Raw genomic sequence first — 57671 nt, 5'->3', positions numbered from 1 at the left:
TCTCATCTCTAAGGGTGACCGGAAATTTACCGCCAAACCAATTTTGGTCGATAAAGTTAAAGGCGCCACCGAGATAGGTGCCAAACTTATGCATTGCAGGGCCAAAATTACGCGAGCAATAAAGCTCCTCTTTTAACCAGCTTTCATCAAAGCGGTCTTGTAAGCAATTGAGATCTTTACCAGCATCAACTCCTGCAAGCATCGCTTGTGCCAGCGTTTCAGCAGCCAACATACCGCTCTTCATGGCGGTATGGGTGCCTTTGATTTTGGCGAAATTCAAAGTGCCAGCATCACAGCCGATAATCATGCCACCAGGGAAGGTGAGTTTTGGCAGAGAATTTAAACCGCCTTTGGTAATTGCGCGAGCACCATAAGAGATACGTTCGCCACCAGTTAGTGTTTTTGCAATCACTGGGTGAGTTTTATAGCGCTGAAACTCATCAAATGGACTCAAGTGTGGATTGGCATAATTGAGATCAACAATTAAGCCTACCGCAATTTGGTTATCTTCGAGGTGATACATAAACCCACCACCCGATGCGCCTTCAGTTAAAGGCCAACCACCTGTATGTACCACTTTCCCCAGCTCATGCTGCTCAGGTGGGACAGTCCAGATTTCTTTAAAACCAAGACCGTAATGCTGTGGCGTTTTACCGTTATCTAATTGGAATTTCTCAATCAGTTGCTTGCCTAAGTGGCCACGGCAACCTTCACCAAATACGGTATATTTGGCATGTAGCTCCATGCCGGGTTCATAAGCGTCTTTTGGTTGACCATCTTCGCCAACACCCATATCACCGATTTGAATCCCTTTAACACTGCCATCTTCATTAAATAGCAGTTCGCTGGCGGGAAAACCTGGGAATACTTCAACGCCCAGCTCTTCGGCTCTCTCTGCTAACCAACGGCACAGGTTACCAACACTGATAATATAATTGCCTTCGTTGTGCATGGTCTTAGGCACTAAAGCGTTTGGCATGGTGCGAGCATCAGTGGCTGAGCTCAGCATGTGAATTTCATCTTGGGTGACGGCGGTGAGCAGTGGTGCACCTGTCGTTTTCCAGTCGTCAAAAAGCTCGCCTAATACCTTAGGCTCAAACACTGCACCTGAGAGAATATGCGCTCCGACTTCTGAGCCTTTCTCTACCACACAAACAGTGAGCTCTTGGCCACTGTCTTTAGATATTTGCATTAAACGACATGCTGCTGCTAATCCTGAGGGCCCCGCTCCCACGATTACAACGTCGAATTCCATCGATTCGCGTTCCATCAGTTCACCTTCCTTCTTTTTCCCCCGATAATTTACAGTGATTTCAGCTGAGCTCACTATAAACGGGTGTTTTAATATATAGCCCACCTTACCTCAAAATAGGTCTATGGCACAGAGTTTAAACAGCTTCAGTGCAGTAAATTTAAGCATTTTTTTGGGTGATAGGTGTCACAAATATTCCACATGTGCTGCTTTTTAGCACTGTTTGGGCTGAATTGACTATGGATTGTCAGCAAAATACGCCTATAATCAAGTCTGACGGTTCTCCGAGCTTCTAATCCTACGTCGAGACAGATACGGGTTTTTAGCCGTGGCAATAACGCCACCGGGGTGAGAAAAGAAATGATCTCACCTCCCCTTACTTGGAAAGGTGATCATGTCCCAACTACAAGACAATTTTGGTCGACGGTTTCATTATCTGCGTATGTCAGTGACTGATGTATGTAACTTCAAATGCACGTATTGCCTCCCTGATGGATATCGTCCAGACGGTAAACCTAAGTTTCTCGATCTTAATGAGATTGAGCATTTAGTGTCGGCATTCTCGCAAGTCGGAACGCAAAAGATCCGCATCACTGGTGGTGAGCCATCGCTGCGTAAAGACTTCACCGATATTATTCGTATCATTAAAGATAACGATAGAATCAATACGATTGCGACCACTACCAATGGTTATCGCTTAGCTAAGCATGCTCAAGAATGGTATGACGCTGGACTTAGGCGTATCAATATCTCTGTCGATAGTCTCGATCCTAAGATGTTTTACCAGATTACTGGTGAGAACAAATTCGATGAGGTGATGCGTGGTGTTGATGCTGCGCTTGAGGCAGGCTTTGAGCGAGTTAAAATCAATGCGGTTTTACTCAAAGGCCTTAATGATAAAGATCTACCACGCTTCCTACATTGGATTAAAAGTACGCCAATTGATCTGCGTTTTATTGAGCTGATGGAAACTGGTTTAGGCCACGATTACTTTAAAGCGCATCATTTAGCAGGTGCCGATATTAAAACTCAGCTTGAACAAGCCGGTTGGCAGTTCGATGTTCCAGCGGTTGATGATGGGCCAGCGCAAAACTTTAGTCATCAAGACTATCAAGGCCGTATCGGGCTAATCATGCCTTACGCCAAAAATTTCTGTGCCAGCTGTAATCGCCTGCGAGTATCGGCAAAGGGCAAGTTGCACCTATGTTTGTTTACTGAAAATGGTGTCGACCTGCGTGACTTGTTGCAAACTCCCGATCAGCAAGCGGAGTTAATCGAACGCTTACATGGTCAACTCGCGCAGAAAAAAGAGACTCACTTCTTGCATGACGGGATCACTGGCGTGACCCAACATCTTGCATCTATTGGTGGTTAGATTCTGATCTGACGCAAATACCTTGCGTCAGTTCGCCGCTATAATCGCTGCATTGACTAAATTAGTTATTTAAAGAGACCGTTATGGGACATTGTACTCAGAGCCAATTTTTGCCACTCAATATCGCTGTATTAACCTTGTCAGATAGCCGCAGTATCGAAAATGACACCTCTGGACAGTTTTTAGAAAATGCGCTGCTTGAAGCTGGGCATCACTTAGCTGACCGTCAAATTATCAAAGATGATAAATACCAAATTCGTTCGGTGATTTCACAATGGGTTGCTTCTGAAAACGTGCAGGTGATTATCACTACTGGCGGCACTGGTTTTACCGAAAGAGATAATACTCCCGATGCGGTTAAGCCACTTTTCGATCGAGATATTGAAGGTTTTGGTGAACTGTTCCGGCATATAACCTATACCGAACTTGGTACCTCAACCGTGCAGTCGCGTGCGTTAGGCGGAATCGCCAATAAAACCGCAATATTCTGCTTGCCCGGTTCCACTGGTGCCTGCAAAACGGGTTGGAATAAAATATTAAAGCAGCAACTTGATGCCACGCATCGTCCATGTAATTTTGTGATGCACGTTAAGAAAATAACAGACTAACTTATAGATAATACCCTGCGCTCGCACTATCTATATGCTGAGTACGCAAGCGATCTATACCGTGTTTTGAAATATATTGATTAAGAAGGTTTTACGCTAATGACAAATGCTTTTACCCACATAAATGCAGACGGTAATGCACACATGGTTGATGTGACTGATAAGTCAGTGACTGAACGTGAAGCGAGAGCAGAAGCTTATATTGAAATGGCGAGTGAAACACTCGAAATGATCATGAGTGGCAGCCATCACAAAGGTGATGTGTTCGCGACTGCGCGCATTGCAGGCATTCAAGCTGCCAAGAAAACCTCAGATCTTATTCCACTTTGTCACCCGCTGATGTTGACTAAAGTTGAGGTTGAACTTGAAGCTCAACCAGAGCATAACCGAGTGTGGATCCGTAGCCTTTGTAAGTTATCAGGTAAGACTGGTGTTGAGATGGAAGCATTAACTGCAGCCTCCACTGCCGCGCTGACTATTTACGATATGTGCAAAGCGGTACAGAAAGATATGGTGATTTCTCAAGTGCGTCTACTTGAGAAGCGTGGCGGTAAATCGGGTCACTTTAAGGTATAAACAACATGATAAACGTACTATTTTTTGCACAAGTCAGAGAGTTGCTTGGCACCGCTAGCGTTAAAGTCGAAGCGGGCGAGCATACCCAAACAGCCGAAGGCTTGCGAGCGACACTAGCCGCTACCGATGATAAGTGGGCCAAAGTGATGGCATCCGACAAGCTTTTGGTTGCGGTAAATCAAACCATAAGCCAATGGGATACCAGCGTTGAAGATGGTGATGAAGTCGCTTTCTTCCCGCCGGTTACTGGAGGTTAAGATGATCCGCGTTCAAACAGCAGATTTTAGTGTACCTGATGAATATCAACTGATTAGCCAAGATAATGGCGATGGCGCTGTAGTGACTTTTGTTGGTAAAGTGCGTGACTTTAACGATGGTAGTGCCGTTACCGATTTAACCCTTGAGCACTACCCCGGTATGACTGAAGCAGTACTTAATCAGATTGAAGCACAAGCGCGTGAGCGCTGGCCGCTGAACCATGTCACGATTATTCACCGTGTGGGTAAAATGGCATTAGGTGAGCAGATAGTGTTTATTGGTGTAACCAGTGCCCATCGAAAAGCCGCATTTGCCGCCTGTGAGTTTTTAATCGATTTTTTGAAAACCAAAGCACCGTTTTGGAAGCTTGAAGCGGGTGAAGAGGGTGCAAGTTGGGTTGAAGCACGTGACAGCGACGAACAAGCAGCAGATGTGTGGAACAAGAAATAGCAGTATATACCTATCGGGCTAAATAGCTCTTAAACGAGTATTTAAGTAGGATGGGTATTGATCAAATTTGAGGGCGTTGCTTGATGAAGCTTAGGATTTTTTTGCTATCGGCTTTAATGCCGTTGATGTTGCTTAGTAAGCCAATTTTAGCGGCTGAAGATGTACCTGCTATCGCAGCAGCATCTAGTATTAAGTTTGCCTTAGATGATGTTGCGAAACAGTTCCAGCAAGATACAGGTGCTAGGGTTCGTATCACCTATGGTTCCTCTGGTAATTTCGTTGCACAGATAAAGCACGGCGCGCCGTTTGAGCTTTTTCTATCAGCCGATGAACGCTACACCAATCAATTGAGCCATGCTGGTCAAACTCAAGGTAATGGGGCGGTTTATGCCGTTGGCAAGCTGGCATTAGCGGCTCCTAAGAGCTCACCGCTTGAGTTAGATGAGCAACTCAATGGCGTGAAACAGCTACTCAAAAACCAGCAGCTTAAACGCTTTGCAATCGCCAACCCTGATCACGCCCCTTACGGTGAACGCGCCGAAGAGGTATTGAAAAACTTAGACTTGTGGCAAACCATTCAACCGCAACTTATCTTTGGCGAAAATGTCTCCCAAGCAGCACAGTTTGCGCTTAGTGGCTCAACCCAAGGCGGCTTAGTCGCTCTCTCATTGGCATCAGCCGAACGATTTAAGCGCCGTGCCAATTATATTGTGATTCCGCAATCTCTATATACACCGCTTAAACAGCGTATGGTGTTGACGCTTAAAGCGGGTCAAACAGCAGAAGATTTCTATAACTATATTCAAACCGATAAAGCGCAGCATATCTTTGCTGAGTACGGTTTTGGCAAAGCGGATAACTAATGGATTGGGAAGCACTCTGGCTATCGATTAAACTCAGTACCGTTACCGTGGTTATTTTAGTACCGATGGCGATACTGGCTGGACGTTTTTTAGCTTACCGTCAATTTCGCGGTAAATCATGGGTTGAAGCACTGGTGATGGTACCGCTAGTGTTACCACCAACGGTGATTGGCTACTACTTATTAGTCGGGTTAGGCAGTGAATCTTGGTTAGGGCAGATGCTAGAGCGACTACTTGGGCATCAATTGGTATTCCACTTCTCCGGACTCGTCATCGCCTCGATATTGGTTAATATTCCCTTTGCGATTCAACCCATTCAACGCGCTTTTGAAGCTGTGCCCGAAGATGTGCGAGATGCCGCTGCTTGTTGTGGCATGAGCCGCTTGAAAGTATTGTTTAAAATTGAGTTACCTTTGGTGTGGCCAGGTGTTTTGACGGCAATGGTGTTGTGTTTCTCTCATGTTTTAGGCGAGTTCGGCGTGGTGCTGATGATGGGCGGTAATATTGCCGGTGAAACCAAGACCATCGCAATTTCAATATACGACAGCGTGCAGGCCTTTGACTTTGCCAGTGCCGGCAATATGTCGCTAGTGCTGCTGCTATTTGCTATTACAGTGTTGGCTCTTACCACCAGTTTGTCGCGACGAGTGGGAGGACAACATGTCTCAAGCCGTCGCTGATCTCTATTGCCGAATTAAGCAAACAGAACATATTAATCTCGATGCTGAATTCACCTGTAAAGCGGGTGAAGTGCTTGCCGTTGTTGGTCCGTCTGGTGGTGGAAAATCAACCTTGCTGCGAATGATAGCTGGCCTCAATAAGCCGCAGTCCGGTGAAATTCGTTATGGCAATGTGAGTTGGTTCTGCGGCGATAAGTCTATTCAGCTCACTCCGCAGCAACGACATTTAGGTTATGTGCCACAGCATTTTGGCCTGTTTCCGAATCTTACAGCTTTAGAGAATGTAATCGCGGCATTAGATCATATTCCTAAGTCTGAGCGTGCAGCAAGAGCCAAAGATTGGCTTGAGCGGGTGAATCTGCATGGGTTACCCGATAGATTGCCTGCCAACCTTTCTGGCGGTCAGCGACAACGAGTGGCTTTGGCGCGCGCATTGGCGCGAGAGCCCTCAGTATTGCTGCTCGACGAACCTTTCTCGGCTGTCGATAGAGAAACCCGTGAGCGCTTGTATCTAGAGCTTGCTCGTTTGAAAGAGCAATTGGCTATTCCGGTGATTATGGTGACCCATGATCTCAATGAAGCGCTGCTACTAGCAGACAGCATGATTTTGATCAGCCAAGGAAAAATGCTGCAGCAGGGTTCGCCAAGAGAAGTGCTGACAAGGCCGCGTGATGAAGCGGTTGCCAAGCAGATGGGGCTACGTAATATTTTTGATGCCCATGTAATAGCGCAAGAGGAAGAGCGGCAGATCACTTGGCTCAAATTTGGTGAGCATCTGATTGCGAGTACCTATTTTGAAAGTTTAGATGTCGGTACCAAAGTCCGCTGGGTAATTCCTAATCAGGGCGTTAGATTTAATTCGATCAAGCAAGGTAGGCTATGTCGCAGCTTTAACAAACTCGATATTACTATCGAATCTATGTTGGTAATGGGTGAGACGGTAAGAGTGTTAGCCAGTGTGGTCGGCGTAAAGCACAAAATTAATGCTGAGGTGCCACTGCACCTAGCCAAAAAGCTGGAGCTTGTTGAAGGCGGGGAGACGACGGTAGCGTTGAAGTCTGAATTGATCCATATCTTGGAGCTTCAAACTGAAATAGAAAGCTAGTTTTTGGCAAAATGTATGATCAAAGTTTAATCTTTACGTCACCTTGCTGTTATGTGTTTTTTTATAATATGGACGCCTAATCTTGATGGGGAGTTTATTCCGTGAAAAAAGCACTAACTGGTTCAATCATTTTATCTGCGGTATTAACCATGCCTGCAATAGCTGCTTATAATGGCCCAGGTGTTGCTAGTCATGCCTCGACCGCCGCTGATGCCGCTAAGGCAAAAGATGACACTCCTGTTGAGTTAACCGGTTATCTAGTCCAAAGTTTAGGTGACGAGAAGTACCTGTTTCGCGACGAAAGTGGTGATGTAGAAGTTGAAATTGATAATGCATTGTGGCGTGAAATGGATGTCTCAAGTGACACCAAGGTTACTTTGATTGGTGAAGTTGACGATGAATGGCAAGGCATTGAAATAGAAATTGACAGTATGCGTCTGGTTTCTCAATAATTCTTTATAGAAAGTGATTTAGCGTTTTAGTTTTCGGAGGAGCCATGGCTCGTTGGCTAGTTGGATTGTTATTAGTATCAGGTAGTGCATTTGCAGGACAAGGTTTGTATCCGCTCATGTCGACCGGTGATTATCCATCGCCGATAGAGATGATGCAAAAGCTCGAACAGCTGCACCCTGGCGTGATCTCTGAATTTGAAGCTGAACTCAAAAACGGAGAGCTGGTCTATGAGTTTAAGGTTATCGATCCAGAAGCAAAAACGAAAATAGAGTATGAATACCGCGCGATAGATGGCAGCCTCAAGGAGCGCGATGTTGAACGCTTGAAAAATGGCGACAACGACGAGCTTGCTGGCATTATGATGCTGAAGGAGAATGGAATCACATTCTCAGAGATGCTCACGATTGTTTGCAAAGACAGCGGCGGCCACTTAGTTAAAGCAGAGGTCGATAATGACCTTGGCATAAGCTACATAGAGTTAGAAATTTTAGAGGTTGATGGTAAACGTAAGTTAGCCTTCGACATGGAAAACAAGCAATTACTACCACTGCTCAAATGGGATTAACGCATGAAAATACTCATGGTCGAAGACGACGCCACGACAGTTGAATATGTTGTAAAAGGATTTATAGAGCAGGGGCACAATATTGAAACCGCTACCGATGGTCATCAAGGATTATTGCTAGCAACCAGCATGAAGTATGACTTAATCATATTAGACCGCATGTTACCGCAGCTCGATGGCCTTAAGTTATTAGCAGCACTGCGTGCAACAGGCAGCCAAACTCCAGTACTCATTCTATCGGCATTAAGCCATGTTGATGAGCGAGTCAAAGGCTTGCGTGCTGGTGGCGATGACTACATGACTAAGCCATTTGCGTTTTCTGAGCTGTTAGTGCGGGCAGAGAAATTGATGCAGCGCGGCGAATCTCAGCCAATGGTGACGGATTTAAGTGTGGGTCCACTGTCGATTGAATTGTTAACCCGTAAGGTGACCCTTGAGGGGCAAGAGATCTTACTGCAACCGAAAGAGTTTCAGTTACTGAAATACCTGATGGAACATGAGAACCAAGTGATTAGTCGCACCTTGTTATTTGAAGCTGTATGGGATTACCACTTTGACCCGCGTACCAACGTGATTGATGTGCATATTGCTAAGCTTAGACGTAAATTTGAAGAGCTAGGCCATGGCGAACTGATTGAAACTGTCCGAGGGGCAGGTTATCGCTTACGCCAAGGGCATTAAGCCCTACCAGAGTAGTGCGTGGCGCATTACTATTATTTTCTCTGCATTGGTGACTTTGATTATTGGCACCTTGCTACTCGGTATGTATCGGCAGTTGATTAATGAGCAAGAGTATCAACTCGACCTACACCTTGATGCAGAGAAAACCCGCTATCAGCAGATGGCACTTACCCTTGATAGACGCAGCTTTGCAACTCAAGTGCGCAGTGCCGATCCAAAAGTCGCCCTCATTGTATGGCGCAACTCCTTCGATCTTATTGGCTCTTTAAGCATGATCCCGAAAGACATGCCTATGCTACCTGCTAAGCGGGAGTTTCCGGTATTTACGGGTGGGCCGGATAAGATACATATTCTGACTGGCGGCATGGTAATGACTCGCTATGGACCGGTACTAATCGCGACGCGAGTTGATCAACTCGGTACCCTAATCGATAAGTTTACCAATGCAGCGATTACTGCGCTGATGCTAACTGTGGTGCTAACCTTAGCGCTGGGTTATCTGTTTTCAAAGGCCATTTTACGAAGGTTAGTGCAATATAATCGCTTAAGCGAACAGATAGAACAGGGGCAATATTCGACTCGATTACCGGTCAGTTGGCGTCAAGATGAATTTGATATGTTGGCGCAGCAATTTAACCGAGTACTAGACACCCTCGAAAAGAACCTCGCTGCGGTGCGTGGGGTTACCGATAATATTGCCCATGATCTGCGTACGCCACTGTCTCATCTGCGTATTGGTTTGGAGCAGCTACCAGATAAGCCTCAAGAGGAGTTGGCCGAAGGCTGTGCGATTATTACCGAAGAGCTAGATCACTGTTTGGCAACATTCGACGCTATGCTGTCATTGACGCGTATTGAAGAGGGACAACAGACCTTAGAACTACAATCATTAAGCTTACAAAATATCAGCCGAGATCTGTTTGAGATGGCTGAGGCGATGGCGGAGTTTAACGGCCAGTCGCTTAAGTTGATGACTGGTGAAGAGTTTAAGGTGAGTGGTGATAAGTACCTGTTGTTTCAGGCGCTATTTAATTTGGTGGATAATGCGATTAAATACTCCGGCGAAGGCGCTGAAATTGTTATTTCGCAGAATCGTAATGTGATATCCATTCAGGATAATGGCCCTGGGATCCCTGTAGGCTCTCGCGATAAAGTATTTGAGCGGCTAGTGCGCTTAGATCCAAGCAGACACCACAAAGGTACAGGCTTAGGTTTATCGATGGTGAAGGCGATTCTGTCACGGCATAATGCTAAAATAGCCTTAATGGACAACCAGCCGGGGCTAAAAGTACTGATTACTTTTTGATACCCGTGCATCTTGGTTGTTAAATCGCTCATGCCTGTTTGTGGAATCATTATGTACCAAATCATTGCCGATGAAGCTGATTTTATCGTTATTTGTAAGTCAGCTAATATCCATTTCCATAGTCAAGATGGCTCCGCGGGTGTGGTTGCCCAAGCTGAGCTCGATCTCGGGATTAAGTTATATTCAGTACACAGGTTAGATACCTTGACCTCAGGTTTACTGATCCTTGCTAAATCATCGGCTGCCGCAGCGGAATTTACTCGTCAATTTAGCCAACATAAGGTTCAAAAATACTACTTAGCGCTGGCAAAGGGTAAACCCAAAAAGAAACAAGGTTGGGTGATTGGTGATATGGCTAAATCTCGGCGCAGTATGCATAAATTACTGCGCAGCATGGATAACCCTGCTAAAACACAATTCTTCTCTCATTCTGTCGGCGATGGCATACGCCTCTATCTGCTCAAACCATTAACCGGTAAAACCCATCAACTGCGAGTAGCATTAGCCAGTATCGGCGTTCCTATTTTAGGTGATGAACTTTATGGTGGTGATGCGTCTGACAGAGGTTATTTGCATGCCTACAGCTTAAATTTCAGCTATAAAGCGCAAGCTTATCAATACAGCGTTGCCCCACCATCAGGCGTTGCTTTTAACAGCCCTGCGGTAATTGAGCAACTCCAGCAGTGGCAATCCCCTGAGCAGTTAACTTGGCCTAAGGTCAAGTAGCTTCAAGTTTGTTGATAACCTCGCTTAAGGAATATCTAAGCTTCTGCATTCACAATCTAGCCGATAGCGCGTAAGATAGTCGCCTTAAAATACCGTTGTTTTAGAGTCCATTAAACTGTCACTGAAATCTGCATCTTCAGGTAGAACGGGTATAACTAACATCATTTTTATTTAAACATGAGTAGATAATTGTGCATACACGAGCCATATATCCAGGAACATTTGATCCCGTTACTAATGGTCACGCCGATCTGATTGAACGTGCGGCTAAATTATTTAAGCATGTGGTTATCGGCATAGCGCTTAACCCATCAAAGAAACCACGCTTTACCCTAGATGAACGGGTCGAACTGCTTAAGACCGTCACTGCTCATTTGGACAATGTAGAGGTGGTTGGTTTTAGCGGACTGCTGGTGGATTTTGCTAAAGAGCAGCAAGCTAGCGTGTTAGTTCGAGGCCTACGAGCTGTTTCAGATTTTGAATATGAGTTTCAACTAGCCAATATGAATCGTCGTCTTAGCCCAGATTTAGAAAGCGTATTTTTAACACCAGCAGAAGAGAATTCTTTTATCTCTTCCACCTTGGTGAAAGAGGTCGCTCATCATGGTGGTGACGTTAGTCAATTTGTCCACATTAAAGTCGCTAATGCACTAATGAAGAAAGAACAGGGTTAAGCAGTAGACATGAGAAAATTCGCATTATCATTCAGTATTAAGCTGTTGGCACTTTTGGGTTTATGTTGCTCGGCGATGTTAAGTGCAGCGCCATGGGTAGACACCTCGGATATCTATTTGCGAGCCGACATTCAAGCATTGGCAGACGCTGGTGTGATTACCGTACCTGTAAATACCTACCCGTTAATGTGGTCTGGAATCGGTGCTGATTTGGCCAAAGCGGAGCCTTCTACACTGCCTCCAGCGTTAGTAGATGCTTATGCTCGAGTTAATTTTAACTACCGTAATGCGGTTGAGAATCGTGGCAACACCCGCATTAAGCTTGCTGCAGCAAGTGATGCTGCAAGATTCCAACACTTTGGTTCTGACTATCGTGAGCAAGGAGAGGCTAACGCTTCTTATGAGTATTTAGGTGATAGATTTGCCTATAAAGTATCAGCTTCGGCTACTTATGATCCTGCAGATGAAAAAGAGTTTCGTTTTGATGACTCTTATCTCGCGATGGCGATGGGAAATTGGATGGTGACGCTCGGTGCTGTCGAGCAGTGGTGGGGACCTGGATTTGACTCTGCACTACATAAATCAAACAACGCCAGGCCTATGCCATCACTAATGTTAAGCCGCAATAATGCCCAAGCGTTCGAGACTCCTTGGTTGTCTTGGATTGGTCCGTGGAACTTTACTGCAGGCGTTAGCATGATGGAGGAGGAGCGGGCGGTTCCGAATACGCTATTGTGGAATTTACGCGGTTCTATTCGTCCATTTAGGCAGTTAGAGATTGGCGTGTCTTGGACCACGCAATTTTGCGGTGATGGCCAAGAGTGTTCTTTTGAAAGTGCCTTTAAATCAATTACCGGTCAGAAAGACTGCCGCAATGACACTGGTGCGGGCTGTACCAACTATGGTAATCAGATGGCCGGCTATGATATCCGCTTTAGCGATACCTGGTACAACGTGCCGTTTGGCCTTTACTATGAGAGAACCTGTGAAGATTCTAAGGGCAGCATGCCATGGGATATTGTTGATTGCGGCTCGATGTTTGGCGCCGACACCCGTTTTAACTTAGACGGGCAGCAATATAAGCTATTCTTCGAGTACACCGACACCATGGTTTTTTGCGGTGAAGATGCCAACGCCTTTAACTGTTTTTATGAGCACTCAACCTATGAAAGTGGTTCGCGCTATTACGGTCGCTCTCTCGGCAGTACCTATGATAGCGACGCCAATGTCTATGTATTGGGCTTAATCGGCCAGTACGCCAATAGCAAAGGCTTTACCTCGCTGTTGCGTTACGCTCAGCTGAATAAAGATGGGGTCAACCGTGGAAGTGAATGGGCACCGCAGCCACCTAAAGAAGACTTGCTGATGCTCGAGCTGAGTTATCGCATGCCGATTTGGAATGGCATGATGAGTGTTGGTGGCACAGTGTCGCAATCTGAGTTTGAAACCGAAGAGAATGATACTGATGCAACAGTGTTTGGTACTTATGAATACCGCTTCTAACAGTTCTTTTTTAGCTTAATAGAGATTAAAGTGTGAACATTAAGCTGTTCGTCAGGCTTGTTGGGCTGCTGTTTATCGCTGTATTAGTGGCGGTGGCAGTTCAACAAGGTTTCTTTCAACGCTTGAGTGATAGTCAATGGGTGGCTGATTATGTGGCCCAGAATGGCTCTCGCGCGGTAGCTGAATTGGTATTGATGGGGGCTTTCTTTTCCTGCATTGGTGGTCCAAGGCAAGTATTAGCTTTTGTGTTTGGTTACGCTCTTGGTGGAGTTCAAGGGGCTATTTTTGCTACCGTGGCCGCACTTCTTGGCTGCATTATCCTATTTTACTTTTCCCGCTTTGTATTTCGCGAACAGATCAAGCGCCGCTTTGCGCAAAAGCTGGCGCGACTAGAAGCGCTGATTATTCACAAAACTTGGCTTAAAGCCTTAATGATCCGTCTGTTACCTTTGGGTAGCAATTACATCACCAACCTGCTTGCAGGAACTACCTGTGTCAGCCCGTGGCAGTTTTTTGTTGGCAGTGGTGTGGGCTTTCTGCCGCAGATGTTCATTTTTAGTTTTGCGGGTGCCGGAGTTAGCTTGAGCGATGAGCATCACCTACAGGTGAGCGTCGTGCTGTTTGTTATCGCGTTAGCGATAGGGATCTATCTTTACCGCACCCGATTAGGCAAACAGCTTACAAAGACAGATGATTAGCGCGGTTGGCAGATGCTGCAAAACACGGTTGCGCGCTGACCCAGCTTTATTTCACTGAGTAATTGACCACAGTGAGTACAGGTTTCACCTCCCCGACCGTAGACATGCAGTTTTTGCGCAAAGTAACCGGGTTTACCCTCAGCGTTGGTAAAATCTTTTAAGGTGGTACCGCCTTGTTTAATCGCACGGGCAAGGATCTGTTTTACCTCTGCGACTAATATAGTAATGCGCTCAGCATCGACCTTACCCGCCTCTGCTTGTGGATGAATACCCGCTGCAAATAGCGCCTCATTAGCATAGATATTACCGACCCCAACCACGATGTGATTGTCCATCAAGCACAGCTTTATCGCTTTTTTCTTATTGGCCAAAGCATCTAATAAATAACTGCTATTGAACGAGTCTTCTAACGGTTCTGGGCCCAGTTTTGAGAGTAATGGGTGGGCTTGTTCTGGCAATTCATTCCAAAGCCAAGCACCAAAACGTCGTGGATCGTTGTAGCGTAGAATTTTGCCGCTGGCGAGTACCAAATCTATGTGGTCATGTTTCTCAACTGGACTGTTCACTGGCAAGATCCGCAAACTACCTGACATGCCAAGGTGGACAATCGTCGTGCCGGCATCTGTATCTATCAGTAGGTATTTGGCACGGCGACGTACAGCTCGAATTGTTTGGCCTATTATCTGTTTCGCTATGTCTGGCACAGGCCAGCGCAGTGAAGGGTTACGGATAATTAAATCCGTCACAGTGTTATCAATTAAATAAGGAGAAACTCCTTGCTTGGTGACTTCAACTTCGGGGAGTTCCGGCATTATTTAATCTCTTATCAATTTAAGCAGTTGGCTACAGAATATGGTTTAGTTAACTTTGGCTCGGATAATAGGTGTAAGTTGTTCTCGTAAGCTGGCGGGAATAAGGTACCAGTTACCTGCAGGTGATTTTAATAAGCCTTGCTCGCTAAATAGCACCCATACTTGCGCTGATTCAATATCGGCTATTTGGATCACTAGTTCAGCGGGTTCGCCTGCGGTTTCAGGTTGTTCGACTAAGGCAGAAATATGCACTTCATTCCATGCATTGGCCCATTCTAGGCAGTTAAGTACTTCTTCGCTACATTGCCAACCGGACTGACGTTTTTGCAGCCAGTAATTACCGAGTTGCAGTTGTGAAAGCGGCGCTGATTGATCGAAAAGAGCCTGCGTCAGCATGGTTGGCTGGTGGCGATTATCTTCCACTACAGTGAGTACTGAGATCATTAAGATAGATGCCAGTATGATAATGGTATTCCACTTTTTTCGGGAAAAGGCCATAGGGATATAATTCAAAAGGTTACTTAAGTATTAAGTGTATCTGCAAGTTGAGGGAACCACAAATTTGCTGTGCGGTGGCTGACTTCTTGATCATCAGGCTTCGCCTGACCAAAGTCGTGGGATTCCATCCCCCCGGGCAAGGAGGACTGCTCGTCCTTATCAAGAACATCAGCCAGTTGCCTTCCATGACTCTCGCTCAGAGAGTCCATGGTAATGGACTTCGCCCTTGCATCCACCATGACGCCACGACGGAGTTACATGCATTAAGTACGGGCCTCACACTCCAATAAAAATCGCCTAACGGCTCAGATGGTACATCTGATATGAATGGATTCACGAATGCCGTGATGGCATGGATGCCAATGAACGGCCATGTCATAGTCGAGCTTACATGGACAACTCTGTTCCATACAAAATTTGGCGCTACCTCCACCTCTGGAGGTCAAGGTTTACCGAGGAAATTAGAACCACAGATATTCCATATTGCGATAAAATATCCTTGGTTAGTAAAGATAAGTAGGTTTTGATTTTTTTGTAAGAGTATAGAGAGTAATATTTAACTGGGGGCGTAAGCTACACTAATTGAAAGTAAGCGTTAGCCCATTGTATCCGGTCGTTAAGTAGTCGAAATGGAGTGATCTACATGAGTCGTAATATTCTATTAATGGGAGCTGCCTTACTTGCTTTAGGTGGGTGTAGCTCGTCATATCAACATAGTGAGCTTCAAAAACCAGAGATGAAGCTCGACAGGAACGTTGGGGTGTTAATTTCAACACCTGAAAACGGGTGGTATAGCGACAGAGAATATAGTAACTCCGGGCGTATGACTGCTAATGCGGTTAGAAATGCTTTTTCTAAGAACGCGCGTAAAGTCGCCGTGACCAATAAGTGCAAAGCAGAAAGTTGTTTAGATACTATCGACGTAAATACTTATGGATATTATGTGCAGCCTATTATTCTCCATTGGGAAGATCGTGCCACAGAATGGTCAGGTAAACCTGATAAATTAGAAATTCAAATCATTACGTATGATGCTAAAACCAAAAAAGAAATTGGCAACTCAACCTATTCAGGCAAGAGTAAGTGGGCTTCTTTTGGTGGTGATCATCCCCAAGATCTTTTAGAAGCGCCTACAAATACGTACGTGGAAAGCTTGTATAAGTAACTACTACCAAAGGGGGCTGTGGCGTCAAAAGCTAATTGTAGGCTCTTGGCGCATCACATATTTAAGCTCAAATGCCAAATTGCAATGTGTTGATAATCTAGTCATTCCGCGCTAGATGTGCTTTTGCTGTAACTGTACATTCTGTATGCAATTGGAATTAGACTCATTCATTAATGGAGGTCATTTCTGATGGTAATAGAGTGATTTAATCGTGTCTTTCAGCCACCGTAATTTAGGGTTGTGGGCGTTTCGCTTATGCCAAATTAGTGTGAAGGGGATTAACAGTTTGTCTTGCGCAGCTTTATTGATAGGGACCGGTAAACATACGAGTTCAGGATGTAACTGTTGGGTATAACCTAGGCAATATTCAGGCGCTGTGGTGAGCATATTCTGTTGGGGTTGAGCGGCCATAAATAACGATTGCTCGAAGCTCGACATGGTTAGTGCGATATCGCGTTTTAAACCCTGTTCGCTAAGTACTTCATCAAGTGCCCAGGTTTCACTCTGTTCCCACACAATATTAATATGTGGATACTTAAGAAAAGTGTCCATATTCCACTCTTCGGATAACGCGGGATGATCTTTACGTAAATACACTCGCGGAAGATCAGAGAACAGGATCTCAAAATCAATGAAGTAAGGCAGTAGTTCTAATGACTCTTTAGAGCGAGGGTGGCTTTCCCTACCCGTTAAACCAATATCCATTTCACCGCGGACAAGTGCCCCTATTGAATCATAATCCCAGTTATGAGTGTTGATTTTAGCGTTGCTATAACGATGCTGAATTCGCTGGATAAGCTCGTTTAGCTTGAATAACAACAACGGCGATTCTATGGCTAAATCAAAGTGCATCCCTTGAGGAGAATCTTCACTGTGTTTCTCTAGAATTTGGCTACTCATCTGCAGCCAATCTGCCAGATCTTGCTCCATGCTCTGCGTTAGCGGAGTAGGCGCTAAGCCTTTGGGTGTGTTAACAAATAAAGGGTCATCAAACCAATCACGTAATTTCCTCAACGATTTACTTACCGTTGAGGGGGTGACATTGAGTTTGGCTGCTGTTTTCGAAACACTGAGCTCTTGAGTTAACAGTTGCAAGGTATGCAACAAATTCAAATCAAGACGGGCTAGTGATGGTTTCATATCTCTGACCATGGGAAGACTTAGGGGTCAATAGTATTAGAGCCAAGCTAGTTAGGCTACCCATAATCAATGCGATCGCCAGCATATTCAATGCGCTGACGCCAATCACCCCCATAAACCAGATATAAAACGCAGCGCAAGAAACTTGAGTAATACCCAATATTGAACTTGCCACTCCAGCGCGAGTGACAAAGGGGCTGAGTGCTTGGCTCATCGATACCCCAAAGCCAATAGCAAAGCCGGAACATAGTAGTGCAAAACTCAGTAAGTACCATTGAGTATCGAAATTCGCAAAATAGCTGACCACAATGACTATTGCAGAGAGGGCAAAAAAGCTTTGTGATGTCAGCAATAACGTACGTTCTTTAAAGAAAGACAAAGCGATAGGGGCGGTAAACGAACTGATCATACTGACTAAGGCCGTTAATGCCATAATGATCGAGTACTCACTTCTATCAAAGCCCATGTCCCCCATGACGAGTAATGGCGATACATTGACGTAAGTTAGAATGATGATCATGCCGAGTGAAGTGATAACCAAGCGGCTGATAAAAAAGCGTTCTAAAAATGATTCTTTATCATAGTTATTTTCGGTACTTTTTTGATTATTCTTTGTTTGATGTTGGGGTCTAGTTTCCTGTAACACCAATGTTGATAGCAAGCAAACAACACCGCCCATGATTGCCATGGTGAGAAACAGGCTCGGCCATGGGTATTTCAGCATAATTAAATAACCAATCACAGGTGCGATCACTGGAATCACACAGGTGATCCCGTTGATCATGGAGAGTACTTTAGCACGGCGAGTATCATCTAAAACATCCCGGATAATTGCAAAAGCGACGACATAACAACTACCTGCACCGATCCCTTGAATGAATCTGGCGATAAGAAACCAAGTACTATGCTCTGCCATAGAGCCAAATATTGATGAAACCGTGAAGATAATTGCTCCGGCAATAGCAACAGGCTTGCGGCCAAGTGTGTCGGCCACTTTTCCGGCAATTAGCATAGTGGTTGCCATACCGGTGAGATAAATCGAAAAGGCATAATGTAGCTGAGATTCTGTCGCCTGAAGATCTGCTGCAATTTGTGGTAAACCGACAAGGTAGAGATCAATGGCTGTGGGATAGAGCAATACAAGTGCAAAACTGCACAGAAGATATTTTGACATAGTAACCTCAACAATTAGTTGTGAGCATATTAGTCCGAACAAATACCGCTGACGAGTGAGGTTTCTGACATCGAGTATGTCCATTGGCGACAAGTGGGTTATGCAGACTCGTGCGATGAGGTTAAGCCAGCTTTAAAAATATAACTCGGTTTGATACAAGTCGTGGGCTCCTATCCCACGGCAGAGAGTGTATGCTTTTAAAACTAGTGCCGATGCGATTGAGGCCGTCGAAAACAGAGAAGCTCTTATTGAGATTCGATGGCTGTACTAGCAGTTAGTCTCAGTAGAAGCTGTAAATATGGTCACTAATTCTCATCCATGTTATATCGAAATTCCATCAGAGTGCTCCTGTCAATGATAATAGAATCGCTCATCGACATTGTCCTCGTAAATTTAATTTAAAATGTTAAAACAATAGGTTATATTAAAATAAAGAATATTATCAAGGCGCATTGGTAATAGAAGTGCTGCACGGGTAATGATGTTATCACTACTGCGGTTTAATAAGCTGTTATGTGTTCAAGGAAGATATCGAGTATGAACCAAGATAAATCAGAAGCAATATTGAAAGCGATTACGGAAGATAGACATGACTAAATTATATTAGAGATCGAATCTCTTAAGCCATCGAAATATAGCTGGTTAATCGGCGCAATCATTCAATCAGTTTTGATTTTCTATATATTAGTTTATATGCAAGAGGATTCCATATTTATGGAGACTAAAAGTATCCTCATAATGCTGGTTGTACTTTTGTGTAGAAATACCTACTCAGATAATAATGTTCATAAGAGAATAGATGCCTTACTTCATCTCGTTAGTGCTAAATCTTTTAGTCGTAAAAACACATAATAAGAACTTAAAACAAAATTAAAACAGTTGGTTAAATCTCTATTTTCGACATTGTACAACCCACTTTTTTAGCCCGTCTAGTGCTGCTTTTATGCGATCAAACCTAAATGTATCCCAAACAATCACGCTCAGACAAACAAAACCCGACTTTACGTCGGGTTTTATGTTTATGACTCTTGAGCTGACAATCTAACACTGTAATGACTGTAACCAGCGAAACAAACAAAGCGACAATAACCGTTCAAACAACCGTTAATGCCTAACCACCTGTGGCATTCATAAACCTAAGGATCTGGGTTTCGCCGTTGGGGTCAAAATGGTGTTCTTTGGGCTTATGCTTGATACCGTCTAAAATGGCGGTTTTTAGCTTTTCGATGTCACCGGGGAATTCACGCACAATCGCTTTTAAGTCGACGGAGTTTTCGTTGCCAAGGCATAACAGTAAACGCCCTTCAACAGTCACGCGTACGCGGTTACATTCGTGGCAGAAGTTATTGCTGTGAGGCGAGATAAAGCCAACATGAATATCGCTGCCGGGCATAGTGTAATACCGCGCAGGGCCACCTGTACGGCGATTCGATACATTTAACTGGTAACGCTCACGAATTAACTTTTTGATCTCTTCACTGCTGCAATGACGACTGCGCTTACGCTCATCAATAACGCCCAACGGCATCTCTTCGATGAAGGCTATATCCAGTTCGCGTTCGCGGCAGAATTCGATGAGGTCGAGCACTTCGTCATCATTCTGACCACGTAAAATTACTGCGTTAACTTTAATCTTCTTAAAGCCAGCTGCACATGCGGCGTCAATACCTGCTATTACCCGATCGACTTTACCGTTACGGGTTAAGCTAGTGAACAGATCTGGCTTGAGGGTATCTAGGCTGATATTGAGCCTGTTAAGCCCTGAGTCATGCATCTCTTGGGCAAAGCGGGTTAAGCGTGAGCCGTTGGTGGTCATCGACAGCTCTTCAAGTCCCGGTAACTTACCGAGCAGTTTGACTAATTGGTCACAGTCGGTGCGCACTAATGGTTCGCCGCCGGTTAGGCGAATTTTCTTCACGCCTAACTCGGTGAAGGCTTGCCCAACCCATGCGAGTTCTTCAAGACTAAGTACATGCTCTTTACTTAAAAAACATGGATCTTCGCTCATGCAATATACACAGCGAAAATCACAACGGTCTGTGACCGACAGGCGAAGGTATTCGACTGTGCGGCCAAAGTTATCAACGATCAAACTCATACTACTTACCTACAAGACCTTTAAAGAAGGTCGGCAAAAGGTTGGATATAAACTGTGTCACCTGGTTGTAACTGATCATCTTTTTCACCTATCACGATGAGACAGTTTCCTTTTACCATAGAGCTAAGCATCCCTGAGCCTTGAGCACCTGTTGTGGTTACATGTAACTTACCATCAGCGCCTAGATGGTAGATCCCGCGCATAAACTCGGTACGACCGACTCGACTGCGCAGTGGTTTATCTGTGGTTGCTGGCACCATAGTCGGTGTCCAGTCTTGCTCACCCGCAAGCTTGCGAATGGCAGGTTGTACAAATTGTAGGAACGACACCATCACTGCAACGGGGTTACCTGGCAGGCCGAAGAACAGGCTGTCACCGATTTGACCAAAGGCCAGTGGACGACCCGGACGCATGTTAATCCGCCAGAAGTTAATCTGGCCAACCTGCTCGAGTACCGTTTTAATGTAATCGGCATCGCCGACCGATACACCACCTGAACTGATAACGATATCAGCTTGCTTGGCGGCGTTTTTCAGTGCATCAGCTAGCGCAGCTTCAGAGTCTTGAATAATGCCTAAATCAATCACTTCGCAACCGAGTTTCTTCGCCATCGACTTGATGGTGTAGCGGTTGGAGTCAAAGATACAGTTAGGTTTTAATGGCTCACCCGGCTGACAAACTTCATCGCCAGTGGAGAATACCGCAATAGTTGGGCGCTTAAAGACGGGCAGCTCACCAAAACCAAGGGATGCGAGTAAACCTTGCTCGGCAGCATGCAGTCGAGTATTGGCGGCAAGCGCGGTTGCGCCTTGGGCAATATCTTCACCCGCTTGTCTGACGTGTTGGCCTAAAGCCATCTCGCCTTCAAAGCGCACTTGGCCATCTTGTTCGTTAGCCAGTTCGCGCAATTGCACGGTATCTGCGCCAGCAGGTACTGGAGCGCCTGTCATAATGCGGACTGCTTCACCGGCTTGAATGGTGCCAGCATAAGCGTGGCCTGCCATGACTTCGCCAACCATCTTATAAGCTTGGCCGTCTGCAGCGAGTTTAAAGGCGTAGCCATCCATCGCTGAGTTGGTATGCTGCGGCACGTTAACGGGCGAGATCGCATCACTAGCGAGTACTCTATTTTCTAACTCATCAAGTGCAACGGTTTCAGTCGCGGTGACTGGATTAACGTAAGACAGAATTTTATCTATGCCTTGGCGTACCGACAGCGTGGTGCTGTTATCGAGTTCACAACCACAGCTTAGCGCCATTGGCAGATCGATAGGGCATGGCTTCCAGCTGGCAATGTAGTCACAGACATAATCGGCTATCTGCGGCACATTATTAATATCTAGCCGTTTTAGCTCGGCAGGCAGCTCGGTATCATCGCAACAAGCAATCGCTTGAATATTGTCGTCATGGGTATGGATGAACGGTTTACCATGTGCGGCGCGGTGCAACTCAATTTTTGGCAGTTCGAGCTTTTTAAAGCCTTCAACCAAGACGATATCGACTTTGTCTGCTTCAATTTGGTTTAAAAGATGAGGCAGTTCTGGGTCAGAGTCGCGTGCATCTTCAGTCATTAATGCCCAGCGAACATGGGAGGCAACTAGCATCTGCTTGGCGCCGGCTTTACGCATTTCGTAACTGTCTTTGCCTGGAATATCGACATCAAAATTATGATGAGCGTGCTTGATAACAGCGAGGCGAACACCACGGCGGTTAAGCTCTGGGATCAATTGCTTTAATAAAGTGGTTTTGCCGGTGCCGCTGTAGGCACAAAATCCGAGAACGGGAATAGGTAACGGATTAGTAAAAGGTATGCTCATTTACACCTCAGGTTATTCTTTTCGTTGGCGATAGCTTCGCTAAGTTGCTGCTTCTGTTCTGGCGTATTGACGTTAATAAAGGCATTCGGCTGGTCGCTGAAATCAGTCACTACGTAATTGTGCTTGGCGTACCAAAAATCGATTTTGCGTTCGCCAGCATCTAAAAATGCTTTCATTGATGCACGTAAACTCGGCTTTAATAACATCACTACGGGTTGTTCGCGTTTACCATCGCTTGCAACTGCAAGCTCTGCATCTTCCGCGGTCAACTGCGCCAGCATTCTGCTGACTAAATCACTCGGTAACAACGGACAATCGCAAGGCACGACCATTAAATAGTCTGCTTGTGTGTGACTCATGGCAGTGATCATGCCTGCTAACGGGCCAAGATAGCCGCTGTCTTGATCACTGATGACCTCAAAGCCGAATTCAGAATACACCTTTTGATTACGGTTTGCGTTGATCAGGATCTCCTTAACTTGAGGATTTACCCTGTCAATTGCATGTTTTATCATCGGCTGGCTTTCTAATTCAACTAAGCCTTTATCGTTGCCGCCCATACGTCTGGCCATACCGCCGGCGAGGATCACTGCATCGATCGTTATCGTCATCACTTCTTCCTGTTATTAGGGGCTTACTTAACAATAGCAATCATACTCCGACGCAAAGCAACTTAATGCTGGCGAGGTAGCAATTTTAGTACAGCTATTAGGCCATATTGTTGAGCATATTAGGATTAATATGAACTGCTAATGTAGGTGGTGCTTCAGGCACCTTATCATTATTGCTTATTTTATTGTTATCGATAAGCCATACATGGTCGCATATTTGGGTCAGCATACACGACTGATGGCTACTAATGATCATGCCTGTACCCTGTTTTTTAAGGTCGGCGACCATCTGCAATACCAGATGTTGTGAGTGCTTATCCATGTTTGATGTCGGCTCATCGAGCATCATTAGCTTAGGCTCGACAATCCAAGCGCGTGCTATTGCCAATCTTTGTCGCTCACCACCCGATAAACTTGAGGCAGATTGGCCTAACAAGTGGCCTAATTGCGCCATCTCAATCGCTTGTTCTGTGCGAGTGTTAAGCTTGACTTTATCGTTATCTGAAAAGGCTTTTGGGTAGGTGAGATTGTAAAGCACTGTGCCATCAAATAGATATGGATGTTGATGCAGATAAAGCGCCTTACCAACGATGGAGTTACTGCGCCACCAAGGAGCGAGTGAGTAGCCAATCGCTTGCACTTGCCCTTGAGTTGGCTTAATCAATCCCGCCAGTAATTTCATTAATGTGGTCTTGCCACAGCCATTGTCACCTTGCAGGTGGATAACTTGGTTTTGCGAAAATATCAGTTCGGCGGCGCTAAACAGATGTTTATCACCAAATCGCATCTCAAGATCTTGTGCAATAATTTTTGCCATGCTGATTAATGACTCCTCGGCTCAGCTTTGCCTCTTAGGGTACCTAAGGCAAAGTTTAGCACTAGTGCTAATACTAGCAGGACTAGACCAAGCGCAATGGCTTGAGCAAAGTCACCTTTACTGGTTTCTAGGGCGATAGCAGTTGGGATATTTCGGGTGACACCGGCAATGTTGCCGCCAACCATCATCGAACAACCCACTTCAGTCAGAATACGACTAAATGCAGCGATGATAGCGAGTAATAGTGGCACTTTTAACTCGCGACAAACGGCCCAGATAGCGCTATACCACGGTGCACCTAGTGTGCGAGAGGTTTCCCATGCTCGGCGGTCAACACTGGTGAATGCGGCTTGGCTCATGGCGACAAGTACCGGCGCACAAATCATCATCTGCCCTAAAATCATGCCTTTTTGGGTGAATAACCATTTAAGATCGCCAAGTGGGCCCATACGAGTGAGCAGCAGGTAGACTAAAAGTCCGATGACAACAGTGGGTACAGATTGCAGGGTTTGAATCAGGTTGGTCACCAGCCAGCGGCCGCGGAAGCGAGAAAAAGCCAGCAGAAAGCCGAGTACCATAGAGGGCAGCAAGGTGATAGCTAATGCTGCAAATGATACTGAAAAAGATACCGATATAATGGACCAGACTTCTGGATCCAATGAAAACAGCAGGCTTAACGCCTGCTGTGTTAGGGCTAACCAGCCTTCATTCATTCGCTATAAGTTGCCTTGAACAATTGTTCTCCCTGAACTTTATAGTTATTGATCATCCCTTGCGCTTCTGCGCCGATCAACCAATCACTTAATGCTTTAGCCCCTTTATGGTTCAAATCTGGGTATTTTTCAGCATTGATCAGCATAATTTGATAAGGGTTAGCGAGTGCTTTACCACCATCAAAATCTACAGCTAGGTCAATCTTACCTGAGTAGGCAACAAAAGTGCCACGGTCAGAAAGTGTATAACCTTGTAATTCGTTTGCCATTAATAGTGTTTTGCCCATGCCTTGGCCAACTGAAGTATAGCCAGCAAAGTCTGGTTTAACATCGGCCTTATTCCAAAGAATAAGCTCTTTCATATTGGTGCCTGAATTGTCACCACGAGAAATGAAAGGCGCACCTGATTTAGCTATTTTGGCAAATGCCGCTTCAGCTGAATCACTCGGGCGAATTTTAGCAGGGTCATTTTTTGGACCTAAGATAACAAAATCGTTTTCCATTATCCCACGTGGAAGTCTGCCATAACCTTCTGAAACGAACTTAGCTTCAGCTGCTGGTGCATGTGTCATTACAACATCAACATCACCTTGGCGAGCAAGTTTAAGGGCTTTACCAGTTCCTGTTGCAATCACCTGAACTTTATAACCGGTTTCGGCTTCAAAAGTAGGTAAAAGGTTCTTCAACAAGCCTGAGTTTTCAGTACTGGTAGTGGTTGCTAGCTTAATAACTTCATTGGCTTGAACAGGCATTCCAACAAACAATGCAGCAGTCACAGCAAGACCAATAACGCGTTTAAGGTTTAACATTTTTACTCCTTGGCAAATATAAATGGGTTGCTCTATACCTGAGTACCCACTGAAAAGTGATATCACTTATGCAAACAAGAGCAAGTTTGATGCCATTTATATATTCGAGGATTTTGTATCACATCAGTCGCTTAAGTGTGAGCTTGATCCCATGCTTATCAAAAAGCATTCAGACAATATGTCCCAACGTCGCTAAACCGTGGTTCATAGTGACCTATTTCCAGCCGTTAGGTGGTAGACTTTGTTCATTATGAGTCAAAATGTCCTGTTTAAGACAAGATGAGCCAGAGAGTAAATACTATGAAGCCAATTCCTTCCGCTGTATCAGTACTAATTGTCGACGATGAACCTGGTATGCGCAGCTTTTTGAAAAAGGCACTGGCAAAGAAGTTTGCGCTGGTGGAAACCGCTTCCAGTGTGGAGGACGCAGAACAGTTACGCTCACGCTGTCACTTTGACCTGCTTATTGTAGATATTCGCTTACCTGGGCGTTCAGGCATTGAATGGCACGAAGCACTCAATGATCAAGAGCGACGATCTGACATCATCTTTATGACCGGTTATGCCGATATGGATGTGGCAATAAAAGCACTGCGCGCAGGTGCATCTGATTTTATTATGAAGCCGTTCCATCTAGAGCAGATGATGAAAGCCGTCGATCGCTGTATTGAGCGTCGCTTACTCAAGCGAGAAAACTTAATGCTGCGCCGCGAAGTCTCTTTTAATCAATCCTCTACCATTATTGGTCAGAGCGATGCGATGACTGAAGTAAAAGATGTGATTGCGCGTGTGGCGCCAACCAATGCCGTGGTCTTGATTGAAGGTGAGTCAGGCACAGGTAAGGAGTTGGTGGCCAGACAGCTGCATACATTGAGTGGTCGCCAAGGGCCATTTGTGGCGGTTAATTGTGGTGCCATCGCTCCAGAATTATTAGAAAGTGAGTTATTTGGTCACTCCGCGGGCTCTTTTACTGGCGCAAAAGGTAATCGCGAAGGTTTGTTTAGTTTTGCTTCGGGCGGTACTATTTTTCTCGATGAGATCGGCGAGATGCCGCTAAAAATGCAGACAGCGTTACTGCGAGTGTTAGAGCAAAGAACCATTAGACCCGTCGGCAGTGAGAAAGAGATTAATATTGATGTCCGGGTGCTAGCGGCGACTAACCGCAAGTTATCTGAGGAGGTTGAAGAGGGTAACTTTAGGCGTGACCTATACTACCGCCTCAACGTGCTTGATATTGTGATCCCACCACTGCGTGATAGACCTGAAGATATTGTAGAGCTGACCCATCACTTTACCTGCCAGTTAGCCTCTGAGCTTGGCGTTAAAGAGGTGGTATGGAGCCATGAAGATATGCTTAAACTGCAGCAACATGAATGGCCAGGTAATATCCGTGAGCTGCGAAATATGATTGAACGCTGTATATTGCTCGGCAAGCCACCTGCAGAGTACTGGAAAGCTCAGCCTAAAGCAGAGATGGTGGCAGAATCTGGTTACCCGCTGCAATGGGCGTTAAAGGATGTTGAACGTGACCATGTGACCCGCGTTGTCGATATACACGGTGGTAATAAATCAGCTGCAGCAAGAGATCTTGGTGTATCGCGTAAAACGCTAGACCGCAAGTATAAAGAGTGGTTTGGCGGTGAAAAGAATATTGAAGAATAAGCCATTGGGCAGGAGAGTTTAGGTGTCATTTTTTTCCAATATATTTGGTGTTAGTTGGCAGCAGATGCAGGCTAAGGTGCGTTATCGCATTCTTATTCTCACCTTGTTACCGATCTTGTTAACACTTGTCAGCCTAGTGTTTATTACCATTTATTGGAATATCAGTTACACCGGTAAACAGCTGTTTATGAAAGTAAAGGCGGACTTAACTGTCGCCAATAATACCTTGGAGTCAGTGCAAACAATTCAAGAGAAACGACTTGAATTGGTGATGAAGTCTTGGAGTTTTCAAAATGAGTTTCGAGAGTTAGATCCTAATGCACGTGCAACAAGGAAAGCATTGCAGCAGCAGTTAGCGCTTACCAAAACTGAGTTAGATCTCGATTTTCTGCGCTTGATTACTGTAGCTGAAGCGGCAGCCGACCCTGATCTGCGGCAGATGCTGCCACATATTGAAGACGACAAACCGTTTTCAGGTTTGATGGTGTTATCGCCAAGTCGATTGTCTCGTATCGATCCTGCATTAGCTGAGCGGGCGAAAGTGACCGTAATGAAAACTCAGCGGGCACAGGAACCGAGTAAAGTTGATGAAAAACGCGGGCTGTTGAGTCGCTCGTTACTACCAATTCCTGATGCCAATGGACATGTGGCTTGGTATCTCGATGGCGGGATTTTGTTGAATCGAGATACCCGTATTGTTGATCATATTCGCGATCTGGTTTATGACAAAGGTACCTTACCTGAGCGCTCTATTGGTACGGTGACGATTTTCCTCGATAACATTCGCATCAGTACCAACGTACCGCTGCACTTTTTCCCTAAAGATGATGATAAACGTGGCCGAGCGCTCGGGAGTCTGGTGTCTTCAGAGGTGCGCGAAAAAGTTTTGAATCAAGGATTGCTGTGGGTCGATCGTGCCTTTGTATTTAATGATTGGTTTATCTCCGCTTACGCGCCTTTAGAGGATGTGCAGGGGAAACGTATTGGGATGATCTATACCGGTTTCTCTGAGTCACCGTTTATTCATAATTACCTGCTGAATATTATTGAACTGGGTACCATCTTGATGCTGGTATTACTGGTTTCTGGTTGGTTAGTTTACCGTGGTGCCTATAGCCTATTACAACCGATTGAGCGTATTCACCATGTAGTGAAAGCGGTGCAATCAGGCCGAAACCTTCGTATCGGCTCCTTAGGTCTTGATAGCGGTAACGAGTTGTCTAATCTGGCTGAACAGTTTGACCGCATGCTCGATTTGCTGCAGCGACGTAATACTCAAATTCAAGCCGCCGCAGAGCAACTCGAGGTTAAAGTTGAAGAGCGTACTCGTAGCTTGCAGGAAAAAACCGAAGAACTACAAGCCAACGTCGCCTTGCTTAATGAGACTCGTCAGCAACTGGTTATCAATGAAAAGCTAACAGCACTTGGTGAATTGACCGCGGGTATCGCCCATGAGATCAATAACCCGACAGCGGTGATCCTCGGTAATATGGAGCTGCTAAAGTATGAGTTGGGCGATAATGCCGATGTTGTCGAAGAGGAGATTGAACTTGTCATCCAACAGGTAGGCCGTATCAGTACCATTATTCGCAGTTTATTGCAGTATAGCCGTCCTGGTGAGTTCAATGCGCCGTTAGAGATGCACCAGATCACGCCGATTATTGAAGAGATGTTAGTGCTCGTTCGCCACTCAATACATAAGCAGGAAGTGGTGCTGAATCAAGAACTCAACGCTAGTTATCCAATTCAGGTTAACCGTCCACAGCTGTTACAGGTGCTTATTAACATAGTTGTTAATGCTGCTCATGCGATTAATGACAAAGGTCAGATCTGGATCCGCACCTATGACTGGGTACAAAGAGGCGAACCGGTAGGGGTAAAGATTGAGATAGAGGACGAAGGTAAGGGGATACCGGAAGAGGAACTTAACCGTATTTTCGATCCATTCTACACCACTCGCAAAGATGGGACGGGTCTAGGCTTATCTTTAAGCTACGGTATCATCAAGCGTATTGGTGGCACTATAGATGTGACCTCTACGGTGGGTAAGGGCAGTATGTTTACTATTGGCCTTTACCATACCGCGGTTGAAGCGAAAACCGACACTCCGTACGAAGGGCTGCAGTTCCATGGCAGTGCTGATGATCAGCACTAGCTAGACTTAATCGATAACTCAATATAACAAGCCAGAACTTTCCTTCTGGCTTTTTTATACCCGTCTAGCCGAAGATGCTCACAATAGAGGCATTTACTCGATAGCGTTAGGAATTTCAGGCAAAAAAAAGCCAGAATAAAATTCTGGCTATAAAGAGTGTGTGTGAGCAATGTCGTGCAAAACCAGTCGCAATAAATTAATGCTAAATAAGCAGTTACCTAGTGCACTTGGTAAAAAACTCAAACTTTCAGGAGATGAGATGCCTTTAAGTTTTGATGAGTTCTGGAACGCATGTAAATAATAATCATTATCATTTGGTTGTGCAAGCTTTATTTAAATAATTCTGTAATTAGTTGACTAAAATGGTGCGTTATTGAGGTAATTCATTTATTTACAGATGCTTAGTTGGAGTTTTTTTGCGGTAACGAGAGTAATACCAATCAGTATAAAGATTTGATCGCTCAGCGAGAGTTTAGCGGCTTTGAAGCAAGGCGATGAATGAAGAGCATAGTTATTCTACGCTCAAGTTCATTAACGCAGTATCAGAGCCGCTAAAACTCGCCTGTAGGAGTGTTTTTGGCTTGCTACTTCTACGTTGAATAAACTCATAAGGGAATAACCATTATGTCATTACTCACTTTGAATTAGCCTGCCTTGAATTAGCTTGCCAAAAACGCTCTGAGTAGATCAACTTCTTATACTGATTGGTATAATTGTCATAGAGGCAAATTACAGGCAAAAAAAAGCCGGGGAAAAATCCCGGCCACTTAAGAGTGTGTGAGCAATGTCGTGCTTAATAAAACTCGTTAACCATTAAAGATGATGAGAACTTTAACCATTAACCTGAGTTCTGGAACGCAAGTTAATAATAATCATTCTCATTTGTGTTTGCAAGTTTTATTATGTAAAGGACTCGATAAACTTTTATAACTGCTTTTGCAGGTGCAGTTTGTTTTGACTTAAGCGCTGGCTATCTGCAGTCATGGCTGTGATCTGGTATTGGTTGTTGATCAACATGTTCAGCATTACAGGGAAGCAGTTTTGGGTTTTCACTTCCATCAGTTTATAGCCTTGTTGCTTTGCCCAATGTTCTTGGTATTCAAGCATGCTTTTAGCTAAGCCCAAGCCGCGATAGTCAGGAACTATACCGCCTAACCAGCTATAGAATGTGTCATCAGCATTTTGATAACCAAGTTTGAAGCCAGCGACTTCGCCTTCAATTTTAGCAATGAGTAATAATGCCGGCGTAGACAGTAAGCGGCTGCTGATCTCTTGGCTTGAATATGGTTGTTCAAACTCAGGGATAGCATCATAAGCTTGATCTAAGCGTGCTAATACTTCAGGTGTAAACTCGCTAATTGCTTCTATTTCAATGGTGTACATTTTCTAGTCTCATAATTGTCGCCAGTTCACCATAAATGTCTCTTAAATAAACGAGGCAAAGGTGAACGAATTGGCGAAATTATAACAGGTCTGGCCAGTTGTTGTTAAGAGCAGATTAGCGCTACGGTACGGTTTTGCGAGCCGTCTCTTGTAAAATCTTTTCCTGTAGCACCTTTAACAGTAAACCATAGGCAGGCAAGAAGAGGCCGAGGCTAACGATTAATTTAAAGCCATAATCCACAGCTGCAATTTCAGGCCAGTTGGCGGCCATAAAGCTATCTGTTGAAGCGTAAAAAGCAAGAGAGAAGAACACTAGCGTATCTACAAGATTACCGATAATGGTCGATGCTGATGGTGCAACCCACCAAGATTTTGTTTGTCTTAATTTAGCAAAAACAAAGATATCCATTAATTGACCTATAAAGTAGGCCGCAAAGCTGGCAAAGGCGATTCTAAAGACAAAACTATTAAATTCTAGTAACGCGGCCGCACCTTGAAAGCTCCCCTGATGAAACACAACGCCCATTAGATAAGAGATGATTAAGGCTGGAAGCATGGCGAGAAAGATGATCTTTCGCGCGGCCTGTTGACCAAAAATTCTAACAGTAAGGTCGGTAGCAAGGTAAACAAAAGGAAAGCTAAAAGCGCCCCATGTGGTATGCAGTTCAAAGATCTGAAACGGAAGTTGCACCAAGTAGTTACTGGCACAAATAATAACAATATGAAAGCCTGCTAAAAGCAGTAACGCACGGCGAACCTGCGTCTGAGATAACATCAACATCTTGTGGCCTTTTTTAATAAATCGGGCGGGGTGAGGGAACCCGCAATAGCAAACATCGCTATAATTTTACAATTTGTGGTTAATCAAAGTAGTGTGAACCCATAATCGGGGCGGCAAATTATAGAGCAGAATTTTTTCAGAGCAAGCATAAAAATGATGTAGCAGTTGATTAACCACTACATCATAGGATAACTGATTGATTTTTATTGGTGCTAAAGCTCGGTCAATATTGACAGGATAGTGGTTAACTTGTTTTCAAGTTCGCTCCACTCTTTATCCGGCTCAGATCCTGCAACAATCCCTGCGCCAGCAAATAGGTTAATACGTCCAGGTTCTATGCGAGCACTGCGAATGGCGACAGCAAACTCACTTTCATGCTTATTGAAGTAGCCACAAGCACCGGCGTACCAGCCTCTAACGTAACCTTCCTGTTGGCGAATAAAGTTCATTGCAGGTTCTTTAGGTAAACCACCAACAGCGGGGGTGGGGTGTAGCGCTTGAATAAGCTGAAAGTCATTCACTCCAGCTTTTAACTCTGCTCTTATAGAGCGATGTAGATGTTGAATATGGCTTAACTTAAATACCGTTGGAAATTCTTCTGCACCAACGTAATGACTTAGAGGATTCAACACATCAACGATTTGTTGTCTAACCAACTGATTCTCGTGACTGTTTTTGGTATCGTCCAGTAGCTCTTGTGCTAAGGCTTTGTCTTGTTCCTGGTTGATGCCTCTAACCGTTGTACCTGCCAAGGCTTCGGTAAATAATTCTCGCTGTCTGCGGCGATATAACCGCTCAGGAGTACAAGAGATAAAGGCACTATCGGGGCTAAATTGAAAACCAAATTGAAAGCTATTTGGATTTCTTCCTTGCCAACACGCAAGCAGTGTCCAGGGGTCTACCTTTTCGTTTATCTCAAGCTGAGTTTGGCGAGATAGCACCACTTTCGGCGTTTCTTTAATAAACTTTGGGTGGGTGACTTGATTGACCAGTTCAGTCCAGCGATAACGATCGGGCTTATCGCTGCGACCCATTAACGCGACCTTATTAGGTGGTGTTAGTGGCTTAGGTTTATCTAATGCGGCGATTGCCTGCATTGCAGTGGTAATCTCTTGCTCTAGGGTACTGTCGGTAAAATTTAAATTTACCAGCAGTTTAAATTCGTTGCCGCTACGACGTAATTCAATGCGGGGCAATACAAAGCGTGCCTTTCCAAACTCCGGCCAGCTTTCATTCTTGCGGTCAAAAGCGACTCCACCATAATAGCGGACGTCTTGATTACTGGTGAGTGCTCTTTGCTTTTGGTATTCCGCTGACATCTCTAGATCGTCAACATCATCACCAAAAAAGAAATCCTTACAGCAACCAATAGCCGCGACTTCCTCTTCGGTATCACGGCCCTTCCAATAGATCCTTGGATAAGTGGATTGCGCTGCTAACCAAGCAATTACCGGGATCGCCGAAATAGTCACCGACAGCTGAATAATCGGATCGCTGTGTGGTTGTAGAGTAAAGGATGTGAGCTTGTCGGTTAAAGACTTAATAGCGTGAGACAGCAAAGGGGCGGTCAATAAATACTCCAAATCGTATTTCTTATGGGTTATGTGAGGCGCTGACCTCTACTTGCAGTTCACCCATTTTCAAATTGGTAATAAGAATCTTTACCACAAAGTAATATCCACCGACTAGAGTGTCAAGTCAGTTGCTCTGCTGCTGTGAGCTATGGCTGACTATTTTATGCTCATGCTATGTTTTTTCTATTAGTAGATAATGGCCTAAGCGTAGCTTATTCATTTTATAACTTTTACTGTGTCTTTTTGTCTGCCATGAAGTCTGCGCTGGACATATTGTCCTTATACGTATTGGTTCACTTCTCCATTTGTTTTAATTAGTTGATCTAGGTTTGTATTTGTAAGTTGTGGTCTTGTACGTTGCCGTGCACTTTCTAACAATAGGCGTTAATAATGTCGTTAGGATGATGAAAACCAATGAAAAATAGCAACAACTGCTTAAAGCTATCTGCAATAGCTTTGGCTTTGAGTATTAGTTATCAAGTGCAAGCCGACGAGATGGAACGAGATCCAATTCTCAATGTATCTGAAGTCATAGTAGTCCATGGAGAGAAAGCGGCGGTAACTGAATCAGCAACCACTCATTGGAGCCTTAACGAACAAGAGATCAAAGCAACTGGAGCGCAAAGCTTAGATCAGTTACTCAAAAATGTACCCGGGCTTTATGTAAGAGTTGGCGGGCAAGGCACGCCAAGGGTTGATGTTCGAGGCTTTAAAGCACGTCACGTTATCTATTTAGTTAATGGTGTACCTGCTAATGGCGCCGAAGATGGCCAGTTTGATCCAAGCTTAATACCCGCTAGCCAAATCGGTTCAGTTGAAGTATCCGTTGGACCAACATCTGTGCTTTATGGTCCAGGTGGAGCGGGGGGGGTGATTAACATTATTACTAAGCAGGGCGAGGATGCGCCGCGTTTATCTGGTCGACTTGAAGCTGCCGAAGATAATACCTTTAACGGTGATATCAGTGCTGCTGGAAGTGGAGATAACTGGCAAGGGTTGATTAACTATAGCCGTCAGCAAACCGATGGCTGGCCAATGTCGAGTGACTATAACGACACTGAATATCAGCAGGGTGATGTGCGTAATAATGCCGACAAAACCTTAGATAACGTATATGCACAAGGCAGCTATCTGCTAAGCGATAACACTCAGCTAATGGCTAACATGAGCTTCAAACAGGGCGAATGGGGCAAACCAAGTCGAGATGGCACCGGTTCTGGAAGCGCTAAGTTTGAGAGAGTTGATGACTATCAAGCAAAAACCTTTCAACTTGGTTTAGCGCATAAATTTAATGACATGTTTACTTTGCGTGGGTTCGGTTACTACAACCAGAGTGATGTATTGGAGACTCAGTATAAAGATGACAGCTATCAAGCGATAAAAGCGCAGCAAGATGGCCGCTCAACGGTTGAGGGAGGCAATTTACAGTTCATCTCAAACTTTGACCAAGCGGGTATTGTCACAACGGCCATTATTGCTGAAAAGCAAAGCTGGCAGTCGCAGGCATTAGCAAGTAGCCCCAACAGCAAAAATGGCTCCGGTAATGGAGGCGGAAGTGGAAATGGAGGTGGCGGCGGTGGTAACGGTGGCGGCAATGGCAATGGCAATGGCAGTGGTAGCAGCGATAACTTCGATGACTCTGCATGGTTATATACCGCAGCGTTAGAGTATCAATACCAAGCTGACAGTTATGGTGTAACACTCGGTGGTGCTTTGCATGATCAAGACAGAGTTTCTGAATCTGAAAATGATTACTCTGGACAGTTATCCGGCTATTGGCAAGCATTAGAGCATACCCGCATAAATATGGGCGTCGCTCGTAAAGTACGTTTCCCTTCAATGCGCAATCTCTATGCGCAATCTTCTGGTAATGCAGATCTGCAGGCCGAAGTGTCGCAGCACTTTGAGTTGGGCTTATTGCAAGATATTGGTTACTCAACAGAGTTGAATATCGCAGGTTTTTATACTGATGCAGAAGATTACATTGCTAAAGACTTAGCCGGTGTCTACCAAAACATGGGTGACTACAGGTTTAAAGGTGTCGATCTGCAACTACAAAACAATAGCATTGATGATCTGTCGATGACTTTTATGTATAGCTTTTTAGATACTGAAGATAAATCTGCGGCAGAGACATTTCAAACTCTAGAATATCGCCCCCGCCATCAACTGCGATTCCAAGCGCAATACCAGCTGCCATTTGCAATGCGCATCAATCTAAATGTCGAACGGATTATGGATCAAATCTATTACGCGCAGCACAAAGTCGCAGGTGAGAAAATACTGGTTGAACAGTCGTTAGAAGACTACACCTTGGTTGATCTAAATTTGGTGCAGCCGTTACTAGAAGACAAGTTGGAACTGTATCTAAGAGCCACCAATTTACTGGATGAAAATTACTATCAAAGTGAGTCTTTACCCCAAGCGGGTCGGCAAGTGTTTATTGGGATTAATTGGCAGATCTAGTCAGCGGAGGCCGTGATGCAACTTATCGAGCTAAAAGGGATTCATTTTGGCTATGACACTTACCAAGCTGCGGTCTTGGATGACCTAAACTTGGTGGTCAATCATGGCGAGTGTCACTGCATTAGCGGCGCAACTGGCTGCGGTAAATCGAGTTTACTACACCTTATTGCTGGAGAGTTGTGTCGCCCTTTTGAGGGCGAGATGACACGTCATCCCGCGTTAATGGTAGGGCTGGTGATGCAAGATCCTAATGTACAGGTCCTGCGCCAAAGCGTAGGGGCTGAGATTGCATTTGCGCTAGAAAACCTCGGTGTTCCCTCTAATGAAATGTTAGAAAAAGTGCAGCAAGCACTGCGACGGGTTGGGCTATATGTCAGTATCGATACGCCAATCGATGTGCTTTCTTTAGGGCAAAAGTACCGTTTAATGCTTGCTGCTCAATTAGTGTTTGAGCCGAATTTACTGCTGCTTGATGAACCCTGGACTCAACTTGATAACCATGGGGTGCAAGAACTGTACTTTGTACTTAAGGAGTTACTTCGTGACGGTGTCTCCATTGTGATGGTGGAGCATCAACCGCAAGCATTTGGCCAGATTGTTTCTCATCTATGGCACCTAGAGAAGGGCAAGTTAGTCGCGGGTCTATATCAGCCTTCACGGCCACATAAACAAAGGTTACCAACATTAGCTGTTAGTGGTGGGGATGCAACAGAGCAGAGGGTGTTGATATCACCGCATCGTTTTCAGTTCTCAGCGGGTTCGACTTTATTTCGCTGTGCCGAGTCATTAAGCGTGGCAGCGGGAGAGATTGTCGCCTTAGTTGGAGACAATGGCACTGGTAAAAGCAGCTTTCTAAAAGCACTGGCAGGGATGCAGGCAGATATAGGGCCGTTACCATTTTTAATATTGGGGAAACGGCCTAAATTAGGTATTTTTGGTGCAAATCTGTGCCTGTTGTTACAGAGGCCAAACCGGCAATTGTTTGAGCCTACAGTATTGACTGAGATGCAGTTTAGCTTGCGTCGTTTCAGGTTGCCGTTATCTCGGGCTGAGCGAATGTTGCACCAGCTGTCTCTAAGTCATTTATCGATGACGTCACCCCATAAATTGTCCTACGGACAACAACATATTATTGCACTGGCATCACTGGCTTGTTTGCAACCCAAAGTGTTGCTACTTGATGATCCATTTGCCGGACTAGATAGCTTGCATTGTGACAAGGTGTGGCAGCTTTTGCTTGAGTTGCGTCAAAGAGGCTGCGCCATTTTACTCACTTCTCACAGAGAGATGTCTTACGGTGATGTAGACAGGATCTGGTTTATCGAATCGGGTTACTTGGCAGATAGAACTGCACCGACAGTACAGGCCGATGCGGGCTAAATTGCCAAAGTCAGCGGGCCTTAATCTGAAGCATAGCGCAAAGCCACGGCGAACTTGGATACGCCAGAGCCATCGTTGTGCTTTCGCTCTGCTTTTGAGCCTGCTGCTGGCAAGTTCGGCTTTTTTTGTACCGAGTAGTGTGTTGTGGATATTAGCGAGCATTAATGCGGGGTTAATCGCTCATGGGTTATTGCTAAAGAAAAAAATAACCATGCTGCTGCGCTTAGCAGCAGTGCAATTTATTACTACGATGGGGCTCTACTATCTGTTTTATGGTGAAAGCCAGCTCTTAGATGGCGCGGTGGTGGTACTTAGAGTGCTATTGGCAATGCTACCTGGCTGGTGGCTTTCAAGTACTCAAAGCCCTGAGCGACTTGGAGAGGTTTTAAGTTGGTTGCTACCGCACAAGTGGGCATTCGTAATCGCGGCTTCACTAAGTCTATTACCGTTTATGTCCCAAGAGCTAAAAGAGATCTACCAGATCCAATGTATGCGCGGTGCGAGGATCACGCCTAAAGCACTTCGAAACCCAAGCAATTGGCCTGAATTTATTTATTGCGTGTTACTGCCACTGTTGATCCAACTATTAAAGCTATCGAAGCAGATGGCGCTATCAGCAAAGTTACGCCATTTTGGCCGCGGCGATCATGTAACGCATTGGCCTTCAACAAGAGACGACAAATGAAACTTAATTTTGAACTGCAAGATGCGCTGTTTATAGGCTTTTGCGCGACCTTATTGGTGATTTTAAAAAGCATGTTGCGGCTTAAGCTAGGGCTTAGTGGTCACTCAATGTTTTTAATGACCTTTTTCTATCTACTTTGCTATGGCGCCGTAGGCCGGGTGGGCTGTATTACAGCATGTGGCTTATTGGCTGGCATGGTGGCAATGATGCTGAGTGTTGGCAAAGGGGGGCCGTTGATCTTGCTCAAATTTGGCATGCCAGCCATCGCCATGGATATAGCGTTACTGGCGATTGCTGGTGTCTTTAAATTACGTTGGCAGTGTGTATTACTGGCTTTGGCTGGTTGTTTAGCGTGGGCGAGTAAAGGTTGGATTGAGAATATGCTTGCGGGTATGAGCCAGCAGATTGCTTTGACCAAGTTTGCGGTTAACTTTTTGCAGGGTGGCCTATTTGCCGTCGGTGCTGCGTTGATTGTTCCTAGCGTGCTAAGACGCTTGCAATCTCATGACTTACTGCAAGACCGACATCAAAACCCTGAGTAACCAATAGCAATCTACATCTATTAGGATTAAAAATGAAAAACTGGCTAATTTGCATTGATGATACCGACGACATAGGCACTAAAGGTACCGGGGAAATTGCTGAAGAGATAGCACATCTTTTACAGCAAGAGCATGTGAAAATGACTGAGCGTGATACAAGATGCCTGGTGACTCGGCACCAGTTATTTGTCCATCCTGATATCCCTTATACCTCACATAACAGTGCCATGTGCTTTCAGCTCGAAAGTAATCTCGACTTGGCCAGTATAAAGAAAATATGTGTCGCTCATCTGTTGCAACAGTCTGCAGCCGCTTCCGATCCTGGCTTGGCAATACTTGATATGGCTTCATCTTACGATATCAGTGCGTTAATCGCCTTTGGTCAGTCAACCAAAGTGAAGGTTAAAACAAAAGAACAAGCCTATGAGTTGGCTGCTGAGCTAGGTATCGATCTGACCGAGCATGGAGGTACAGGACAGGGCGTCATAGGGGCTTTAGCCGGTCTTGGCTTACGTTTAAGTGGTCAAGATGGTCGTGTTAAAGGTCAGTTTTGTTTAGGAGATTATAATAACGGTGCTGACATTGAATTCACAGTGGCTGACATTTTAGTACAAACACCCCTGCAAATGGTGCTCAGTGATAGCGGAGAAGTATTAGCAGATGATGAGCGAATATTATTAACAGGCAAGGTAAAGGCTGTTTATCGTCAGCATATGTTTGCGCTCTTAGTCAGTCGTCATGGTTCTGCCTGGGTGAATGCTTCTAAGCAAACACTCAAGGCGTATTAGAGGCTGATATGGATAAATGGTTTATCTATGTGGACGGAGTGTGGCGATTCAAGTTCGATGCAAACTCATATTCGGCTTCACGCGAAGCGGCAAAAGCATGTCAATTTTTCGCAGAAGACGATGAAGATGAGCAGATCGATGACCATTTACAGTCATGTTATAACTGTCTTTACCGACGTTGGCGTTTAAATTGTTTTGATTGTTATAAAAAAGTAGACACACCCTGAGGAGGGTTTCTCACATTAGTATTTGATATTTAACAATTGTCGCGAATTATCTTTTTGTTTTCTGATCTTGCTCTACATTAACCAAGTGTTTTAGTTGGCTTTAGCTATGGTGATTTTTTTTAACTCGGAATAGAATGTCTGCCTCTACGTAAATAATAATCATAAGCTGAAGATATATTCGGCAACATAAAACTAACAGTTTGTAGAGACAGCGTTGCTTTTCAGTAGCGCTTAGCAAGTTTTATCATCCGGGGATAAAAGAGATAATGGGTGATTCCGTTGAATCAAAAGGCTTAATAAAAGTCTCGGTCGCAAAGTTAGGCGTGGGTATGTTCGTCGAGTCTATCGACAATACCAAGGGCCAAGTGAGCATTGCTAACGCAGGACAGATCCGCAGTAAAGAAGCAATTGCAAAGTTGCTACGCAGCGGTATTACCCACGTGTGGGTTAATGCTGAGCGTTCATCGCCTGATTGTGGTTTAAATCGGCCTGTTGTGAAACCAACTCCTGTGGCAAAAAGAGTCAGCACAGATCGAGTAAACACTCAAAAGAAAGCTAAAGAATTAATGGTTGAGGCAAAAGATCTCATCCAGAAAGTGCTGTCTGAAACTTTTGAAGGTAAAGCGGTAGAAGTTGAACCATTTGAAGCGCTTGCTGACAACATGATTGAGTCAGTATTGCTTGATGCTGATGCACTAAAGTGTGTATCAGCTCTGCGTTCAAAAGATGCGTATCTGTTAGAACACTCTATTAATGTGGCATTTCTGCTGGTCACCTTCGGTCGCTATTTGAAGTTAGATACTGACATGCTAAGAAAGTTAGCTGTCGGCGGTATTTTACACGATATCGGCAAGATTAAAGTCGATAGTGCGATTTTGAATAAGCCTGGAAAATTGACTGCCGAAGAGTTTGAGCATGTAAAGTTGCACCAAACTTATGCGGTTGAAATAATGAATAATACTGCTGGTTTATCGCAAGTCAGCAAAGATATCAGCTTAATGCACCATGAGAAGCTTGATGGCAATGGTTATCCACGTGGGTTAAAGGGTGATGAGATCCCTATCCATGGGCGAATGAGCTGCATTGTTGATATTTTCGATGCGCTAACCGCCGCTCGTTGTTACAAAGAGGCCATGAGCCCGGCAGCAGCGTTTAAGATTTTGTTGAGCTTAACGCCGTTTCATTTAGATCAAGCTCTGGTATATGAATTTATTCGCTGTGTCGGAGTATACCCAGTTGGTTCATTAGTCGAGTTATCTGATGGACGAGTCGGTATCGTTTGGGAAGCTAAAAATCGCGATGCTCTGCATCCTAAGGTTAAGTGCTTCTATTCTAATCGACATAAGCTTTACACTGAAGTGACTATGGTTGATCTGCTTAAGTCAGACCTTAATATTGAAAAAGGGATTTCGCCAAGTAGTTTGGAAATTGATCCAACCCCATTCTATTAAACTTTCTCGAATTGAAGTATTAAAAAGCGCCAATAGGGCGCTTTTTTTGTGACTTCTAGTTCACATGTTATTTTGTTTAATTGATCTAGTTCAGCTATTTGATTTTTACTTTATTATCATTGAATTAAGTCGCTAAAATTGCCTCTAAAGCTAAAATTAAATACAACAGGTGATTTATGCTTAAACGTCGACAATTTTTGAAAATTGGCTCTGCGGCAGTTGCGTCGAGCTTGCTCACACTCCCAGTCGTAGCGGCTGCAAATACCACAACCACACTATTTCAACACAGTCGTTATCGAGTGTTGGCGTTGGTGTTTGATGACTATGAAACCTTAGATCTGCACGGTCCTGTTGAAATGTTAGGTCATATGCCAAACGTTGAGATAAAGCTGGTGGGACCCACTGAATTTGTTAAAAGTTATCAAGGTCCAAGAGTGGTTGCAGATGTGCTGATGGGCAGCACTTATGATTGCGATCTATTACTGATCCCTGGTGGCTTAGGTACGCGTAAATTGGTTGATGACGAGCTTATGTTACGCTGGCTTACAGCTCAGGTTGAGCGCAGCGAAAAGGTATTCTCTATCTGTACCGGCTCTGCGTTACTAGCCAAAACAGCCAAGTTAGACGGCGTGAAAGCAACCACCAATAAAATGGCTTATCAATGGGTGACGTCGCTTGCAGAAAACGTTAATTGGCAGCCTAAAGCCCGTTGGGTTGATGACGGAAAATTTTTAACCTCTTCTGGTGTCTCTGCAGGTACTGACGCTGCATTGTATTGGGTTAAGGCGTTGCACGGTGAAGTTGAGGCTCGACGCATTGAAACACTTACCGAGTACCACTGGCTGGATGACAGCAGTAATGACCCTTATGCCGTTTCTTTATAAACAAAAAGTATAGCCTTAGCTGAAAAAGCTATTAATTAGTAATAAAGGATATTGGCGGGAATATCAAAGCTCCTCAATAATTGCGTTTCATATAAACGCTAATTGAGAGGAGCGCATGAACAAATGGTTAATTTTACTCTGCTGTGTTGTCTTTATTAGCGCTTCACTAATGACGACCGGTTTGACGCGTGCGCTCATCGATCTTGCCGCTTTTAGTGCGTTGCTTTGGATTGTACTTCGCCATCAAAATCGTGCTGAAGACTAACGATACAGTGAAGCTTAGTAAAGGATATAGGCGAGTGAACTTGTGCCTATTGCCAGCCACAATAACAGCCCAAGCACCAAGGGTTTAGCACCTGTCGCTTTCATCTTCTTTAGCGTAATGCCTGCACCAATTAAGAATAAACACACCACTAATAAGCGTTTAGATACACTAAATGCGACCTCATAAAAGGGTGCTCCTTGGGGGAGCCAATAAGCAATTGCGATGGTTAAGCAGTAAAAGCCAATAAAGTAGGGGATAGTAATTTTTTTCTTATCACCGCTAAAAAGCATAGCACTAGCTAAAGCAATGGGAATAATCCATAAGGCGCGTGCCAGTTTAATGGTCGTTGCAGTTGTGAGTGCTTCATTGCCATAAGCAGAAGCCGCCCCAACAACTGACGATGTGTCGTGTATTGCAATAGCGCTCCACACGCCAAACTCATGTTGCGTCATCGATAGTGCATGACCAATGGCTGGGAATAGAAAGAGTGCGATGGAGTTAAGTATAAATACTGTCGCTAAAGCGACAGCAGCTTGTTCGCTGTTAGCTTTGATTGCAGGCGATACCGCCGCAATAGCGCTACCACCGCAAATAGCAGTACCTGAGGCAATCAGGTAGCCGGTTTTACTATCTAGCTTCAGCAAGCGAGTCAGTATCACACCCAATATTAGGGTGAAAATGATCGAGCCAATGATTAGTGGCAGATTTTCTAAGCTCACGGTAATCGCATTATCTAGCTGAATCCCAAAGCCTAAACCGACAATGGAAAAAGCTAATAGCTTTTTAGTTAGTTTTGCCAGTAGTCGCTGATCAGGTGCCCAGCCGATACTGGCAAGGGTAAAACCGAGGATGAGTGCAACAGGTGATGAAATCACTGGTAATAAACACAACAGAGCAATGATGATAAAAAGGGCGAGTTGTGCTCTTGGTTGATTGAAAGTGTTCATTAAGAGGAGTTGGATTACCGGCTGCTATTGAGCAGCAGAGTATAGCGCTTAGTTTGATTCTGATAAATTAAATACTACTTACTTATAGGTTTAGAAAAATTTAATCTTGGTGTTCGCAATCAACTCAGAGCTTGAGTGGTTATTAAGCAATTAAACGCAAGTCAGATCTCATATTTACTCTATGTCGCAGTTAACTTTCACTTATTTACATAGCTTGACTGTATGTTGCTTATTTTTCACAGAAAATAAACCTCACTAACAAAGTGAAACTATAGCGACTCGTAACGGTGGCTGAATGATACATTTCGATGTAGATATCGCTCCTGCTGCCTATAGCTTCACTCAGTCCATCAGAGTCTCCCAGTGTTCAATAGGGTTTATTTAGTGCTGAAATTCATCGTTATTTTTTTTTGCTGTTTGGTCAGCGGTTGCTCGTCTTGGTGGGGCGCACAAGATGTTAACGAGCAGCAGTTATATCATCGTATTAATGAAGCTTATGACTTTGAGGTGACCCATTGCGACAGTTTTGCAATGGCACGTGGTAAAGGCCGAGGAGAGTTTGCGCTGCAAGAAGCTAAAAACCAAGCGATGAAGTACGCCGAAAACCTGCATGGAACCCACATTGTTTGGATCCATATCGATCAAGGTGAAATGGTGAAAGTGGTGGCGGTTATTTATAAATGTAAGTCGTAATTACCGCGGATTTTAGACAATAAAAAACCCTAAGTTAATACCAACTTAGGGTTTCATAAAGTATTTAAAATAATTGCCTAACGCATGGTAACAAACTCTTCCGCGCCAGTAGGGTGAATAGCGACTACGGCATCAAAGTCTGCCTTAGTTGCTCCCATTTTCATTGCCACACCAAAGCCTTGTAGAATTTCATCCATACCAAAACCAATACCGTGGATCCCGACGACGACTTCATTTTCACCAGCGCAAATCAACTTCATTTTGCAGGCTTCACGATGTGCGGTAATAGCGGTGTACATTGAGGTAAAGCCTGAGGTGTAAACCTTAATGTTATCTTTGCCAAATTGCTCTTCGGCTTCTGGCTCAGTTAATCCCATGGTGCCAATAGGCGGATGGCTGAATACCACTGTTGGAATAACGCTGTAATCCATCTTGGCATTTGGCATGTTGCCAAATAGGCGTTCTGATAACAGGCGGCCTGCTTTCACTGCAACAGGAGTAAGCTCTACGCCACCTTCCATAATGTCACCAACACAGTAAATACCTTTTGCAGTGGTATTTTGCTGCTCGTCAGTAACCACATAACCTTTTTCATTAAGCTTAACGTCGGTATTTTCTAGGCCAATATTGCCAGTAGAAGGGGAGCGACCAATAGCCCAAATTAAACTGTCGACGGTAATGTTTTCGCCGTTTTCAAGTGCTAGTGTTAGGCTGCCATCGGCATTTTTTACTACGGCTTTTGGAATGCTGTGGGTGTGTAATGTCGGCCCATTAATTGTCATCGCTTCAACTAAAGTATCAGTCAAAATAGGATCGAAGTTACGCAGAGGAGCATGCTTGCGCACTAATAAGTGAGTTTCGCTACCTAATGCATGTAATACGCCGGCAAGTTCAACCGCAATATAACCTGCGCCTACAACGGCAACACGTTTCGGCTGTTCACGTAGCGCGAAGAATCCATCTGAATCAATACCGTATTCAGCACCTGGGATATTTGGAATCGTAGGGGCACCGCCTGTCGCAATAAGGATATGGTCGGCAGTATAGTGCTCACCATTGACTTCAATAGTGTTAGCGTTAACGAACTTACCGTAACCATTTAGCAGAGTGACATTGTTGCTGGCAAAGCCACGTCCGTAAGCATCATGGATTCGGCCAATATAGGCTTCACGATTATCAACTAATGTGTTCCAGTCAAAGTTATTAACGGTCACGTCAAAACCATAATCTTTAGCGAATAGATGCATCGATTCAGCGACATGAGCGCCATACCACATCACTTTTTTAGGTACACAACCTACATTTACGCAAGTGCCGCCAACGTGTTTTGCTTCAATTACCAATACTTTTGCGCCGCGCATTGCTGCACGATTACCTGATGCGATACCGCCGCTACCAGCGCCAAGACAGATATAATCAAAATGTTGAGCCATTTGTATCTCCAAAAAAGTAACTTATTGAGGAGCAAAAGCGAATAAGACTGAGGCTTTTGTTCCTGTGTACGACTGATGCCAATCAATATATGACGAATTTAGAACCGAAAAGATTCACATTGACCCAAATTTTTATGGTTGGTCGGATCTATATGCAGCCATTGTAGAGCTAAATATTTATTTGAACCAGAGCAAATATTTCAGCGATAGACTGTGAGCTTGCTAACTGATATTGGGATGAATGTTGTCTATTTCAATCTTCGACCATCAAGCTTAACTGATCGAGTAACAGTTTAGACCTGATACGAGTCTGAGAACTTTCAACTGGCTTTTCTAGGTTAACGTCGATATTGGCAGCTATGATGATCACTGGGGTTAGGGCCTTCTACACCACACTTTAAGCATTCCCACTCATCTTGCCTCACGCTAAGCTCTTGCTGTTGATGTTGATTACGGTGATTTACACCTACTCTTAGCTGTTTCTCTAACTGTTTCATACGGCCGTTAAGCCAGCGACAACCCGCGTCATTGGCCACATTTTTCCGGCTTGCGAGTTGTTGTTTGCGGCTGATCTTTTTGTAGTTAGATTTAGGTTTGGACTGGGGCGTTTTTTTGCTATGGCTGTTACTGGCTGGTGGCGTCGCTGAGTAACTCAATGCCGTTTTGTTTTGGGTCGGTATTGTCAGCGGTTGACCTTTATCATCCAGCACAGTACCCAAAGGTAAAGTAGAGGAATCACGCGCTATGGTGTATGGACAAAGAAGCAGTAAAAAAATGATGATGACGCGATAAAAGGTGAGTAACATTCCTTGTCCTCTGGGTTGTATTGCATCTGCAATCCTTTGCAAATGATAGTGTTGTTATTCTGCAGCGTATTAACGCTGCAAAAACAACTATAGCTCAACCTAATGGGATGGGAGGTTATTTAAAAGCTCCAGCTAAGGTGCATGCCCGCGTAGGTTTCATCTAAACCGCTGATGTTGCCGTTTTCTCTAGCTTCAAGTTTAATATCTTCTTGGGCAATGCTGTGGCTTATATGCCCTGACAATACCCATTGGTTAGGCAGTTGGTACTCAGCCTCAACGCCAAACTGGAAGTGGTTGGCGCCGTCATGCTCTTCTGTCACGTATTGAAAGTCAAATCCTTGGGTAACATAAGGTGTAACACTAAAGCGTTCGGTAAGTTGCCAATTGCTGTGTAAGCTCACTTCAACAAAGTAACCCGCAGCTTCAGTTGAGTAGGTGTAGCTAACCGAAGGCACTAACCAGTCGTACTTACTGTACTCGAGTGAGCTAAACAGTTCATTATCATGGGCACGCTCATCACCGTAGAATTCAAGACGCTGGTAGCCAACGCTACCGCTTAAATTTTCAGATAACTCGAAACCATATTCTAGGCCGAAGTTGTATTCTATGTAGTGCTGGCTGTCCCCACGACCAACAGTGACATAAGCGTTTAGATTATTTTTCTGCACTGACGCTGTCGCCCAGTATATGCCGCCCTTATCAAGGTTGTTACGGCCTTCAGATATGTACTGTGAGTCCCAGCCTAAGTCGAATAGCGCTTGGATCTCGCCGCTATCATCCAAAGGTAATTTCTCCATTATCTTGGTGCTGTGAGAATCATCTATATTCGGAGATTCGTCAGCAAAGATGAAAGTAGAAGTTATTAGCAATGGCATAGCAATGGCAATTTTATAAGCATTATTCATGGCGAAACTCAGTAATTTGGCGAAAGTAAAAATCCCGTTCATCATAGATTTAATGATATGAATGTAAATGATAATAGGTTGTATTTGCGAAGCGCTTTGCAATACTAATACTGCCTGTTATCTGCACTAAAAAAATTTGACTTCAATCAAGGTAAAGCAGATTTTTAGCTGTTAGACGATAGGTTAAATGTAACTATTCTTACGAATACAATTGAATATTGGCTTACTCACCCTCATCTCTTTATCTATCAACATAGAATGTTAAGGACTCAACCATGAGCAACCCCTTATTAAAAAGCGCTAAGCTTCCTCCTTTTTCGAGTATCAAGCCTGAACATATTCAGCCCGCCGTTGAGCAGGGGATTGCCAACTGCCGAGCCAAGATAGATGAAGTACTGCAAAACACCGGCACTTTCACTTGGGACAACTTAGTGGCTCCGCTTGACGATGTTGATGATGAGCTCGGTAAAATCTGGTCACCTATTTCTCATATGAATTCAGTCGTCAGCAATGATGAATGGCGAGCCGCCCACGATGCTTGTCTGCCATTGCTATCAGAGTACGGCACTTTTGTTGGTCAACACCAAGGCCTTTACCAAGCTTATAAGTCACTTGCTGCATCAGCTGAGTTTGCGAGTTACTCACAAGCGCAAAAGAAGATGATTGAAAACAGTCTGCGCGATTTTGAGTTATCAGGTATTGGATTAAGTGATAGCGACAAGTTGCGTTATGGCGAACTCGTTAAGCGGATGTCGGAGCTGACCAGTGGTTTCTCTAATCAACTATTAGATGCAACCCAAGCGTGGAGCAAGTTGATCACTGATGAGACTGAGCTTAAAGGTTTACCTGAGTCAGCAATAGCGGCAGCGGCAGCGATGGCAGAAGCTAAAGAGCAACAAGGCTGGCTATTTACCTTAGACTTCCCATCTTATCTACCTGTAATGACCTACAGTGAAAACCGTGAGCTACGTGAAGAGTGCTACCGCGCATTTGTCACTCGTGCGTCGGATCAAGGTCCTAATGCGGGAGAGTTTGATAACGGCCCATTGATGGATGAAATCTTGGCTTTACGCCATGAACTTGCCAACCTTTTAGGTTTTGACAGTTTCGCTGATAAGTCACTTGCTACAAAAATGGCAGAAACGCCTGCGCAAGTATTGGCATTTTTGACCGAGCTTGCTGCTCGTTCAAAGACCCAAGGTGAGACCGAACTTAAAGAGTTAAAACAGTTTGCGGCGAGTGAATATGGCGCAACAGATTTGGCGGCTTGGGATTTGAGTTATTATGCCGAAAAGCTTAAGCAACACCGCTATGAGATCTCTCAAGAATTACTCCGTCCATATTTCCCTGAAGACAAAGTGTTGTCGGGGCTGTTCTATACTGTTTCGCGTCTATTCGGTCTTAAAGTCGAAGAGCAAAAGCAGTTTGATAGCTGGCACGATGATGTGCGTTTTTTCCATATCAGTGACAGTAATGGCGAGCATAGAGGCAGTTTTTATTTAGATCTTTATGCCCGTGAAGGCAAACGTGGCGGCGCATGGATGGATGATTGTCGCGCGCGTCGTGCAACATCAGCTGGTCTACAAGATCCGGTGGCTTACCTAACGTGTAACTTCAATGCACCCGTTGCGGGTAAGCCGGCGCTGTTCACTCACGATGAAGTGACTACCTTGTTCCACGAGTTTGGTCATGGCATTCACCATATGTTGACCAAAATTGATGTAGGTGGTGTATCTGGTATTAGCGGTGTGCCGTGGGATGCCGTTGAGCTACCGAGTCAGTTTATGGAGAACTGGTGTTATGAGGAGGAGGCGTTAGCTGAGATCTCTGGCCATTTCGAAACGGGTGAACCATTACCCAAAGAGATGCTAGATAAAATGCTAGCGGCGAAAAACTTCCAGTCGGGCATGATGATGCTGCGTCAGCTTGAGTTCTCGCTGTTTGATTTTAAGATGCATTTAGAATTTGACCCAACTGCTGGTGCGCAGATTCAAGACAAGCTTAATGAAATTAGAGATTTGGTTGCTGTAGTGAAAGCGCCTGATTTTAATCGCTTCCAACATGGTTTTGCGCATATTTTTGCCGGTGGTTACGCGGCAGGTTATTACAGCTATAAATGGGCTGAGGTGTTATCTGCAGATGCTTTCTCACTGTTTGAAGAACAGGGGATCTTTAATGCTGAAACAGGCAAACGCTTCCTTGAGAACATTCTTGAAATGGGCGGCAGTGAAGAGCCGATGGAGCTATTTAAACGCTTCCGTGGGCGTGAGCCGAAAACGGACGCGCTGCTAAGACATAGTGGTATTAATGGCTAAATCGTAAAGTCATTCCGTAAAAAGGGCGCTTTGAGCGCCTTTTTTGTTTTTCCCAATCCAATCGATATGATGAATTAAGCAAGGCTCCCGTTTTTCAATTTAAGGGGGATAGAGCAAAAATTTGGAATTACTTCATGGCTTGTCATCTGGTATGACCTTTGGTAGCCTGCCCGCTGTTATTTATCAAGGATGTGGGTTTAGCAGTAAATGAATCTCTATTTTAGGCTTTTTTGGTTGTTTGCTTGGCGCGTACGTCATTGCAACAAAATTGATTTTTTAGGTAAAAGCACCCTGAGTTACCGCGCGCTTCCTAGCGATTGCGATATCAACTTTCACTTGACCAATTCACGTTATCCAGCGTTTATGGATCTGGCTCGAACCTATATGCTGTCAGAAATGGGACTACTAAAACGTTTCTTAAAGCTTGGTTGGATGCCGATTATTAATGCGGCTGAATTTACCTATATTCGCGATATTAAGCCTTTTGCCAAGTTCGACATTGAAAGTAAGATGGTCGGATGGGATGAAAAGTACTTCTATGTTGAGCAGCGCTTTGTCAGTGAGCGAGGCTTACACTGTATTGCTCATGTTCGCGGCGTATTTGTTTGCAAGCGCAAGCAGGTACCAATCTCAGCCATGCTGGAAGAGATACGGTTTAATGCTGCTCAGCCAGAACTGCCCACAGAAGTGCAAAAATGGAAAAGCTTTTTGCAATTGAAAAAGCAGCAGAACATTTAGAGCTGTTATGCCTGACGCGCAAGCGTCAGTGCGACTTCCTCTTGCACCTGATTAACAGCTCCGCGCAAGGTGGCTTGGATCCAGTAGCGGCCTAGGTGTTCATAGTCCAGAAGGTTAAATTTGCTTTCTAACGTTAGTAAGCAAGGGATAGTCGCGCAATCGGCAAGACTAAAACTGTCGCCGCATAACCAGTGATTAGTGGCAAGACGCCTGTCAAAGCTGTCTAAAGTGGTGAGTAACTCATTCTCTAGCTGCTTAATTCTTATCTGGTTATTCAAATTTTGACGCAATGCGCTCTGCCAATTATCGATCACCTTGTCGAGGCGAGTATCACTGAGCCTGTCATAGAGGCGCACTTGCAGTGCATCTTCAATAATGAGTGGAATTAGCTGGGTACCTTGATCGATAGTCGCATCAAGGTATTCTATGATAACGCTCGCATCAGGGATTATTTCTCCTGACTCAATTCTTAATGTCGGCAGGTAACCAGTCGAATCTATTCGCTGGAATTCGCGTCTGGCATAGGGATCCGTAAGATCAATAATATGCGGATAGAAGTGAGCTTGTTTTTCATAAAGGGCGATGAGAACCTTTTGTGATTGTCGTGACAGTGGATGGTAATACAGATCCATGCTAGTTACTGGCTCCAATCGGAAGTTATTGGCTTAACTCTAGTTGCTAAATGGGTTCACCACAATGTGCGGATTTTGCCGTCTAAGTGCCGTACGCGAGTGTTATCTTGATAAAGCAATGCCGTTCAGCGGGTTAGTAATATTTAAAGGAGTAATAATGAGTCGTATTGAAAAATTTGCATCAATCTATGAGCGAGCAGCAGAGCGAAAAGGTGGCCCTGAAGGGCTTGAGCTGTTGATGTCCGCTAGCCTTGAAGAGGATGAAATCGGTCAATACAAAGATGCACAGCTACTCTCTGAAATGAGCAAAAAGGTATTTCAAAGTGGCTTTGTATGGCGAATTGTTGAGGCCAAGTGGCCGGCTTATGAAAAAGCATTTTTCAATTTTGAGCCTTTTAAAGTACTGATGTTATCTCCTGAACAACTGCAAGATAGAGCGAGTGACGCTACGCTCATCAGGCACCTAAAGAAAACCATGGCGATCTATGACAACGCCCATATGGTGAACGATATTGCCCGTGAACACGGTAGTTTTGCCGAGTATTTAGCGAGTTGGCCAAGCGAGAATATTACTGGGCTATGGGCCGAACTGAAGCGCAAAGGCAATCGCCTTGGTGGTAACACTGGCCCCTATTTTTTACGGGCTATTGGTAAAGACACATTTTTATTGACGGGTGATGTGCAGGGATACCTCAAAGCGCATCATTTAGTCGATTATGGTTTTAGCTCAAAAGCCGGGCTAAAGCAGGTGCAAACAGTGTTTACTCACTGGCAGCAAGAATCGGGGCGTAGCTTGGCGGATATTAGCCGAATTCTGGCTTGTAGCGTTGGGGACAACCGTATTTAACTTCGCAGAATCTAACAATTTGTTGGATGTTTTCTTTTTGCTGACTACGTTCTTTTATTGTTAATTTCCACTATCCAATGTCAGCTAATCTACACTTAGAGCTAATAGGTTAGCTGTAAGCGCCATTTTGTTTACATTTTATAAACATACGTGACTGATTTTGCGTATAAATTCTTATTAGCTTACAAATTAAACTGGTATATCTGCTTGTTGACAAGCCGACATTATGAGATAAAGACTCGTTAAATCAATAGACAAAAAATTATGCTTTCAAAGGTTAAATTGACGGCATTTTGTGCTTTAAACAAATCAATTACCAAGTAGATGGCCTTATAGGAGTTCTCATGCGGCAAATAGTGAAAATTGCCTCTGTTTTAAGTGTGGCGTTATGGATAACTGGATGTGAGCAAAAACCGGAAAACATGGGGCCTCAAGAAAGAGGGCCTATGGAGGTGGGTGCAATTACTATTGCAGCTAAACCTCAATCTATTTTGGTGGAATTGCCAGGAAGAAGTAAGGCTTATTTAGAAGCCGAGGTTCGTCCTCAAGTGAGCGGTATCATTATCAACCGCGGCTTTGTTGAAGGTAAAGATGTCGAGAAAGGCCAGTCGCTATATCAAATCGATTCAGCGACCTACAAAGCGGCACTTGTGAGTGCTAAAGCCGATCTTAAGAGTGCCGAGGCAAGTTTAGTATCAGCCAAAGCCAAGGCATTGCGTTTTAAGAAATTGGTAAAGCTAAACTCTATCAGTGAACAAGATTACGATGAAGCTGATGCAGCTTATAAAGAAGCATTAGCGCGTGTTACTGTGGCAGAAGCCGCGATTAACACAGCGTCGATTAACCTTGAGTACACCGAAGTGCGTGCGCCAATTTCTGGCCGTATTGGTAAGTCATCAGTGACAGCTGGTGCATTAGTTACTGCTAGCCAAACTGATACGTTAGCTACGATTCAACAGCTAGATCCAATCAACATCGAGATTACTCAATCGAGTGCTCAGCTATTACGCTTAAAGTCGCAGTTGAAAGACGGCCAACTTAAGGCATCTGAAAATGCTGGTGTGAAGCTTATTTTGGAAGATGGTTCGACTTACGGACATGATGGTTTATTGCAGTTTGCTGAAGTCAGCGTTAATGAGAATACTGGTTCGGTGATTTTACGTGCTGAGTTTCCTAACCCAGACGGTCTGTTAATGCCTGGTATGTACGTGCGTGCAGTGCTCAATACGGGTACCGATCCTGAGGCTATTTTAGTTCCGCAGCGTGCGATTACGCGTAATACCAAAGGTCAGGCCGTAGCAATGGTGATTGCCGACGGTAAAGTGGCATCACGTATTGTGACGACTGCACAAGTGATTGATAACCAGTGGCGTATTACCGATGGTTTGAATGTGGGCGATCAACTTATTGTTGAAGGTCTACAAAAAATTCGCCCAGGGGCGCCTGTTAAGGCTGGACCTTTAGTGGCGGATAAAAAGCCTCAAGCACAACAACAGAAATAGGGTAGAGCTATGGCACGTTTCTTTATCGATCGCCCTATTTTTGCTTGGGTAATCGCCATTATTGTGATGCTAGCAGGGGTGCTGTCAATCTTCGGATTGCCAGTGTCTCAATATCCTAGTATTGCGCCACCATCGGTAGTGATTAGCGCCGTTTATCCTGGTGCGTCTGCAAAGACAATGGAAGATTCAGTTACTCAGGTAATTGAGCAGCGAATGACAGGTCTTGACAACCTTCGCTATATATCTTCAACCAGTGATAGCTTCGGTAATGCACAAATTACCTTAACTTTTAACGCCGAGGCCGACCCTGATATTGCTCAGGTACAGGTGCAAAATAAGCTTCAGCTTGCGATGCCACTGTTACCACAAGAGGTACAGGCTCAAGGTGTAAACGTCGCGAAGTCGAGTGCTGGCTTCTTGATGGTTGTAGGCTTTGTATCGCAAGATGGCTCATTAGATAAAAATGATATTTCGGATTATGTAGGTTCGAACATTCAAGATCCTATGAGTCGTGTACCAGGTGTGGGCACCATTCAGTTATTCGGTGCGCAATATGCAATGCGTATCTGGCTTGACCCGCTTAAATTGACCCAATATAACCTGACTAGCATGGACATCATCTCTTCTATTAGAGAGCAAAATGCCCAAGTATCAGCAGGTCAATTAGGTGGTTCACCTTCTGTTGCAGGTCAAGAGCTTAACGCAACGGTTTCTGCACAAAGTCGTTTACAAACGGCTGATCAATTTAAAAAGATCATTATTAAAGCTGACCCTTCTGGCGCTAAAGTCTTCTTAGAAGATGTCGCGAGAGTTGAGCTTGGTGCTGAAAGCTACTCGGTTGAATCATTTTATAATGGTAAGCCTGCAGCAGGTATTGGTATTCAGTTAGCGACGGGTGCCAACGCGTTAGCAACAGCTGAAGGCGTGCGAGCCAAAATCGAAGAGATGCGTCCATTTTTCCCTGAAGGGTTGGAGGTTGTATATCCATACGACACCACACCTTTCGTTGAAAAATCGATTGAAGGCGTAGTACATACCTTGCTGGAAGCCGTGGTCTTAGTGTTTTTGATCATGTACCTGTTCTTGCAAAACTTCCGCGCAACGCTGATCCCGACCATTGCTGTTCCCGTGGTTCTACTGGGTACATTTGCAATTTTGTCTGCAGCGGGATTCTCGATAAACACCTTAACCATGTTCGCCATGGTACTAGCAATCGGCCTGTTGGTTGATGATGCGATTGTTGTGGTCGAGAACGTTGAGCGTGTGATGCAGGAGGAGGGGCTAAGCCCCATCGAAGCGACTAAAAAGTCGATGGATCAAATTACCGGCGCATTAGTCGGTATTGGATTGACACTATCGGCAGTGTTCGTGCCTATGGCATTTATGTCAGGCTCGACCGGTGTAATTTACAGGCAATTCTCCATTACGATTGTGTCGGCAATGGCATTATCGGTGATGGTTGCGATTATCCTAACACCAGCGCTTTGTGCCACCATGCTCAAACCTATTGCTAAAGGCGAAAGCCATACCAAAACAGGTTTCTTTGGCTGGTTTAACCGCAAGTTTGATGCACTAACCTCACGCTATGAAGCCAGTGTTGCTGCAATGATCAAGCGTATTGGTCGCACCATGATGGTTTATCTTGCTATTAGTGTTGCGGTTGGCTGGATCTTTATGCGCATGCCAACAGCTTTCCTACCTGATGAAGATCAGGGGATCTTGTTTACTCAAGCCATCTTGCCAGTGAACTCGACTCAGCAAGCAACGCAAGCTGTACTCGATGATGTCACCGACTTTTATCTAGAGGCTGAAGGCGACAACGTTAAATCGGTATTTAGCGTATCGGGCTTTAGTTTTGCTGGTAACGGTCAAAACATGGGTATTGCTTTCGTAGGCCTTAAAGATTGGGCTGAGCGTACAGAGCCTGGGCAAGACGTGCAGTCAGTTGCGGGTCGTGCAATGGGCATGTTTATGCAGATGAAAGAGGCCTTTGTATTTGCGTTCGTACCGCCAGCGGTAATCGAACTGGGTACGGCTAACGGTTTCGACTTCTATCTGCAGGACAGAAATGGCCAAGGGCATGACAAGTTAGTTGAAGCACGTAACATGCTGTTAGGTATGGCATCGCAAAATCCAAACCTAGTGGGCGTCCGTCCAAATGGTCAAGAGGATGCACCGCTTTATCAAGTGCATATCGATCATGCAAAACTGCGTGCATTGAGTGTTGATATTGATGCAGTAAACAGTGTGCTTGGTACAGCTTGGGGTGGTAACTACGTCAATGACTTTATCGACCGTGGCCGAGTGAAGAAAGTATATGTTCAAGGTGAAGCGGATTACCGTATGCAACCTGAAGATATCGATGCTTGGTACGTGCGAAATAGCAAAGGCGAAATGGTGCCATTCTCAGCGTTTGCTACAGGTACATGGGAATATGGTTCTCCTCGTCTAGAGCGCTTTAACGGCCTACCTGCGATGAACATTCAAGGTGGTGTAGCTGAAGGCTTCAGTACTGGTGAAGCGATGAACCTGATTGAAGACATGGTTAAGAAGTTGCCACCAGGGTTTGGTGTTGAGTGGAATGGTCTGTCCTATGAGGAACGCCTCTCTGGTAACCAAGCACCTATGCTATATGCATTATCTGTGGTGGTGGTATTCCTAGTATTGGCAGCATTGTATGAGAGTTGGTCGGTACCGTTCTCGGTGATCTTAGTGATCCCACTGGGTATTATTGGTGCGCTTATTGCGATGAATGGCCGTGGTTTACCAAACGACGTATTCTTCCAGGTGGGTCTACTGACAACGGTGGGGCTTGCAACCAAAAATGCCATCTTAATCGTAGAATTCGCCAAAGAGTTCTACGAGAAAGGGGCGGGCTTGGTAGAAGCAACATTGCATGCAGTCCGAGTGCGTCTACGTCCAATTCTAATGACATCATTAGCATTTGGTCTTGGTGTTGTGCCACTCGCTATCAGTAGCGGTGTAGGTTCTGGTAGCCAAAACGCAATTGGTACTGCTGTACTCGGCGGCATGATGAGTTCTACCTTTATGGGGATCTTCTTCATTCCTATCTTCTTCGTGATTGTTGAGCGCATGTTCAGTAAGCGCGAGCGAGATAACGCTAAAGCAGCTAAGGCAGAAGCCAAAGCGAATAAATAGCGTCACAGTTATTGACTAGAAAAGCCCAGCATTTGCTGGGCTTTTTGTTGTTTGAGGCTGCCTCGTGCTGAGATTAGTTGAGGTTTTAGGCTACTACTTTTGTGTACAAAAGCAGGTTAGGACCAGCACATTTGTGCCCCCAAAGTTGGTTGGCCTTCGGATGAAGACTAATTACATTTTGACTGGTGTTACCAAGCAATCTATTTGAACTTGTGGCCTCGTGAATATTAATTGCCTCCAGCAGGGGATGTGCAGACACTGCTGAAGCACGCTTCAAGTACGTCCGTGTAAGCTCAACTAAAACATCCATGTTTTCGACGGCTTCAGCCGTATCTACACTGGTTTACTGGTGTTTCAATTTATACCCTTGCGGCTCGATGCTTAACGCGGAAATGCCCCAAAACGTGTTAGCTTCCATTACTAATGGCTATTATCTTCGAATTCAAAACCAAATCTAAATCAAAGTCGTGGCGCTTCGCCCACACCCGAGCCAAGGGGCAAAGCGCTTGCGCCCCTTGGCAATCCCTCAGCGCCCCGGCGAAATTTGAAAAGCAAAATTTCCAACGGGGGGAGATTTGATTCTTTGAGTTCATTGAAATATTTTTAGGCTCAGATGTTTACGGAAAAACCGCTAAAGCTAAAACACAAGTGCTAAGTATTTACTCTTTAATAACCTAGTGAAGATGCAGTTAAGGCCTTCATATCCAGCCCCGTTGCATACAGAGTTAGGCATTCCTCCCATCTTGAAGCTCAGGTGAAACCGCAGAATGGCCAAGGATGGCGTAAATAAAGATGCCAAAAACTGTCCTGCTAGGCATCGATAATTTTTTAACATTTCACAAAACCTATAAAAAATCAGACTGATGGAAAATATAAAAAAGTGATACACGGACCCATTGAACACCCTAGGCTCTCTTTATCCGCACTCAACAAGGTAGTTTATGTAGCTTTAACTTGGAAATTATCTATTTACAGCAATGCCTTAGCAGTGATAGCTTGTTAAAAAATTAACGAGTTGCTAAGAACGTTATCGAGCGACTAATGAATAAGCTGTTATAACTACTAAGGAAGGTTGGCATTAAACGATATATTTTCATTACTTCGCTATTTTTTTTAGTAGGTTGTATCTCTTCTGTAGATTTAACTGAAAGTAAAGAAGCATCTCTTCTTGTTAACCAATGCTTTGAACTCACACGACCTGCGTTTGTGTATGAGGGGCGCTGTGCTGATTTATCGGGATTTAATGATAACAGCGAACTTTGTAACAGCATTCAAACGATGGGAGAAGGTGTATTCCCAAAAAGTTGGGAAAACTATCTGCAACAGCGAGATTCATTCGACAAAACGCATTTTGATAAATTGGCATTCGAAAAACAAAGAACTATGCTGTTTGCTCTTGATGCAGGAACTAAGGTCACTATAACTAGAGTGGTGCATCATGGATGGGGAGCTGATGGAAGGTATTGGGTGTTTCGAGGTAACCTGATCAATAATGGAAAATCAATTGAAGTTGAGTTGCCATCTTTTAGTAAAGTTCACCTAATGCCTTATTGGTTAAATGGGCGTTCTAAAAATATCCCAGAGTTAAATAGTAAGTTTATAGGTTCGTGTAAAACGTAGTTATAACAAGTCATTAAAGCAGGACAAAAAACAGTTGGTTTTTGCTCGTGCCTCGCTTATTTTAACCAGCTATTTTTAGCCTCTTAATGAGGCGTTAGCTTTCAAGGATGAACCATCATGCAGTGCAGCCATAAATCTGTTAGAAAACAGTTATTCATTTTAATTGCTTTTATGATTGGCATGTTTTCGTTATCTGCAAACGAACTGCCTTTACAGAAAGAAAGTATTTCTCGAATCGAATACCCACCAGAAATTCAATATATTAGTGCTCTAATTCAAAGTAAAGATACAAGTACTCTAGTCTATGAATCTTGGAAAGGATTTGAAATGAATGAAGGAGATTTGCACTATTCAGAGTTAAACGTATTAAACGAAAAGATTCAATTTGATACCGCTAAAGTTGT

54 protein-coding genes and 1 riboswitch (1 of these 55 running past the window's edge) are annotated in these 57671 nt (G+C 44.5%); of the genes, 35 read left to right on the top strand and 19 right to left on the bottom strand.

Annotation, left to right across the window (positions count from 1 at the left end; genetic code table 11):
* A protein-coding gene (locus K5R16_RS08660; protein ID WP_220737164.1) for an electron transfer flavoprotein-ubiquinone oxidoreductase crosses the window boundary here: on the bottom strand, window positions 1-1270 show its 5' portion. It extends 380 nt beyond the left edge of the window; the window shows 1270 of its 1650 coding nt (coding positions 1-1270); the start codon lies at window positions 1268-1270; its stop codon lies beyond the left edge, outside the window.
* A 252-nt stretch (window positions 1271-1522) separates the two neighbouring features.
* Window positions 1523-1659: riboswitch (molybdenum cofactor riboswitch) on the top strand.
* Here K5R16_RS08660 and moaA (K5R16_RS08655) point away from each other — a divergent pair.
* The 16 genes from moaA (K5R16_RS08655) to K5R16_RS08580 all read left to right on the top strand — a co-directional run bounded on the left by moaA (K5R16_RS08655) (window position 1647) and on the right by K5R16_RS08580 (window position 13773).
* Complete coding sequence (gene moaA / locus K5R16_RS08655; RefSeq protein ID WP_220737163.1) at window positions 1647-2627, top strand: GTP 3',8-cyclase MoaA; 981 nt, start codon at window positions 1647-1649, stop codon at window positions 2625-2627. It overlaps the preceding riboswitch by 13 nt.
* An 83-nt stretch (window positions 2628-2710) precedes the next feature.
* Complete coding sequence (moaB, locus tag K5R16_RS08650) at window positions 2711-3235, top strand: molybdenum cofactor biosynthesis protein B (RefSeq protein ID WP_220737162.1); 525 nt, start codon at window positions 2711-2713, stop codon at window positions 3233-3235.
* 99 nt (window positions 3236-3334) lie between these two features.
* Entirely contained in the window at window positions 3335-3811 is a 477-nt protein-coding gene (moaC, locus tag K5R16_RS08645) for a cyclic pyranopterin monophosphate synthase MoaC (RefSeq protein WP_202287363.1), read from the top strand.
* Between the two features lie 5 nt (window positions 3812-3816).
* A complete protein-coding gene (gene moaD, locus K5R16_RS08640; protein ID WP_220737161.1) occupies window positions 3817-4068 on the top strand; it encodes a molybdopterin synthase sulfur carrier subunit in 252 nt (83 codons plus the stop codon).
* Window position 4069: 1 nt separating this feature from the next.
* Window positions 4070-4519 (top strand): molybdopterin synthase catalytic subunit MoaE, encoded by a 450-nt coding sequence (gene moaE, locus K5R16_RS08635; protein ID WP_220737160.1) that lies wholly within the window; start codon window positions 4070-4072, stop codon window positions 4517-4519.
* A 116-nt stretch (window positions 4520-4635) separates the two neighbouring features.
* A complete protein-coding gene (gene modA, locus K5R16_RS08630; protein WP_259649810.1) occupies window positions 4636-5382 on the top strand; it encodes a molybdate ABC transporter substrate-binding protein in 747 nt (248 codons plus the stop codon).
* A complete protein-coding gene (gene modB / locus K5R16_RS08625) occupies window positions 5382-6062 on the top strand; it encodes a molybdate ABC transporter permease subunit (protein WP_220737158.1) in 681 nt (226 codons plus the stop codon). Before modA ends, modB begins: the two co-directional genes overlap by 1 nt.
* On the top strand, window positions 6043-7167 hold the full coding sequence (locus K5R16_RS08620) for an ABC transporter ATP-binding protein (RefSeq protein WP_220737157.1): 1125 nt from the start codon (window positions 6043-6045) through the stop codon (window positions 7165-7167). Before modB ends, K5R16_RS08620 begins: the two co-directional genes overlap by 20 nt.
* A 101-nt stretch (window positions 7168-7268) precedes the next feature.
* Window positions 7269-7619: a NirD/YgiW/YdeI family stress tolerance protein gene (locus K5R16_RS08615; protein ID WP_220737156.1), complete on the top strand. Its 351-nt coding sequence runs from the start codon at window positions 7269-7271 to the stop codon at window positions 7617-7619.
* Between the two features lie 44 nt (window positions 7620-7663).
* On the top strand, window positions 7664-8185 hold the full coding sequence (locus K5R16_RS08610; RefSeq protein WP_220737155.1) for a PepSY domain-containing protein: 522 nt from the start codon (window positions 7664-7666) through the stop codon (window positions 8183-8185).
* A gap of 3 nt (window positions 8186-8188) precedes the next feature.
* A complete protein-coding gene (locus K5R16_RS08605) occupies window positions 8189-8866 on the top strand; it encodes a response regulator transcription factor (RefSeq protein ID WP_220737154.1) in 678 nt (225 codons plus the stop codon).
* A gap of 49 nt (window positions 8867-8915) precedes the next feature.
* On the top strand, window positions 8916-10172 hold the full coding sequence (locus K5R16_RS08600) for a HAMP domain-containing sensor histidine kinase (protein WP_220737236.1): 1257 nt from the start codon (window positions 8916-8918) through the stop codon (window positions 10170-10172).
* A 51-nt stretch (window positions 10173-10223) separates the two neighbouring features.
* Window positions 10224-10898 carry a TIGR01621 family pseudouridine synthase gene (locus K5R16_RS08595; RefSeq protein WP_220737153.1) on the top strand — a complete coding sequence of 225 codons (675 nt, stop codon included), beginning with the start codon at window positions 10224-10226 and terminating at the stop codon, window positions 10896-10898.
* Window positions 10899-11089: 191 nt separating this feature from the next.
* Window positions 11090-11572 carry a pantetheine-phosphate adenylyltransferase gene (coaD, locus tag K5R16_RS08590; protein WP_220737152.1) on the top strand — a complete coding sequence of 161 codons (483 nt, stop codon included), beginning with the start codon at window positions 11090-11092 and terminating at the stop codon, window positions 11570-11572.
* 9 nt (window positions 11573-11581) lie between these two features.
* Window positions 11582-13075 (top strand): capsule assembly Wzi family protein, encoded by a 1494-nt coding sequence (locus K5R16_RS08585; protein WP_220737151.1) that lies wholly within the window; start codon window positions 11582-11584, stop codon window positions 13073-13075.
* A 32-nt stretch (window positions 13076-13107) separates the two neighbouring features.
* Window positions 13108-13773 carry a TVP38/TMEM64 family protein gene (locus K5R16_RS08580; protein WP_308440805.1) on the top strand — a complete coding sequence of 222 codons (666 nt, stop codon included), beginning with the start codon at window positions 13108-13110 and terminating at the stop codon, window positions 13771-13773.
* On the opposite strand, the gene mutM is transcribed toward K5R16_RS08580, so the two are convergent.
* Both mutM and K5R16_RS08570 read right to left on the bottom strand, forming a co-directional pair.
* Window positions 13770-14585: a bifunctional DNA-formamidopyrimidine glycosylase/DNA-(apurinic or apyrimidinic site) lyase gene (gene mutM, locus K5R16_RS08575; RefSeq protein WP_220737150.1), complete on the bottom strand. Its 816-nt coding sequence runs from the start codon at window positions 14583-14585 to the stop codon at window positions 13770-13772. The genes K5R16_RS08580 and mutM overlap by 4 nt on opposite strands.
* A gap of 45 nt (window positions 14586-14630) precedes the next feature.
* Window positions 14631-15083 (bottom strand): hypothetical protein, encoded by a 453-nt coding sequence (locus K5R16_RS08570; protein ID WP_220737149.1) that lies wholly within the window; start codon window positions 15081-15083, stop codon window positions 14631-14633.
* A gap of 643 nt (window positions 15084-15726) precedes the next feature.
* Here K5R16_RS08570 and K5R16_RS08565 point away from each other — a divergent pair.
* Window positions 15727-16248, top strand: a complete 522-nt coding sequence (locus K5R16_RS08565) for a DUF4823 domain-containing protein (RefSeq protein ID WP_220737148.1) — start codon at window positions 15727-15729, stop codon at window positions 16246-16248.
* Between the two features lie 180 nt (window positions 16249-16428).
* Here K5R16_RS08565 and yidZ read toward each other — a convergent pair whose 3' ends face one another.
* The 8 genes from yidZ to K5R16_RS08525 form a co-directional block, all read right to left on the bottom strand.
* Window positions 16429-17388 carry an HTH-type transcriptional regulator YidZ gene (gene yidZ, locus K5R16_RS08560; protein ID WP_220737147.1) on the bottom strand — a complete coding sequence of 320 codons (960 nt, stop codon included), beginning with the start codon at window positions 17386-17388 and terminating at the stop codon, window positions 16429-16431.
* Window positions 17363-18562, bottom strand: a complete 1200-nt coding sequence (locus K5R16_RS08555) for an MFS transporter (protein ID WP_220737146.1) — start codon at window positions 18560-18562, stop codon at window positions 17363-17365. Before K5R16_RS08555 ends, yidZ begins: the two co-directional genes overlap by 26 nt.
* Window positions 18563-19673: 1111 nt before the next feature.
* Window positions 19674-20660, bottom strand: a complete 987-nt coding sequence (gene moaA, locus K5R16_RS08550) for a GTP 3',8-cyclase MoaA (RefSeq protein ID WP_220737145.1) — start codon at window positions 20658-20660, stop codon at window positions 19674-19676.
* Between the two features lie 20 nt (window positions 20661-20680).
* Window positions 20681-22477: a bifunctional molybdopterin-guanine dinucleotide biosynthesis adaptor protein MobB/molybdopterin molybdotransferase MoeA gene (locus tag K5R16_RS08545; protein WP_220737144.1), complete on the bottom strand. Its 1797-nt coding sequence runs from the start codon at window positions 22475-22477 to the stop codon at window positions 20681-20683.
* Complete coding sequence (gene mobA, locus K5R16_RS08540) at window positions 22474-23088, bottom strand: molybdenum cofactor guanylyltransferase MobA (RefSeq protein WP_220737143.1); 615 nt, start codon at window positions 23086-23088, stop codon at window positions 22474-22476. The genes K5R16_RS08545 and mobA overlap by 4 nt, the downstream gene beginning before the upstream one ends.
* A 97-nt stretch (window positions 23089-23185) precedes the next feature.
* On the bottom strand, window positions 23186-23911 hold the full coding sequence (locus tag K5R16_RS08535; protein WP_220737234.1) for an ATP-binding cassette domain-containing protein: 726 nt from the start codon (window positions 23909-23911) through the stop codon (window positions 23186-23188).
* Complete coding sequence (locus tag K5R16_RS08530) at window positions 23911-24618, bottom strand: ABC transporter permease (RefSeq protein ID WP_220737142.1); 708 nt, start codon at window positions 24616-24618, stop codon at window positions 23911-23913. The genes K5R16_RS08535 and K5R16_RS08530 overlap by 1 nt, the downstream gene beginning before the upstream one ends.
* Window positions 24615-25427, bottom strand: a complete 813-nt coding sequence (locus tag K5R16_RS08525; protein ID WP_220737141.1) for a substrate-binding domain-containing protein — start codon at window positions 25425-25427, stop codon at window positions 24615-24617. Before K5R16_RS08525 ends, K5R16_RS08530 begins: the two co-directional genes overlap by 4 nt.
* Before the next feature lie 279 nt (window positions 25428-25706).
* On the opposite strand from K5R16_RS08525, the gene K5R16_RS08520 reads away from it, so the two are divergent.
* Both K5R16_RS08520 and K5R16_RS08515 read left to right on the top strand, forming a co-directional pair.
* Entirely contained in the window at window positions 25707-27089 is a 1383-nt protein-coding gene (locus tag K5R16_RS08520; RefSeq protein ID WP_220737140.1) for a sigma-54 dependent transcriptional regulator, read from the top strand.
* 22 nt (window positions 27090-27111) lie between these two features.
* Entirely contained in the window at window positions 27112-29244 is a 2133-nt protein-coding gene (locus tag K5R16_RS08515) for a HAMP domain-containing sensor histidine kinase (RefSeq protein WP_220737139.1), read from the top strand.
* A gap of 924 nt (window positions 29245-30168) precedes the next feature.
* On the opposite strand, the gene K5R16_RS08510 is transcribed toward K5R16_RS08515, so the two are convergent.
* From K5R16_RS08510 to K5R16_RS08500, 3 genes are all read right to left on the bottom strand, one after another.
* Window positions 30169-30627, bottom strand: a complete 459-nt coding sequence (locus K5R16_RS08510) for a GNAT family N-acetyltransferase (RefSeq protein WP_220737138.1) — start codon at window positions 30625-30627, stop codon at window positions 30169-30171.
* A gap of 121 nt (window positions 30628-30748) precedes the next feature.
* Window positions 30749-31408, bottom strand: a complete 660-nt coding sequence (locus K5R16_RS08505; RefSeq protein ID WP_220737137.1) for a 7-cyano-7-deazaguanine/7-aminomethyl-7-deazaguanine transporter — start codon at window positions 31406-31408, stop codon at window positions 30749-30751.
* 212 nt (window positions 31409-31620) lie between these two features.
* Window positions 31621-32979, bottom strand: coding sequence for an isochorismate synthase MenF (locus K5R16_RS08500; protein ID WP_220737136.1), 1359 nt, complete (start codon window positions 32977-32979; stop codon window positions 31621-31623).
* A gap of 417 nt (window positions 32980-33396) precedes the next feature.
* Here K5R16_RS08500 and K5R16_RS08495 point away from each other — a divergent pair, with 417 nt between their 5' ends.
* The 8 genes from K5R16_RS08495 (at window position 33397) to K5R16_RS08460 (ending at window position 41670) form a co-directional block, all read left to right on the top strand.
* Entirely contained in the window at window positions 33397-35448 is a 2052-nt protein-coding gene (locus K5R16_RS08495; protein WP_220737135.1) for a TonB-dependent siderophore receptor, read from the top strand.
* Between the two features lie 15 nt (window positions 35449-35463).
* A complete protein-coding gene (locus K5R16_RS08490) occupies window positions 35464-36828 on the top strand; it encodes an ATP-binding cassette domain-containing protein (RefSeq protein ID WP_220737134.1) in 1365 nt (454 codons plus the stop codon).
* A complete protein-coding gene (locus K5R16_RS08485) occupies window positions 36818-37513 on the top strand; it encodes an energy-coupling factor transporter transmembrane component T (protein WP_220737133.1) in 696 nt (231 codons plus the stop codon). The genes K5R16_RS08490 and K5R16_RS08485 overlap by 11 nt, the downstream gene beginning before the upstream one ends.
* Window positions 37510-38055, top strand: coding sequence for a core component of ECF transporter (locus K5R16_RS08480; RefSeq protein WP_220737132.1), 546 nt, complete (start codon window positions 37510-37512; stop codon window positions 38053-38055). The genes K5R16_RS08485 and K5R16_RS08480 overlap by 4 nt, the downstream gene beginning before the upstream one ends.
* A gap of 32 nt (window positions 38056-38087) precedes the next feature.
* Entirely contained in the window at window positions 38088-38843 is a 756-nt protein-coding gene (locus K5R16_RS08475) for a DNA-binding protein (RefSeq protein ID WP_220737131.1), read from the top strand.
* Window positions 38844-39336: 493 nt separating this feature from the next.
* Complete coding sequence (locus K5R16_RS08470; RefSeq protein WP_220737130.1) at window positions 39337-40521, top strand: HD-GYP domain-containing protein; 1185 nt, start codon at window positions 39337-39339, stop codon at window positions 40519-40521.
* Window positions 40522-40697: 176 nt separating this feature from the next.
* On the top strand, window positions 40698-41405 hold the full coding sequence (locus K5R16_RS08465; RefSeq protein WP_220737129.1) for a DJ-1/PfpI family protein: 708 nt from the start codon (window positions 40698-40700) through the stop codon (window positions 41403-41405).
* Window positions 41406-41520: 115 nt separating this feature from the next.
* Window positions 41521-41670: a hypothetical protein gene (locus K5R16_RS08460; protein ID WP_220737127.1), complete on the top strand. Its 150-nt coding sequence runs from the start codon at window positions 41521-41523 to the stop codon at window positions 41668-41670.
* A gap of 14 nt (window positions 41671-41684) precedes the next feature.
* Here K5R16_RS08460 and K5R16_RS08455 read toward each other — a convergent pair whose 3' ends face one another.
* Window positions 41685-42617 carry a YeiH family protein gene (locus K5R16_RS08455; protein WP_220737125.1) on the bottom strand — a complete coding sequence of 311 codons (933 nt, stop codon included), beginning with the start codon at window positions 42615-42617 and terminating at the stop codon, window positions 41685-41687.
* A 384-nt stretch (window positions 42618-43001) separates the two neighbouring features.
* On the opposite strand from K5R16_RS08455, the gene K5R16_RS08450 reads away from it, so the two are divergent.
* On the top strand, window positions 43002-43310 hold the full coding sequence (locus K5R16_RS08450) for a hypothetical protein (RefSeq protein WP_220737124.1): 309 nt from the start codon (window positions 43002-43004) through the stop codon (window positions 43308-43310).
* A gap of 77 nt (window positions 43311-43387) precedes the next feature.
* On the opposite strand, the gene gorA is transcribed toward K5R16_RS08450, so the two are convergent.
* From gorA to K5R16_RS08435, 3 genes are all read right to left on the bottom strand, one after another.
* On the bottom strand, window positions 43388-44743 hold the full coding sequence (gorA, locus tag K5R16_RS08445) for a glutathione-disulfide reductase (protein WP_220737122.1): 1356 nt from the start codon (window positions 44741-44743) through the stop codon (window positions 43388-43390).
* Between the two features lie 338 nt (window positions 44744-45081).
* Window positions 45082-45549 carry a hypothetical protein gene (locus tag K5R16_RS08440; protein ID WP_220737120.1) on the bottom strand — a complete coding sequence of 156 codons (468 nt, stop codon included), beginning with the start codon at window positions 45547-45549 and terminating at the stop codon, window positions 45082-45084.
* A 119-nt stretch (window positions 45550-45668) separates the two neighbouring features.
* Window positions 45669-46454 (bottom strand): hypothetical protein, encoded by a 786-nt coding sequence (locus tag K5R16_RS08435; RefSeq protein ID WP_220737118.1) that lies wholly within the window; start codon window positions 46452-46454, stop codon window positions 45669-45671.
* A 275-nt stretch (window positions 46455-46729) separates the two neighbouring features.
* Between K5R16_RS08435 and prlC the strand changes: the two genes are divergently transcribed.
* Together prlC and K5R16_RS08425 are read left to right on the top strand one after the other, a co-directional pair.
* Complete coding sequence (prlC, locus tag K5R16_RS08430; RefSeq protein WP_220737117.1) at window positions 46730-48769, top strand: oligopeptidase A; 2040 nt, start codon at window positions 46730-46732, stop codon at window positions 48767-48769.
* A 207-nt stretch (window positions 48770-48976) separates the two neighbouring features.
* Complete coding sequence (locus K5R16_RS08425; RefSeq protein ID WP_220737116.1) at window positions 48977-49507, top strand: thioesterase family protein; 531 nt, start codon at window positions 48977-48979, stop codon at window positions 49505-49507.
* Window positions 49508-49512: 5 nt separating this feature from the next.
* Here K5R16_RS08425 and K5R16_RS08420 read toward each other — a convergent pair whose 3' ends face one another.
* Window positions 49513-50139, bottom strand: a complete 627-nt coding sequence (locus K5R16_RS08420) for a glutathione S-transferase family protein (protein WP_220737115.1) — start codon at window positions 50137-50139, stop codon at window positions 49513-49515.
* Window positions 50140-50296: 157 nt separating this feature from the next.
* On the opposite strand from K5R16_RS08420, the gene K5R16_RS08415 reads away from it, so the two are divergent.
* From K5R16_RS08415 to K5R16_RS08395, 5 genes are all read left to right on the top strand, one after another.
* A complete protein-coding gene (locus tag K5R16_RS08415) occupies window positions 50297-50986 on the top strand; it encodes a DNA-3-methyladenine glycosylase I (protein ID WP_220737114.1) in 690 nt (229 codons plus the stop codon).
* A 344-nt stretch (window positions 50987-51330) separates the two neighbouring features.
* Window positions 51331-52488, top strand: coding sequence for an efflux RND transporter periplasmic adaptor subunit (locus tag K5R16_RS08410; protein ID WP_220737113.1), 1158 nt, complete (start codon window positions 51331-51333; stop codon window positions 52486-52488).
* Window positions 52489-52497: 9 nt separating this feature from the next.
* Window positions 52498-55647, top strand: a complete 3150-nt coding sequence (locus tag K5R16_RS08405) for an efflux RND transporter permease subunit (protein WP_220737112.1) — start codon at window positions 52498-52500, stop codon at window positions 55645-55647.
* Window positions 55648-56925: 1278 nt separating this feature from the next.
* A complete protein-coding gene (locus K5R16_RS08400; protein ID WP_220737111.1) occupies window positions 56926-57267 on the top strand; it encodes a hypothetical protein in 342 nt (113 codons plus the stop codon).
* A gap of 117 nt (window positions 57268-57384) precedes the next feature.
* The coding region (locus tag K5R16_RS08395) for a hypothetical protein (protein ID WP_220737110.1) at window positions 57385-57671 on the top strand (287 nt) is incomplete at its 3' end.

This window comes from Shewanella sp. c952, from assembly GCF_019654975.1.
Lineage (GTDB): Bacteria > Pseudomonadota > Gammaproteobacteria > Enterobacterales > Shewanellaceae > Shewanella.
The sequence above is the reverse complement of the archived record's forward strand: the minus strand, read 5'-3'. Positions and strand labels throughout refer to the sequence as shown.

Excerpts from the sequence above, each read along its gene's own strand:
- K5R16_RS08510 (WP_220737138.1), bottom strand. The coding sequence starts at position 30,627 with ATGTACACCATTGAAATAGAAGCAATTAGCGAGTTTACACCTGAAGTA.
- K5R16_RS08440 (WP_220737120.1), bottom strand. The coding sequence starts at position 45,549 with ATGTTACTCACCTTTTATCGCGTCATCATCATTTTTTTACTGCTTCTT.
- modA (WP_259649810.1), top strand. The coding sequence starts at position 4,636 with ATGCCGTTGATGTTGCTTAGTAAGCCAATTTTAGCGGCTGAAGATGTA.
- moaD (WP_220737161.1), top strand. The coding sequence starts at position 3,817 with ATGATAAACGTACTATTTTTTGCACAAGTCAGAGAGTTGCTTGGCACC.
- K5R16_RS08485 (WP_220737133.1), top strand. The coding sequence starts at position 36,818 with ATGCGGGCTAAATTGCCAAAGTCAGCGGGCCTTAATCTGAAGCATAGC.
- K5R16_RS08420 (WP_220737115.1), bottom strand. The coding sequence starts at position 50,139 with ATGGATCTGTATTACCATCCACTGTCACGACAATCACAAAAGGTTCTC.
- K5R16_RS08435 (WP_220737118.1), bottom strand. The coding sequence starts at position 46,454 with ATGAATAATGCTTATAAAATTGCCATTGCTATGCCATTGCTAATAACT.
- K5R16_RS08495 (WP_220737135.1), top strand. The coding sequence starts at position 33,397 with ATGAAAAATAGCAACAACTGCTTAAAGCTATCTGCAATAGCTTTGGCT.
- K5R16_RS08475 (WP_220737131.1), top strand. The coding sequence starts at position 38,088 with ATGAAAAACTGGCTAATTTGCATTGATGATACCGACGACATAGGCACT.
- moaC (WP_202287363.1), top strand. The coding sequence starts at position 3,335 with ATGACAAATGCTTTTACCCACATAAATGCAGACGGTAATGCACACATG.
- prlC (WP_220737117.1), top strand. The coding sequence starts at position 46,730 with ATGAGCAACCCCTTATTAAAAAGCGCTAAGCTTCCTCCTTTTTCGAGT.
- K5R16_RS08410 (WP_220737113.1), top strand. The coding sequence starts at position 51,331 with ATGCGGCAAATAGTGAAAATTGCCTCTGTTTTAAGTGTGGCGTTATGG.
- gorA (WP_220737122.1), bottom strand. The coding sequence starts at position 44,743 with ATGGCTCAACATTTTGATTATATCTGTCTTGGCGCTGGTAGCGGCGGT.
- yidZ (WP_220737147.1), bottom strand. The coding sequence starts at position 17,388 with ATGAAACCATCACTAGCCCGTCTTGATTTGAATTTGTTGCATACCTTG.
- K5R16_RS08425 (WP_220737116.1), top strand. The coding sequence starts at position 48,977 with ATGAATCTCTATTTTAGGCTTTTTTGGTTGTTTGCTTGGCGCGTACGT.
- K5R16_RS08585 (WP_220737151.1), top strand. The coding sequence starts at position 11,582 with ATGAGAAAATTCGCATTATCATTCAGTATTAAGCTGTTGGCACTTTTG.
- K5R16_RS08565 (WP_220737148.1), top strand. The coding sequence starts at position 15,727 with ATGAGTCGTAATATTCTATTAATGGGAGCTGCCTTACTTGCTTTAGGT.
- K5R16_RS08525 (WP_220737141.1), bottom strand. The coding sequence starts at position 25,427 with ATGTTAAACCTTAAACGCGTTATTGGTCTTGCTGTGACTGCTGCATTG.
- modB (WP_220737158.1), top strand. The coding sequence starts at position 5,382 with ATGGATTGGGAAGCACTCTGGCTATCGATTAAACTCAGTACCGTTACC.
- mobA (WP_220737143.1), bottom strand. The coding sequence starts at position 23,088 with ATGACGATAACGATCGATGCAGTGATCCTCGCCGGCGGTATGGCCAGA.
- mutM (WP_220737150.1), bottom strand. The coding sequence starts at position 14,585 with ATGCCGGAACTCCCCGAAGTTGAAGTCACCAAGCAAGGAGTTTCTCCT.
- moaA (WP_220737163.1), top strand. The coding sequence starts at position 1,647 with ATGTCCCAACTACAAGACAATTTTGGTCGACGGTTTCATTATCTGCGT.
- K5R16_RS08530 (WP_220737142.1), bottom strand. The coding sequence starts at position 24,618 with ATGAATGAAGGCTGGTTAGCCCTAACACAGCAGGCGTTAAGCCTGCTG.
- K5R16_RS08465 (WP_220737129.1), top strand. The coding sequence starts at position 40,698 with ATGCTTAAACGTCGACAATTTTTGAAAATTGGCTCTGCGGCAGTTGCG.
- moaB (WP_220737162.1), top strand. The coding sequence starts at position 2,711 with ATGGGACATTGTACTCAGAGCCAATTTTTGCCACTCAATATCGCTGTA.
- K5R16_RS08570 (WP_220737149.1), bottom strand. The coding sequence starts at position 15,083 with ATGGCCTTTTCCCGAAAAAAGTGGAATACCATTATCATACTGGCATCT.
- K5R16_RS08460 (WP_220737127.1), top strand. The coding sequence starts at position 41,521 with ATGAACAAATGGTTAATTTTACTCTGCTGTGTTGTCTTTATTAGCGCT.
- K5R16_RS08490 (WP_220737134.1), top strand. The coding sequence starts at position 35,464 with ATGCAACTTATCGAGCTAAAAGGGATTCATTTTGGCTATGACACTTAC.
- K5R16_RS08595 (WP_220737153.1), top strand. The coding sequence starts at position 10,224 with ATGTACCAAATCATTGCCGATGAAGCTGATTTTATCGTTATTTGTAAG.
- K5R16_RS08555 (WP_220737146.1), bottom strand. The coding sequence starts at position 18,562 with ATGTCAAAATATCTTCTGTGCAGTTTTGCACTTGTATTGCTCTATCCC.
- K5R16_RS08610 (WP_220737155.1), top strand. The coding sequence starts at position 7,664 with ATGGCTCGTTGGCTAGTTGGATTGTTATTAGTATCAGGTAGTGCATTT.
- K5R16_RS08400 (WP_220737111.1), top strand. The coding sequence starts at position 56,926 with ATGGGAGAAGGTGTATTCCCAAAAAGTTGGGAAAACTATCTGCAACAG.
- K5R16_RS08455 (WP_220737125.1), bottom strand. The coding sequence starts at position 42,617 with ATGAACACTTTCAATCAACCAAGAGCACAACTCGCCCTTTTTATCATC.
- K5R16_RS08470 (WP_220737130.1), top strand. The coding sequence starts at position 39,337 with ATGGGTGATTCCGTTGAATCAAAAGGCTTAATAAAAGTCTCGGTCGCA.
- K5R16_RS08520 (WP_220737140.1), top strand. The coding sequence starts at position 25,707 with ATGAGCCAGAGAGTAAATACTATGAAGCCAATTCCTTCCGCTGTATCA.
- K5R16_RS08415 (WP_220737114.1), top strand. The coding sequence starts at position 50,297 with ATGAGTCGTATTGAAAAATTTGCATCAATCTATGAGCGAGCAGCAGAG.
- K5R16_RS08620 (WP_220737157.1), top strand. The coding sequence starts at position 6,043 with ATGTCTCAAGCCGTCGCTGATCTCTATTGCCGAATTAAGCAAACAGAA.
- K5R16_RS08480 (WP_220737132.1), top strand. The coding sequence starts at position 37,510 with ATGAAACTTAATTTTGAACTGCAAGATGCGCTGTTTATAGGCTTTTGC.
- K5R16_RS08545 (WP_220737144.1), bottom strand. The coding sequence starts at position 22,477 with ATGAGCATACCTTTTACTAATCCGTTACCTATTCCCGTTCTCGGATTT.
- K5R16_RS08505 (WP_220737137.1), bottom strand. The coding sequence starts at position 31,408 with ATGTTGATGTTATCTCAGACGCAGGTTCGCCGTGCGTTACTGCTTTTA.
- moaA (WP_220737145.1), bottom strand. The coding sequence starts at position 20,660 with ATGAGTTTGATCGTTGATAACTTTGGCCGCACAGTCGAATACCTTCGC.
- K5R16_RS08605 (WP_220737154.1), top strand. The coding sequence starts at position 8,189 with ATGAAAATACTCATGGTCGAAGACGACGCCACGACAGTTGAATATGTT.
- moaE (WP_220737160.1), top strand. The coding sequence starts at position 4,070 with ATGATCCGCGTTCAAACAGCAGATTTTAGTGTACCTGATGAATATCAA.
- K5R16_RS08405 (WP_220737112.1), top strand. The coding sequence starts at position 52,498 with ATGGCACGTTTCTTTATCGATCGCCCTATTTTTGCTTGGGTAATCGCC.